Genomic DNA, 46,157 nt, shown 5'->3' on the forward strand with positions numbered 1-46,157 from the left:
GACCGCGCACAATGGCGTCGCTGCCCTGCTGCTGTTCTCGCTGATCGCGCTGCTCGTGCGCGTTTCGCCGCACGGCGCGACCGTAAAAGACTGAAACACGAAGGACACGAAGGACACGAAGGACACGAAGGACACGAAGGAAGAGCCGAGAGGATTGAAAACCAGACAGTGACCGCCTGCTTGGCGTAGCCTGCATCGTTGCTTCGGTTTCATCTCGAGCTTTACTTCGTGTCCTTCGTGTCCTTCGTGTTTCAATCTTTCTTCTTTCCGAGCAAGAATCGATCCGCCACCATGCCCCCCGTCGCCCGCCAGTACCTCGAACTGACCAAGCCGCGCGTGGTCGCGTTGATCGTGTTCACCGCGGTGATCGGGATGTTCCTCGCGGTGCCCGGGCTGCCGCCGATGCGGCCGGCGATCGCCGGCATGGTCGGCATCTGGCTCGCAGCCGCGTCCGCGGCGGCGCTCAACCATCTGATCGACCAGCGCATCGACAAGGTCATGGTGCGCACCTCGCATCGACCGCTCGCTACGGGTGCACTGACGCCGACCCAGGTGCTCGCGTTCGCGCTGATCCTCGGCGCGCTGTCGATGACGATCCTCGTCGCGCTCGTCAACGCGCTGACCGCGGCGCTCACGTTCGCGTCGCTGATCGGATACGCCGTCGTGTACACCGCGTACCTGAAGCGCGCGACGCCGCAGAACATCGTGATCGGCGGCGCCGCCGGCGCCGCGCCGCCCGTGCTCGGCTGGGCCGCCGTGACCGGCAACGTGCATCCGTACGCGCTGCTGCTGTTCCTGATCATCTTCATCTGGACGCCGCCGCACTTCTGGGCGCTCGCGATCTTCCGCCGCGACGACTACGCGCGCGCGCAGGTGCCGATGTTGCCCGTCACCCACGGCGTGACCTACACGCGCTGGCACGTGCTGTTCTACACCGTCCTGCTCGTGGTCATCACGGCGCTGCCGTACCTGACCGGGATGAGCGGCCTGTTCTACCTCGGCGGCGCGCTCGTGCTCGGCGGGGCATTCCTCTACTACGCCGTGCGCCTGCTCGACCCACCCGACGACTTCTTCGCCATGCGCGTGTTCAACTATTCCATCGTATACCTCATGGCATTGTTCGCATTCCTGCTGGTCGACCACTACCTTCCGCCCGATCCGCTGGCCGGCCCGGCCATCGCGTTCCGCCGCGTCGGCTGACGCTTGCGCGCCCCCGCGGGGGCAGGCCTATACTCGATCCCTCCGAAGCGCCTCGTACGTGGCGCGCACCGAGGGAGTGCCATGCCGGATCGCCGCGGGTTCCTCGTGGCCGCGGGCGTCGCCGCGGCCGGGATGCTGGGGCCGCGCCTGCGCGCGGCCGGCGCGCCGGCATGGCCACGCTACCGCGACACGATCGCGATCGACGGCGAGAGCGGCCTGTTCCTGTTCGCGCCCGACGCGGACCCGCGGGATGCGCCGCGCGAGCTCGCCGCGGCGCGCGCGTCCGGCCTCGGCGCGGTCCTGCTGAGCGTCGGCCCGAACGGCCGCTACTGGAACAACGACGCGCAGTTCGAAAGGATGACGGCGCAGCTCGCGCACGTACGCGCTGTCGTCGCGAAGCATGCGCACGCATTCCGTCTCGTCGGCGAAACGGCGGACCTGCGCCGCGCCCACGAAGCGCACCAGCTCGGGCTGATCCCCCGCTTCCAGGGCAGCGAGCCGATCGGCGAGGACCTCGATCGCGTCGCGCTGTTCCGCCGACTCGGCATTCGCGTCGTGCAGATCACGCACAACCGCCGCAACCTCGCCGGCGACGGCTGCACCGAGCCCGGCAACGCCGGCCTCAGTCGCCTCGGCCACGCGTTGATCGAACGCCTCAACACGGACAAGGTCGTCGTCGACCTCGCGCACGGTTCGCAGCGCACGATCGCCGAGGGGATCGCGGCATCGAAGGCGCCGGTGCTCATCAGCCATACCGGCTGCCGCGCGCTCGCCGACCTGCCACGCAACACGACCGACGCCGAGTTGCGCGCGATGGCCGAACGCGGCGGCGTCGCGGGCATCATCTTCTGGCCCTACCTGCGCACCGACACGCAGCCGATGGCGATCGACGTGGTGCGCCACATCGAACATGCGATCGACGTCTGCGGCGAGGACCATGTCGGCATCGGCACCGACGGCGGCATCGCGCCGATCGAGCGCACGCCGCAGTTCGAGCAGGACAACCGCGAGAACATCGCCGCGATGGTCGGCGACGGCATCTTCGACCACGGGCGTCCGGCGGACCTCTACATGTTCATCCCCGACCTCAACGTCGCCGACCGCTTCGACGTGCTCGCGGCCATGCTGTCCGCACGCGGCCATTCCGACGCGCGCATCGAGAAGATCCTCGGCGCCAACTTCGCGCGCGTGCTCGGCGACGTCTGGGGTTGAGCCGGGCGCCTCGTTCGGCGAGCGGCCCGCGCGGCGACACTAGGCCGCGCGCCGGCCCGGGCATACACTGGCGCGAACCCGGAGGCGACCCATGACTTCGATCTACGACTTCAGCGCGAAGACCATCGACGGCGAGGAGCAATCGCTGTCGGCCTACCGCGGCAAGACGCTGCTGATCGTCAACGTCGCCTCGAAATGCGGGTTCACGCCGCAGTACACCGGGCTCGAGGCGCTGTACGAGAAGTTCCGCGGCCAGGGCCTCGTCGTGCTCGGCTTCCCGTGCGACCAGTTCGGCCACCAGGAGCCGGGCGACGAAGCCGAGATCAAGAACTTCTGCTCGCTCACCTACGACGTGCAGTTCCCGATGTTCGCGAAGGTCGAGGTCAACGGCGCCGGCGCGCACCCGCTCTACCGCTACCTCAAGAAGGAAGCGAAAGGCCTGCTCGGCAGCGAGGCGATCAAGTGGAACTTCACCAAGTTCCTCGTCGACAAGGACGGCAAGGTGGTCAGGCGCTATGCCCCGACCGACACGCCCGAGTCGATCGGAAAGGACCTCGCGCAGGCGCTCTGAGGCGGATCAGGGCCGGGCCATCGCGCCAAGGCGATCGCGCACGGCAGGCTCGAGCGACTTCATGCCCGCGCTGCGCCCGAGCGCGAGCGCCGCATCCGCATCCAGTCCTTCGTACCGCGCCGCTTCCAGCGCGAGCAGTGCGCCGGCGCGATTGCCGCTCGCACAGTGCAGCAACACCGGCCCGCCCGCGGCCGCGAGGGCTGCGTGCAGCGCCTGCGCATTGGCCGGGGTGAGGTCGGCGGCTCCTTCGACCGGCACGTTGACGTAGCGCAGGCCGAGTTGCCTTGCGAGCGCCGCCTCGTCGTAGCCGCGCGCCTCGTCCGGTCCGCGCAGGTCGATCACGACGCCGCCGCCGGCCGCGAACGCGCGCAACTGGTCCGCCGTGGGCTGCCCGCCGACCTGCAACGTCGCACGCGGTTGCGCATAGCCCGACAACTTCACGTCGTGCATGCAACCCGAGAGCCCTGCGACCCACGCCGCCAACAGCAACGGGACGATACGCATCGGACGATCTCCGGACGGGAGCGCGATTATCCCACGCCGCACGCGCCGGCGCAGGTTCGCGCTCGCGCGCCGCGCCCGCCGTCGCAAGCCCCGCGTGCCGCCGCGCGAGCGTGCTATACCTGCGTGCGGACCACCTGCATGCCCGGATCATCATGCCCGCTTCGTCGCTGACCCGTGCCGAACTGCGCACGCTCACGCTCGCCGCGCTCGGCGGCGCGCTCGAGTTCTACGATTTCATCATCTTCGTGTTCTTCACCGCGACGATCGGCGAGTTGTTCTTTCCGCCCGATACGCCGGACTGGCTGCGCCAGCTGCAGACGTTCGGCCTGTTCGCGGCAGGCTATCTCGCGAGGCCGCTCGGTGGCATCCTCATGGCGCACTACGGCGACCGCGACGGCCGCAAGCGGATGTTCATGCTGAGCGTGCTGCTGATGGCGCTGCCGACGCTCGCGATCGGACTGCTGCCGACATGGGCGTCGATCGGCGCGGCCGCGCCGATCGCACTGCTGCTGCTGCGCATCCTGCAAGGCGCCGCGGTCGGCGGCGAGGTGCCCGGCGCATGGACCTTCGTCGCCGAACACGTGCCGCAGCCGCGAATCGGCTTCGCCTGCGGCACGCTCACGGCGGGCCTCACCGCCGGGATCCTGCTCGGCTCGCTGATCGCGACCTGGGTCACCGCGCGCTTCGACGCGGCCGAACTGCTCGCGTGGGGGTGGCGCGTGCCGTTCCTCGTCGGCGGCGTGTTCGGCCTGTGCGCGGTCTTCCTGCGCAGCCTGCTCGAGGAGACGCCGGTGTTCGAGGAGCTGCGCCGCCGGCGCGAACTCGTGCGCGGGCTGCCGCTGCAGGTGGTGCTCGCCGGACACGGTCGTGCGGTCGTGCGGTCGATGCTGCTGACCTGGCTGCTGACTGCCGCGATCGTCGTGCTCATCCTCATGACGCCGACGTTGATCCAGAAGCTGTACGCGATCCCGGCACCGCGCGCGCTGGCCGCGAACAGCGTCGCGACCTTCGCGCTCACGCTCGGCTGCATCGCATTCGGCCTGCTCGCCGACCGCCTCGGTGCGGCGAAGGCGCTCGGCCTCGGTTGCGCGCTCCTGTTCGGGACGACGTTGCTGTTCTACCACGGGCTTGCGCAGGCGCCCGGGTGGCTCTACGCGCTGTACGGCGCGACCGGCTTCTGCGTCGGCGTGGTCGGCGTGATACCCGTGCTGCTGGTGCAGGCGTTCCCACCCGCGGTGCGTTACTCGGGCGTGTCGTTCGCCTACAACGTCGCCTATGCGGTGTTCGGCGGCCTTACGCCGCTCGTCGTCACGCTGCTCATGAGGAACCAGCCCCTCGCGCCCGCCTGGTACGTGGCCGCGCTGTGCCTGCTCGGCGTCGCGCTCGCATGCGCGTCGGTGCGCGCGGGGGCAACCAGGGAAGATTGATCCCGGGCCGGGCGCGCCGCGCGCGCCGAAGGTGCATGCCCGGCCAGACGACGGCGGTCGCCCGCGACTGTTCGGCCACGGAGCCGCGGATGTCGTCATCGATGTCGACCTCGCCGACGCGCCCGGCCACGACCACGCGTTCGCGAATGGCTCGGAACGACCCCGCGACGCGTTACGGCTGCGTTCCAAACGACGCGCGAATTCGAGACTGAGGCGACACGCATGCGGCCGCGGCAATCCGGGAGCAGGGTGACCTTCCGTTGCCCTCGTCCGGAGTCCGCCATGCACCGTCCGCTCGTGCTCGCCTGCGCAGTGATCGCATGCCTTCTTTGCGCCCCGGCCGTCGCCGGCGGCACGTTCCAGCGCAGCGCCGACATGGCGACGCCGCGCGCGTCGTACGGCACCGCGATGCTGCCCGACGGCCGCGTGCTGTTCACGGGCGGCATCGCCGATTTCGGCGTGCACCTCGTCCAGGCCGAGTTGTACGACCCTGCGACCGATGCGTTCGTGCCGACGGGCGCGATGACCGAGATCCGCATGCGGCCGACCGTCGCCGCACTCGCCGACGGCCGCGTGCTCGTGCTCGGCGGGCGCGGCGGCGCGAGCGGCGATGCGCTCGCGACGGCCGAACTCTACGATCCGGCGACCGGCCAGTTCAGCGCGACCGGCGCGATGGCCGGGCCGCGCTACGTCGCGAGCGCGACCCTGCTCGAAGACGGCCGCGTGCTCGTCGCGGGCGGCCTCACCGCGCGCGACGTGCTCGCGACGGCCGAACTCTACGACCCCGCGACGGGCACGTTCAGCGCGACCGGCAGCCTCGTCGAAGCGCGCATCCAGCCGCTTGCGGTCCGTCTCGCCGACGGTCGCGTGCTGATCGCGGGCGGCGACGGCGTCGGCGGGCCGCTCGCGAGCGCCGAACTCTACGACCCGCTGACCGGCACGTTCGCACCGACCGGCAGCCTGCCCGAACCGCGCGAGGTGCAGTCGTTCGTGCGCCTCGCCGACGGCCGCGTGCTCATGGCCGGCGGCAGCGACGGCGGCTACAGCGGCGGCTTCCCGATCTACTACCCCGACGCGGCCGTCTATGATCCGGCCGCCGGTGCGTTCACGCCCGCGGGCACGCTCGCGCACGCGCGCGAGCTGCAGGCGGCCGCGCGGCTCCCCGATGGGCGCGTGCTCGTCGCGGGCGGCTCGCACCTCGCGGGCGAACCGGGCAGCGTCACGGTCCCGATCGCGGAAGCGTGGGATCCCGCGACGGCGAGCTTCGAAGACATCGGTCCGATGGCCGTGCCGCGCTACGAGGCGACGCCGGTCACGCTCGCCGACGGCAGCATCCTGCTCGCGGGCGGCTGGGCGTTCGCGGGCGATACCGTCGGCGACATGCCGACCGCGACCGCGGAGCGCTTCGTGCCCGATGCCGTGGACGCGATCTTCGACGACGGCTTCGACGCCGCGCTGCGCTGATCGCACTCGATCGGCGTCGCGTGCCGATGCGCCGCGCGCGGGGAAATCAGCCGATAATCGGCGCATGAGCGAATCCATGCGCGACGCGATCCTGATCGGCGGCGGCCACAACGGCCTCGTCTGTGCGGCCTACCTCGCGCGCGCGGGGCGCACGGTCACCGTGCTCGAACGGCGCGACGTCGTCGGCGGCGCCGCGGTCACCGAGGAGTTCCACCCGGGCTTCCGCAATTCGGTCGCGGCGTACACGGTGTCGCTGCTGCAGCCGAAGGTGATCCGCGAACTCGAACTCGAGCGGCACGGACTGCGCGTCGTGCAGCGCAGGCTCAACAACTTCCTGCCGCTCGGCGACGATCCCGATCCGGCGAAGCGTTACCTCATCAGCGGCGGCGGACGCACGCGGGCCGAAGTCGCGAAGTTTTCGCCGCGCGACGCCGAGCGGCTGCCCGAGTACGAACGCCGCCTCGACGCGATCGCCGACGAGTTGCGCGCGCTCGCGCTCGAGGCGCCGCCGAACCTCGTCGAAGGCGGCTGGTTCAAGGCGCTGCCCGAGCTGCTGCGCGCGGGCCGGCTCGGCCGGCGCGTGAAGGCGCTCGATGCGCGCCTGCGCACCGACCTGCTCGACCTGTTCGCGATCTCGGCGGCCGAATACCTCGACCGCTTCTTCGAGAGCGAACCGATCAAGGCGCTGTTCGGTTTCGACGGCGTGGTCGGCAACTACGCGAGCCCGTACACGCCCGGCAGCGCGTACGTGCTGCTGCACCACGTGTTCGGCGAGGTCAACGGCGTCAAGGGCGCCTGGGGCCACGCGATCGGCGGCATGGGCGCGATCACCCAGGCGATGGCGAAATCGGCCGCGGCGTCCGGCGTCGAGATCCGTACCGGCAGCGGCGTGCGCGAGATCGTCGTCGAGCGCGGTCGCGCGGTCGGCGTCGTCACCGACAAGGGCGAGACGTTGCGTGCGCGCACGATCGTCGCCAACGTGAATCCGAAGCTGCTCTACGAGCGCCTGCTCGATCCCGCGGTCGTGCCGGCGCCCGTGCGCGAACGCATGGCGAACTGGCGTTGCGGCTCGGGCACATTCCGCATGAACGTCGCGCTGAGCGAACTACCGCGTTTTCGTGCGCTGCCGCAAGCGGGTGACCACCTCACCGCGGGCATCATCATCGCGCCGAGCCTCGACTACATGGACCGCGCGTACCTCGATGCGCGCGCGCACGGCTGGTCGAAGCAACCGATCGTCGAGATGCTGATCCCGTCGACGCTCGACGACTCGCTCGCGCCAGCGGGCCGCCATGTCGCGAGCCTGTTCTGCCAGCACGTCGCGCCGCAGCTGCCGGACGGCCGCTCGTGGGACGACCATCGCGACGACGTCGCCGACCTCATGATCGACACGGTCGAGCGCTGGGCGCCCGGCTTCAAGGCGTCCGTGCTCGGGCGCCAGATCAAGTCGCCGCTCGACCTCGAACGCGATTTCGGCCTGCTCGGCGGGGACATCTTCCACGGCGCGCTGTCGCTCAACCAGCTGTTCAGCGCGCGACCGATGCTCGGTTACGCCGACTATCGCGGTGCGCTCGCAGGGCTCTACCTGTGCGGCGCAGGCACGCACCCGGGCGGCGGCGTGACCGGCGCGCCCGGCCACAACGCCGCACGCGCGATCCTGCGCGACCTGCGCTGAGCGCATCCGGGAGGCGTATCGTCGGCGCATGCGGGCGGCGACCTCGCGCCGCCCGACGCCAGGACCAGAGGTGCCATGAAAGCGATGCCCGCCGTGCTCGCCGTCGCCATCGCCGCGACGTCCGCGCTCGCCGCCGACAAGCCGGTGCAGGCGACGACGAAGGACGCGTTCGCGACGGTCGCCGCGAACGTCCGCCGCGAGATGGAGGGCGACGGCCGCTACGCGCACGTGAAGCCGACCGAGCGCGACAAGGTCGAGCGGGGCCTCGCGCGGATGCAGGCGCTGTTCGACAAGACGGGCTCGATCGACGCGATGGGAGCGCCGCGCCCGGGTCCACCGACCGGCATCGCCGTGCACGTCCGGCCTGCTTCGGGTTTCCGGCGCGCTTTCCCGTAAAGGGAAGCACCCGCGCCGCGTGCGCTGAACCCGAGGTCGACCCATGAGCCCGTACCATCCGCGCAACGTCGTCGCCGCCGCGTTGTGCTGCGCGACGATCGCCGCCGTCGCCGCGCCCGACAGCGGCGACCGCTATCGCGTGACGACGACGATGCAGATGGCGGGCATGTCGATGCCGGGCAAGCCGGTCGACGTCTGCACCGCGCGCGCGAACCCGGTCAGCGAGCAGGCGATCCCGAAGGACAAGGACTGCGACGTGCAGAACTTCCGCATCGACGGCAGCAAGGCGTCGTACCACATCGTCTGCACCGGCAGGAACGCCATGACCGGCGACGGTGAGATGGAGACGTTGCCGGACGGCTATCGCGGCAGCATGAAGGCGCAGGTGCAGGGCGAGCAGATCACGATGAGCTACGAAGGCAAGCGCATCGGCGACTGCGACTACGCGAGCGAATCGCCCGCCGCGATCGGCAAGGCGATGACCGCCCAGGCGTGCGAGGCGCAGCTCGGCTCGATCATGTCGTACTCGATGTACGTCGGCGCGAAGGCGGCGTGTCCGACCTACAAGGCCAAGTTCTGCGCGAACGTGGATCGCACGATGGGCGAGGCCGACGATCCGGCGCGCTTCGCGGAGACGGACCGCACGTTCGGTGGTGCCGCGTGGCAGGCGCTCGAAGCCTGCGGCGCCGGATCGCGCGCGACGGTCCTCGCGAAGGCGTGCGCGCGGGCGGAGACGAGCGGCAACCTCGACTTCGTCGGCGACGCCTGCCCTGATCTCGCGCCGAAGCACTGCGCCGACGCCGATCCGAATCGCAGCGGTCGCTTCCTCGTGCAGCATTGCGCCGAGCGCGCGCGCACGCTCGCCGCACAGCAGTGCGAGGGCCGCGGCTATACCGCGATGCAGTCCTCGCCGTATCGCGCGTTCTGCGGCAGTTACGCCACCGAGCGCCTGCGCGCGCGCGGCAACGCAGGCGCGCAGGACGCGAACGGCAGCCGCTGATGCGCGCGACGCGCACGCATGCCGCGGCGTGCGCGCTCGCCGTCGCGTTCGCGTGCGCAGGCGTGCGGGCGTCGCCTGCGGGCGTGGGGCCGACCGACGCGCCGGTCGACGCCTATGCCGACGTCGCCGCGGCGTACTGGGTCGAAGTCGACGGGCGACCGCTGTGGGCCGGCCGCGCGGACGAGCGACGGCCGATGGCGAGCCTCGCCAAGCTCATGGCGGCGCTCGTCGCGGTCGAGCAGGGCGATCTCGACGCATGGGCCGAGGTCTCCGCGGCCGCCGCGACGGAGACCGGCACGCGCATCGGCCTGCGCCGCGGCGAGCGTGTGGCGCGGCGTGACCTCGTGCTCGCGGCGATGGTGCGCTCGGCCAACGACGCGTGCCGCGCGCTCGCCGACGCGGTCGGCGCGACGATCGATGCCGGCGATCCGACCCGCGCGTTCGTCGCACGAATGAACGCGCGCGCGCGCACGCTCGGACTTGCCGACACGCATTACGCGAATCCGTGCGGCCACGACGATCCGATGCAGTACACGAGCGCGCGCGATCTCGCCATGCTGTCGCGCGCGGTACTCGGCCAACCCGAGCTCGCGGATGCGGCGCGCCGGCAGGAAGTCCGCTTCGCGACCGCGGCGGGCCGGATCGTCGTCGCGCGCTCGACCAATGCCCTGCTCGCGGGCCTGCCCGGTGCCCGCGGCCTCAAGACCGGCACCACGCCCGCCGCCGGACGCTGCCTCGTCGTCGTCGTCGAACGCGACGGGCATCGCGTGCTCGCCGTGCTGCTCGATGCGGGCGAGCGCTGGTGGGATGGCCTCGCGCTCGTCGAGCTCGCGTTCGAGGCGCGACCTGCCGCGCACGACGCGCCGCCGGGATCGACAGCACCGTCGACGGGACGGCGGCCCGAACCGACCGTGCCACCACGGCCATGAACCGATCCGTCGCGCGCGCTCCCGCGCACGAATCGCGCGCCGAAGGCGCGCGCGGGCCGCGTCGCGCGGGTACGTGGCGGTCGCTCGCGGTGCTCGTCGGCGCGGTGCTGCTCGCGTACGCGAATGCATTCGCCGCCGCGTACCAGTTCGACGACTTCGCCGCGATCCTCGCCAACCCGTCGACGCAGGGGCTGTCCGATTGGTGGCGATCGCTGCCGGGCATCCGCCCGCTGCTCAAGCTGAGTTTCGCGCTCACGTTCGAAGCTGGGGGCGGCGCCGTCGCGATCCACGCCGGCAACGTCGCGATCCATGCCGCCAATGCGTGCCTGCTGTGGTCGCTGTGGCGGCGCTGGCTGCCGCGGCTCGCGCCCGCGCTCGGTCCGGTCGACGCCACCGCGCTGCTGGCGGCGCTGCTGTTCGCCCTGCATCCTGCAGCGACCGAGGCGGTCACCTACGCGAGCGGCCGTTCGATCTCGCTCGCCGCGACGTTCGTGCTCGGCGCCGTGCTCGCCGACGATGCCGCGTGCATGCAGCCTTCGCGCCGTGCGCTCGCGTGGCTCGGCCCCGCGCTGTTCGCGCTCGCGCTCGCGGTGCGCGAGACCGCGGTCGTGATGCCCGCGATCCCGCTGCTGCGCGCGTGGGCGGAAGGGATATCGCTGCGCGCGGCGACGCGGCGCCTGCGACCCTACGCGCTCGTGCTCGCCATCGCCGCGGTCGCGGCGCTCGCGACGCCGGGCTACCACGTGTTCTTCGGCGTGAGCCTCGCGACGCGGCCGCTCGCCGCGCAGCTTGCGAGCCAGCTGCTCGCGCACGGCTATCTCCTCACGCATCCGCTCGTGGGCATCACCAACATCGATCCGGACCTGCGCGTGCCGACGGCGTGGTCCGCGTCGCTCGCCGTCGTCGTTGCGCTGCTCGTGGGCCTCGCCGTGGCGATGTCCGCCGCGCGTCGTCGCATGGCGTGGCTCGCGTTCGGGATCGGCTGGTACTTCCTGCAGCTCGCGCCCGCCAACTCGTTGCTGCCGCGGCTCGATCTCGCCAACGATCGCCACCTCTACCTTGCGCTCGCGGGGCCGATGCTCGTCGTCGCGTGCGCGCTCATGCGAACCGCGGAACGGGTTCGCGCGCGAACCGCGGCGCGCGTCGTCGCGTACGCGTCGTGCGCGATGCTTGCGTTCGCGACAGCGATGCGCAATGCGGATTACCGCAGCGAAGTCGCCCTGTGGCAGGCGACGGTGCGCGAATCGCCCGGCAAGGCGCGTGCGTGGCTCAACCTCGGCTACGCGTGGCGCCTGGACGGCGATGCCACGCGTGCGGCGGCGGCCTATCGCTGTGCGCTCGCGCTCGACCCGACGAACGCACAGGCGGCGATCGACCTCGACATGGTGGCGCCGGACGACGGCATCGCCGCCGGCTGTCCCGCGAGCGGGTGAACGGCCCTGCGCGGGCCGCGGCGGCCCGCATGGACGTCACGCGTCGCTAGTCGCCCTTCGTCGTCGCCGGCGGCGTATTCGCGCCCGCCTCGCCAGGGCTCTTTTCGCTGCTGCGCTCGAGCTTCTTGGCGCGCTTCTCGTCCTGCTGCTTCTTCTTCGCCAGCTCGCGCTGGCGCTTCTCGTAGTTGTAGTTGGGTTTCATCGCCATCGGCTGCTCCTCCAAAACGAGAAAACCCCGGGCCTCGCGACCCGGGGTTCCTGACGGTGACGTCGGTGAACCGGCTTAAGCCAGCTGCACTTCGTCGGCCTGCATGCCCTTCTGGCCCTGGACGGGCACGAAGGTGACACGCTGGCCCTCGGCGAGGGTCTTGAAGCCCGTGCCCTGGATCGCGCGGAAATGCACGAACAGGTCCGGGCCGCTTTCCGGCGTGATGAAGCCGAAACCCTTCGCATCGTTGAACCACTTGACCGTACCGCTCTGGCGACTCGCCATGACTGACTCCTGCAAACTCGAAAGACGTGAATTCGCGATCCCGGGCACATCCCGGGTCGAGACTGAGGTTGGCAAGGAGAAAGCGAGGCGAGGCGAAGGAGCGGATCGAAATCCGATCGCTTCAGGTCACGGTTCACAGTGACCCTGACAAACACAGTGCGCCCACCATACAGGCATTTCGTCCATAAAGCCAATCGCGACGTCGAAACCGTTCAGGATCGCGCCGCCTTGTCGGCCAGCAACGCGCGCAGTTGCTGCTTCTCCTCGTTCGTGAGCGGCGCCTCGGCCTGCCTGCGCGTGAGATCGTCGAGGCGCTGCTGCGCGGTCTGCCGCTCCAGCTGCGCGATCGCGTCGACGAACTCCGCGCGCGCTTCGCTCTCGCCGCCGGGAAAGTCGACCACCGCGAGCTTCTGCAGCGCCTTCGCCTCGTCGCGCTCGGCGAAATGCTCGAGCAACGCGCCGGTGGTGAGGTTCGCGCGCGCGCGGCACAGCGCGATGAGTTCGACCAGCAGCGCGATGCCGGGCTGGCGCAGTTCCGCGAACGACCACGGCGGGTCGAGCGCGAGCGCGAGCACGGGGCGCTGCACGAGCAAGGTGATCGCCGCGCGCACGAGCGAGCGCTGCGCCGGGCGCGCGACGCGCGGCTTCGCCGGCGCCTCGGACGGCGCGGCGGCGACCTGCACGCGTACGCCCGTGGTCCTGTCGAGTTCGGCGAGCATGAGGTCGCGGAACGCGCCGTCCGGGATCTGGGCGAGCAGCGGCCGCGCCCGCTCGGCGAGGCGCGCCCTGCCGTCGAGCGAACCGAGGTTGACGTCCTTGCCGAGTTCGCCGAAGAAGAACTCGCTGAGCGGCATCGCGTCCTTGAGGCGCTGCTCGAAACCGGCAAGGCCCTCCTTGCGCACGAGCGTGTCGGGATCCTCCCCCTCGGGCAGGAACAGGAACAGCGCCTGCCTGCCGTCGCGCATGCGCGGCAGCACCGATTCGACCGCGCGCCACGCGGCCTGGCGCCCCGCGCGATCGCCGTCGAAGCAGAAATAGACGTCCGCGCACTGGCGGAACAGGATCTCGGCGTGGTCGCGCGTGGTCGCCGTGCCGAGCGTCGCGACCGCCTGCGGCACGCCGAACTGGTGCAGGCTGATCACGTCCATGTAGCCCTCGACGACGACGAGGCGCGGGATCTTCGCGTGCGCCTCGCGCACCTGCCACAGGCCGAACAGCTCGCGGCCCTTGTGGAACAGCGGAGTTTCGGGCGAGTTCAAGTACTTCGGCCCTTCGGCCTTGTCGGATGCTTCCTTCGGAGCGGCGTTCAGTTGAGACGTGCCGGCAGGCATGCCCGCTTGTTGACCTTCGCGATCAGGGCGAACGGCGGGAATGATTCGGCCGCCGAACGCGATCGTGCGGCCGCGCCGATCGAGGATCGGGAACATCACGCGGTTGCGGAAGCGGTCGTATTTCGACCCGCGTTCGCCGCTCGTGAGCATGCCCGCCTTCTCGAGCAGCGTGATGCGCTGCGTGTTGGTGCCGAGCGCGTTCTTCAGTGCGTCCCACGCGTCGGGCGCGAAACCGAGGTTGAAGCGCGCGAGCGTCGACGCGTCGAGGCCGCGGTCTTCGAAGTATGCCCGCGCGCGGGCGCTCGCCTCGAGCTGGCGGCGGTAGAACGCGGCAGCCGCGTCGAGCAGCTTGTAGAGGTCGGTGCTGTCTTCGCGCGGCGCCTCGCGCCCGCCTTCGTACGGCACCTTGAGGCCGAGGCGGTTCGCGAGCTCCTCGACCGCGTCGGGGAATTCGAGGCGGTCGTAATTCATGAGGAAGCCGATCGCGCTGCCGTGCGCGCCGCATCCGAAGCAGTGGTAGAACTGCTTGGCCGGGCTGACCGTGAACGACGGCGAGCGCTCGTCGTGGAACGGGCAGCGCGCCGACCAGTCGCGGCCGGCCTTCTTCAGCGGCACGCGTTCCTGGATCACGTCGACGATGTCGACGCGCGCGAGCAGGTCGTCGATGAACTTTTCGGGGATGCGGCCGGACATTGGGCGCTCAGCATGCCACGCGGGGACGACGGCCGCCGGGCGATCGCCGGCGGGTCAGCCTTCCTGCGGGATCAGCAGCCAGAGGATGAGGTACACGAGCAGGCCGGGGAAGGCGGCCGACACGATCGAGCCGATCACGTAGACGACGCGCAGGCCGGTCGGGTCGAGTCCGAAATGTTCGGCGATGCCGCCCATCACGCCCGCGACGACGCGATGGCGGCGCGAACGGCGCAGCGGCCGTGCAGCGGTCATGGGCGCGCTCCTCCGGGTCAGCCGCCGAGCTTCTGCTTGACCAGCGCCGAGACCTGGCCCATGTCGGCGCGGCCGGCGACCTGCGGCTTGACCAGTCCGACGACCTTGCCCATGTCCTTCGCGCTCGTCGCGCCGGCGTCGGCGATCGCCCGGGTGACGATCGCGTCGATCTCGCCGGCGGACATCTTCGCCGGCATGTAGCCCTCGATCACGCCCATCTCGTAGCGCTCGATCGCGGCGAGGTCCTCGCGGCCGGCGCCTTCGTACTGCGTGACCGAATCCTTGCGCTGCTTGAGCATCTTCTCGAGCACCGAGAGCACCTGCGCGTCGTCGAGCACGATGCGCTCGTCGACCTCGCGTTGCTTGATCGCGGCATTGACGAGGCGGATCACGCCGAGGCGTTCCTTGTCGCCGCCCTTCATCGCGGCCTTCATGTCGTCGGTGAGCTGTTGCTTGAGTGACATCGGAAACTCCATGGCCCGGACCGCGGGTGTCAGCGGGCGTCGTGGGTGGCCGCAGGCGCGAGGCGCGCCGGCAGCGAGCGGCTGATTTCGCCGGCGAGATCCTTCTGCGACGCGACGACGTCGCCGAGCGGACGGTCGCAGCTCTGTGTCCAGGCCACGTGGCCGTCGCCGCCGTGCAGCCGGCGCGCGGCGACGCGATGGGTGGCGTCCGACCTGCGCTCGCTGCGCCCGTCGGGCTCGATCTCTCCGCGCAGCGGATCGACGCGCCAGTCGCCGACGCGCAATGGGCTGTGCATGGACTCGGGCATGCGCCGGTTGGGGTGACAGGGTGGACCCCGATTGTATCCCGGGACCGCCGCGTCGCGCGGGTGCGCCATGTCAGGCTGTTCGAGGATTCTCGAGGCGTTCGTCAGGACTGACGCCGGCCCAACGCAAAAAGCCGGCACCCTTGCGGGTGCCGGCCGAATGAACAGCCCTTTCATCCTGCCGATCCGGTCCGGGGTGCGCGGGCGCGCGTCCCCGAAGCGACCGGCGTCGAGGATCAGTACAGGCGTTGACGCTTGGTCACGTCGCGCGAGACGCGGCGAAGGTGACGCTTGACCGCAGCCGCGCGCTTGCGCTTGCGCTCCTGGGTCGGCTTTTCGTAAAACTCGCGCTTGCGCACTTCAGCCAGCACGCCTGCTTTTTCGCAGGTGCGCTTGAAGCGGCGCAGGGCAAACTCGAACGGTTCGTTTTCGCGAACTTTGACGTTGGGCATACATTCTCCAATGACACAGGCCCGGGGCTGACGGGCGAGCCGTGTATTCTATCCCGATGAATCCAGCCATTGCAAAGGCACCCGGCGGCCCCGTGCTCGGGATCGAGACGTCCTGCGACGAGACCGGCGTGGCCGTGTTCGACCCCGCCCGCGGCCTGCTCGCCCATACCCTCTACAGCCAGGTCCGCATGCACGCGGACTACGGTGGGGTCGTACCCGAGCTCGCCTCGCGCGACCACGTGCGCAAGCTGCTGCCGCTCGTGCGCGAAACCCTCGCCCGCGCCGGCCTCGGCGTCGCCGACATCGGCGGGGTCGCCTACACGGCCGGACCGGGGCTCGTCGGCGCCCTGCTCGTCGGCGCGACCGCGGCGCGGTCGCTGGCCTGGTCGCTCGGCCTGCCCGCGATCGGCGTCCACCACATGGAGGGGCACCTGCTCGCACCGCTGCTCGAGGCCGATCCGCCCGAGCCGCCGTTCGTCGCGCTGCTCGTCTCGGGCGGCCATTCGATGCTCATCGAAGTCGCCGCGATCGGTCGCTACACCCTGCTCGGCGACACGCTCGACGATGCGGCCGGCGAGGCGTTCGACAAGACGGCCAAGCTCATGGGGCTGCCGTACCCCGGCGGGCCCGCGCTCGCGCGGCTCGCCGAACACGGGCGGCCGGGCGCGTTCCGCTTCTCCCGCCCGATGACCGATCGGCCCGGCCTCGATTTCAGTTTCTCGGGGCTGAAGACCCAGGTCCTGCTCGCCTGGCAGCAGAGCGACCGTTCCGAGCAGACCAAGGCCGACGTCGCGCGCGCGTTCGAGGAGGCGATCGTCGAGACGCTCGCGATCAAGTGTCGTCGCGCGCTTGCGCATAGCGGCGCGAGGCGGCTCGTGATCGCGGGCGGCGTCGGCGCGAACCGGCGCCTGCGCAGCGAACTCGCCGACGCGGGCGCGCGCGAAGGCTTCAGCGTGCACTTCCCGCGGCTCGAGTTCTGCACCGACAATGGCGCGATGATCGCGCTCGCGGGGGCGCTGCGCCTTGCCGCCGGCCAGCATGACACGCTCGAGATCCAGGTGCGTCCGCGCTGGGACCTCGCGAGCCTTCCGCCCGTCGCGTGATCGCGACGATCGTCGCACCACCTACACTCCGCCCTCGGCCCCAACCTTCAAGAACGCATGGACCTCGTCTTCATCGAAGATCTGCGCATCGAGACGATCATCGGCATCTACGACTGGGAGCGCACGACGCGCCAGGTCGTGGCGCTCGACATCGAGATGGCGTTCGACAACTCGCGCCCTGCGGCGAGCGACCGCATCGCCGACACGCTCGACTACAAGGCCGTGTCGAAACGCCTCATCGCGTTCGTCGGCGAATCGCGCTTCGAGCTCGTCGAGACGCTCGCCGAGCGCTGTGCGGCGATCATCCGCGACGAGTTCGGCGTGCCGTGGCTGCGCCTGAAATTGTCCAAGCCGGGCGCCGTGACCGGCTCGCGCGCGGTCGGCGTGGTGATCGAGCGCGGAACGCGCGCGTGACCGCGCGCCACGGGTTTCCGCACGAGCCCCGCGTCCGCGCCACTGCCCTCGGCCCTCGCGTCATGCACCGCGCGTGGCTCAGCCTCGGTTCCAACCTCGACGCCGAGCGCCATCTGCGCGCGGCACTCGCCGAGTTGCGCGCGCGCTTCGGCCCGATCGTCGCGTCGCCGGCGTACCGGTTCGCCGCGGTCGGCTTCGACGGCCCGGCCTTCGTCAATCTTGCCGCCCGCATCGACAGCGATCTCGATGCGCCTGCGCTGGACGATTGGCTGCACGCACTCGAGGATCGCCACGGGCGCCGCCGCGACGTGCCGCGCTACTCGAGCCGCACGCTCGACGTCGACATCGTGCTGTTCGACGACGCGATCATCGATGGCCCGGGCCACCTGCAGGTGCCGCGACGCGAACTGCGCGAAACGTTCGTGCTCAAGCCGCTCGCCGACATCGCCGCCGACGTGCGCGTACCCGGCGACGGCCGCACGCTCGCCGAACTGTGGGCCGCATCACCCGATCACGCAACCCGCTTCGAATCAGTCGCGTTGTAGGAGCGACTGCAAGAGCCTGAAACACGAAGGACACGAAGGACACGAAGGACACGAAGGACACGAAGGACACGAAGGAAAAGCAGCAGCAGGAAAAAGCTTTAAACACGAAGCACACGGAGCACACGGAGAAAGCAAGACGAGAAGCTCTTCATCCGAAGGCTTTTCCTCTGTGTGCTCCGTGCGCTCCGCGAGCTCCGTGTTTCAATTTCTTGATCTCTTGCTTTTCCTTCGTGTCTTGAACTTGCGCTCCTGCGCCAGGCAAGATCACATCGACAGCGAGCGGCCGCCGTCGACGCGGATGATCTGGCCGGTCACGTAGCGCGCGTCGCGCAGCAGCCAGAGCACGGCGCCGGCGACGTCCGCGGGGGTGCCTGCGCGCGCGAGCGGCGTGCGCGCGATGAGCTGCTGCTGTTCGGCTTCGTCCTTGCCCGCTTCGGGCCAGAGCACGGCGCCGGGCGCGACGCCGTTCACGCGCACGAGCGGCGCGAGTTCCTGCGCGAGAGCGCGCGTGAGCATCGCGAGCGCGGCCTTCGCCATGCAGTAGACGCTGTGCCGCGGCAGCGGGCGTTCGGCGTAGATGTCGACGAGGTTGACGATCGCGCCGTTGCGGCCCGCGAGATGGGGCGCCGCGGCCTGCGCGAGGAACAGCGGCGCGCGCGCATTCGCTGCGAACAGCTCGTCCCACTGCGTGGGCGTGACGCTCGCTAGCGGCGTCGGATAGAACGTCGATGCATTGTTCACGAGCGCGTCGAGGCGACCGAAGCGCGCGAGCACGGCGTCGACGAGGTCGGGCAGGCAGTCGGCGTCGGCGAGCTCGGCCTGCACGGTCAGGATGCTGTCCGGACGCTCGGCCTCGAGCTCCTGCGCGAGCGCTTCCTGTTCCGCGTACGAATTGCGTGCGTGCAAGGCGAGGTCGTAGCCGGCGGCATGCAGGGTGCGAGCGATCGTCGCGCCGACGCGACGCGCGGCGCCGGTCACGAGCGCTACCGGCCGTTGCTGCGTGCTCGCCATGTCGCGCTCTCCTTCAGGTTATGCTTCTTGCACGTCATCGCCGAGAGTGCCGCAGAACGTCGCGGCCGACCAGTCCTGAACACGCAGCTGCCCGAACCCAACAGCGACGAACGCGCGCACTCCGACCAGCTCGCGGCGCTCCTGCGCAACGAGATCCGCGCCAACGGCTCGATGCCGTTCTCGCGCTGGATGGAGCTGTGCCTGTACGCGCCCGGGCTCGGCTATTACAGCGCGGGGCGCACCAAGTTCGGCGCGGCCGGCGACTTCGTGACCGCGCCCGAACTCGGTTCCCTCTATGCGCGCTGCCTCGCGCGCGCGTTCGCGCCGACGCTCGGCGCGCTCGGCGCGGATGCCGACGTCCTCGAACTCGGCGGTGGCAGCGGTGCGTTCGCGGTCGACGCGCTGCGCGAGCTCGCCGCGATGGAGGCATTGCCGCGCCGTTTCCTCATCCTCGAGCCGAGCGCCGATCTCGCCGCGCGGCAGCGCGCACGCATCGCGGCCGAACTGCCCGCGGACGTCGCGGCGCGCGCGCAGTGGATCGCGCGCCCGCCCGAGCGCGGCTGGCACGGCGTGCTGTTCGCGAACGAGGTCGTCGACGCGCTGCCGACGACGCGCTTCACGTTGCTCGAGGGCGAAGTGCACGAGGAACACGTCGCGCTCGATGGGGGCGGACGCTTCGTGCGCGTCGATCGCCCGGCCGACCTGCTCGTCGCGAACGCGGTGCGCCATCTCGAACGCGCGCTCGGCACGCCCTTCGTCGACGGCTACCGCTCCGAAGTGCTGCCGCAATTGCCGTACTGGATGCAGGCGGTGGCTGCAACGCTCGAAGCGGGCGTCGCGCTGTTCGTCGACTACGGCTATCCGCGTGCGGAGTATTACCTGCCTACGCGCAGCGACGGCACGCTCGTGTGCCACTACCGCCACCGCGCGCACGCCGACCCGCTGCATTGGCCGGGCCTGACCGACATCACCGCGTTCGTCGATTTCACCGCGCTCGCGGAAGCGGGCGTCGGCGCCGGATTCGACTTCGTCGGCTACGCGCCGCAGGGCCAGTTTCTGCTCGCGAGCGGCCTGCTCGACCTCGTCGACGACGGCTTGCCCGAGATCGAGCGGGTGCAGCGCGTCGCCGAGGCCAAGCGCCTGACCCTGCCCGGCGACATGGGTGAGCGCTTCCAGGCGATCGCGTTCGCGCGTGGCGGCGTCGACGCCTTGCCGGGCCTGCGCGCGTTCGACCTTTCGCATCGGCTGTAGCCCGCGCCGGAACACGAAGGACACGAACGGGGGAGGGCGAGGAGGCCCGATGCACGGGGTCCGTGGAGGAAGAGCCCCTTCGCGCCCGCGCGTGTTGCTTGATCGCTCCCGTCCCGTCAGAGCGCTCCGCGTTCAGTCGCGTGACTCCCGTCCAAGGCTGCCGGGCGCGCCCCGCGCGTCTCGCTTCAGGGCGGCGATCGCCGCGATGCGTGCCGCGCGCACCGCTTCGCCGATCTTCGCCCCGGCAAGCCCCTGCGCGACGAACGGCGCGGCGTCGATCGCGCGTGCGGCCGCGTACGCGGCGCGCAGGTAGTCAGCCTGCGGATACGGTTCGTCGGCGCGTCCGAGTCGGCCGCGCTTGTCGGCTTCGCAGGCGAGCAGGAACGGCGCGATGCGCTCGGGACGACGGAACGCGTCGATGCGTTCGAGCCGGTCGAGCACGGTTTCCGCTCGCAGCTCGAATGCGCGGTGCGCGTCGAGATGGAAGCGGCAGACGAGTTCCGCGAGCGCCGCGTGCTCGGCCGGCACCTTCAGGCGCGCGCACAGCGCGCGCAGCGGCGCGACGCCGCGCTGCTCGTGCATCACGTGGCGCGGCAGCTCGGGTGTCGGCGTGAGCGCCTTGCCGAGGTCGTGCACGAGGGCGCACCAGCCGACGAGGTCGTCTCCGCGCGCGAGGCGCGCGGCCTGGTCGAGCACGAGTTCGACGTGCACGCCGGTGTCGATTTCCGGGTGGAACTCGGCGCGCTGCGGTACGCCGTAGAGGGCATCGATCTCCGGGAATACCACGCCGAGCGCGCCGCACGCGCGCAGCGCGCGCAGGAATGCCGACGGCGCCGGCTCGGTCAGCGCCTTGCGCGTCTCGCTCCAGACGCGCTCGGCGACGAGGTGGTCGACTTCGCCGTCGTCGACCATGCGCCGCATCAGCGCGAGCGTGTCGTCGGCGATGCGGAAACCGAGCGGGGCAAAGCGCGCGGCGAACCGTGCGACGCGCAGCACGCGCACCGGGTCTTCGACGAACGCGGGCGACACATGGCGCAGCACGCGCTGCTCGAGGTCGCGTCGGCCGCCGAACGGGTCGACGATGCCACCGCGCTCGTCCATCGCGATCGCGTTGATCGTGAGGTCGCGCCGCTCGAGATCCTGCTCGAGCGTGACCGAAGGGTCGGCGTGGATCGAGAAGCCGTGGTAGCCGCGCCCGGTCTTGCGCTCGGTGCGCGCGAGCGCGTATTCCTCCTGCGTCGCCGGATGCAGGAATACCGGGAAATCCTTGCCGACGGGACGATACCCCGCCGCGCGCATGTCCTCGGGGGTCGCGCCGACGACGACGAAGTCGCGATCGGCGACGTCGAGGCCGAGCAGGCGGTCGCGCACGGCGCCGCCGACGAGGTAGATGCGCATCGCTTGACTTGCCAGGGGAAACCGGCTGGCATTGTGCCAGCGAAACCCGGGGAGAATCGCTTGCACGCACGCCATGCCGTCTTCGCCTGCGCCCTGCTCGCGCTTCCGGCCTGCTCGACCGCGCCACGCAGGACCGCGCCCGCACCCGCGTCCGCGCCCGCACGCGACGATTCGCTCTACCGGGCACTCGGCGCGCAGGCCGGCATCGAGAAGGTCGTCGACGCCGCGCTCGGCGAAATCCACAACGACCCGCACATCAACCTGTTCTTCGCGAACACCGACATGCCGGATTTGCGGCGCTTGCTGATCGAGCAGTTCTGCGCGGCGACCGGCGGTCCCTGCGAGTACACGGGTCGCAGCATGGAAGAGGCCCACGGCGGACTCAACCTCACCGACGACGACTTCGATCGCTTCGTCGGCGACCTCGTGCGCGCATTCGACAAGGCCGCAGTGCCCAAGGACCAGCAGCAGCGACTGCTCGCCCTGTTCGGTCCGATGCGCCCGCAGATCGTGGGCCAGTAGGGCGGGCCGGGCCGCAGAGCGGCGGGCCCCGCCGACTGCCACCGCGTCGGATCGTCATCGCCGTGGCGGTTCGTCATTGCGCACCGGCCACGCGTGCTCCGCGCGTATCGCCGTGCCGGTCAGCCGCGCCGAAAGCGGTCGAGCGCGCGCTGGTGGCTGTCGCCGCCGAGCAGGCGCGGCATGATCGCTTCCATCGGCGTGGCGACGATGCCGAGCGCGGCGAGGCCGTCGTCGCGCGCGACCGAATCGAACTGCAGCGAGCGGAAGTTGTCGCGCGAGATCGGCTTGCCGGGCAACCATTCGCCGACGAGCGCCTGCACGCGGCCGAGCGCGTCCGGTAGCGGAAGCACGACGCGCCGCTTGCCGATCATGCGCGCGGTCCAGCGCACGATCTCGGCGAGCTCGATCACGCGCGGGCCGCCGAGCTCGTAGCATCGACCCTGCGTGTGGGGATGCGCGAGCGCACGTGCGAACGCCTCCGCGACGTCGCCGACATACACGGGCTGGAAGCGCGCGTGCGCGCGCGCGAGCGGCAGGATCGGCACCACGCGCAGCAGCGCGGCGAAGCGGAAGAACAGGCCGTCGCCGTCGCCGAAGATCACCGACGGGCGGAAGATCGTCCATGCGAGGGGCGACGAGCGCACGAGCGCTTCCGCCTGTGCGCGCGTCTGCAGGTAGTGACTCGTGCCTTCCCCCGCGCGCAGGGCGCTCATCTGCAGCAGGCGTCGCACGCCGCTACCGGCGCAGGCGTCGAGCAGGGTGCGCGTGAGCTCCACGTGCGCCTTGCGGAAGCCGGCGCCGTCGTTGCCACGCTCGTTGAGGATGCCGACCAGGTTGATCGCCGCGTCGGCGCCCGCGAGTTCGCGTGCGAGCGTCGAACGATCGTGCACGTCGGCATTGACGAGCGCGACGCGCGGCAACACGCCGAGCCCCCGATGCAGGTCGCGGTTGCGCGTGAGCACGCGGATCGCATGCCCGTCGCGCTGCAGTCGCGGCACGAGGTGGCGGCCGACGAAGCCGGTGCCGCCGAGCACGACGATCTTCTGCGGTCTCATCGCGAGCTCCTGCAAGGAACTCTCCATGTAGCGCGTTTCGCATGCGCTTGCAACGCGCTGCCTTCACGTCGAAGGCGGAAAGATTGAAACGCGGGGTACACGGAGGAAAAATTCCCGTGCCGTGCTCGCGTGCACCGCGCTCCGTTCTTCGGATCCGTCATTCGTTTCGAGGAGAACGCGACTGCACCGACGACGGCGGGGCCGCGGCGGGTTCGCCGCCGCCCGCCTCGGGCGGCGGCGCATCGCTCGCGGGCGAATCGGCCGGCGGAGTCTGCTCGACCGCGGTCGTCGCGCAGGCGACGGCCTTGCGCGGCGTCGAGTCGTCCGGCGCGCGGTAGGGCTGGCCGATCTTCGGCATGCGCGCGGACAGCGCGAGCGCGTTGCCGTTCATGCGCCAGTCGTAGATGACGCTGAAGGCGAGCACGCGCGCGACGTACTCGCGCGTCTCCTTGTACGGGATCGTTTCGATGAAGAAGTCCGGCTCGAGCGAGCCGCGCGCTTCGAGCCAGCGCCCGACCGGCGCCTGGCCGGCATTGTAGGCCGCGCTCGCGAGCCACGGACTGCCGTCGTAGGCGGCGGCCATGCGACCGAGGAAGCGCGTGCCGAGCCGCACGTTGAGGGTGGGATCGAACAGGTCGCGCGCGTTCGAATACGGCAGCTTCTCGGCTTTCGCGAGCTTCTTCGCGACGCCGGGCAGCAGCTGCATGAGGCCGTACGCGTCGGCGTGCGAATGCGCGTCGGTCATCCACGCGCTTTCCGCGCGCAGGATGCCGTAGGCCCACGACGGGTCGATGCCGGCGCCGGCGGCTTCGCGCCTGACCAGCGGCTCGAGGCCGAGCGGGAAGCGTTGCCGGTACAGCCGCTGCGTCTCGCGATCGGCCGAGAACGCGAACACGGCACGGTCGTACCAGCCCTTGCGATAGGCGTAGTCGGCGGCGAGCCGGCGCTGGTTCGCATCGAGCTTGGCGAGCGCGAAATTCCACTCCCGTCGCGCCTCCGGCAGCATGTCGAGTTCACGGAACTCGAAGGCGCGCACGAGGTCGGGCCGTTCGGCGATCGCGGCCTCCGACGCCGCGTCGCCGGCGAGTTCGAGCGGACAGATCGAGTACGGCTGGCCGCTCCAGTCCGCGGCGAGGAAGCCGTGGAAGTTCGCTTCGCGCGCGACCTCGGCGTAGAGCTTCGCGGCTTCGGCGTCGCGGCCGAGCTTGCCGAGCATGCGCGCGCGCAGATAGCGCCAGCGCGCGTCGGCCTTCTGCGTGTCGGACAGGCGCTCGATCGCGGCGAGCGTCTCGGCCCAGTCGCCGATGGCGAGCGCGATGCGCACGCGCCATTCGCGCGTCGCGTCGTCGTCGGCCGCCGCGGGCAGCGCCTTGAGGCGCGCGAGCGCATCCGGCGAATAGCTCGTCGAGCGGTACAGCGCGATCGCATTGAGGATGCGGTTCTTCTGCGCGTCGCTCCATTGAAAACGGGAACCGAGATCGGCCCACGCGGTTTCGGCGGCGTCGCTGTCGCGGCGGGCACGACGCGCGAGCGCGTAGGACACCGCATCGCGCGTGCGCGCGGCGTCGGCCCAGCCCTTCGCTTTCGCGAGCGTCGCTGCAGGGTCGCGCAGCGCGGCGACGATGCGGTCGGCATCGACGCGATCGCTGCCGGCGAGGAGCGCGGCGGCATCGTCGGCCGCCTCCGCGCTGCCCGCGTCGGCCGCGCGCTCGAGTCGCTCCCACACCTGCGGATCGGAAACCAAGCCTTGCGCGCGCAGGCTGCGCAGTACCGCGTCGCACGGGTCGGGCAGCGCGCGCTCGCCACGCCAGAGCGGTTCGACATCGCGCGCGTAGTCGAGCTTCGCACCCTCGGCCAGGCGGGCCTGCAGCGCGTCGCACTGGAGGCCGCGGTCCTCGGTCGGCGCGTAGTCCGCGAGGAAGGCCTTCCAGTCGCCGCGATGGGCGAGTTCGCGCAACCATGCTTCGCGGAGGTCCTGCGCCGGCAGCGTACCGGCCCAGCGTTCGAGGAAGCGTTCGACCTCGCCGCGCTCGAGCTTGGCCAGGCGCGGCCGCAGCGCAGCGAGTTCGACGTACGGATAGAGCGGATACCGATCCGCCTCGAGACCCGCGGCGAGCTTGCGCCACGCGCCCTCGGGGGGCTTCTTCGCGGCCGCGAGCGCCGCTCGGAACTGTGCGCGTTGGCTGGCGCGGTCCGAGGCGGCGACCGGCACGGCGGAGGCGAGCGCCGCGAGCGCAAGCAGGAAGTGCCCCACGCGCCACGATCGCCGGGGAACAGGGGTCGAACGCATCGGAACGGCTCGGATCAGGTCCATCGGCGCAGTGTAGCTTGCTGCGGCGCCGCATCGCGCACCGGACGCACATCGGGACGCCGCGGATGGCGACGCGCCATAGCAAACCCACAACATTTGTTTTACATTTTCTTGACGCTTGCGCCCGGGGGAGGGAAGACCACCGTGCGTGTGCCTCCAACGAACCAACCCGTGACCACCTTGGAGATACTCATGCGTTCACGTCAGGCCAGAATTGCCGTCCACGCCTTGTCGGGCGCCATCCTGTCGTCCCTTTACGTCGTCCCCGCGGTGGCGCAGGACCGCGGCGGCGAGGACATCCAGAAACTGCAGGCGATCGAAGTCACCGGCTCCCGCATCAAGAAGGCGGAGATCGAAGGCCAGACGCCGGTCCTCACGATCACCTCGAAGGACATCGAGGCGACCGGTCTGGGTTCGATCGGTGATGTGATCCAGCGCCTGTCGGTCAGCGGCTCGTCGCTCAATACCAAGTTCAACTCGGCCGGCAACTTCGGCTTTCCGCCCGACGGCGGCGGCGTCGGCTCGGGCTCGACCACGATTTCGCTGCGCAACCTCGGCGCGAAGCGCACGCTGATCCTCGTCGACGGCCTGCGCTGGGTGAACGAATCGTCGGCGTCGGGCGTCTCCGCCGCGGTCGACCTCAACACGATCCCGGCCAGCGTGGTCGACCGCATCGAGATCCTCAAGGACGGCGCATCGTCGCTGTACGGTTCCGACGCGATCGCCGGCGTGATCAACATCATCACGAAGAAGAAGCAGGACGGTCTCGGCTTGCACGTCTACGGCGGCGACTACTCGACCGGCGACGGCAAGACATACTCGGGCAACGTGTCGATCGGCGGCAGCACGGAGAAGTTCGACTTCTTCATGGACATCAGCCGCTTCAAGCAGCACCGGATCAGTTCCGCCGACTGGGACCAATCGAGCTTCCCGGTGCCGGGTGCGGGTCTCGCCGCGGGCAGTTCGGCGACGCCGTTCACGCGCCTGCGCTTCTTCCTGCCCGACGGTAACGCGGGCGGCCTGTGCAACGACGACGGCTTCTGCAACATCACCGCCAACGGCGCCATTCCCCCGGGCGGGGTGCAGTCGTTCCCAGATGGCTTCCACCGGTTCACTGGCGCCGATCGCTTCAACTTCGCGCCGTACAACCTGCTGCTCACGCCGCAGGATCGCACCGGCATCTTCGCGCAGGGCACCTACCACATCACCGACCACGTCAATTTCACGCTGAAGGGCCTGTACAACACGCGCGATTCGGTGAACCAGGCCGCGCCCGAGCCGATCTTCCTCGGCCCCGACTTCTGCATGGAGCGTGACCTCTGCTATCGCGTCGGCGTCGACGCGACCAACCCGTACAACCCGTTCGGCTTCACGCTCGATCCGAACACCAATTTCACCGGCCTCGGCCGCCGTCCGATCGAGGGCGGCCCGCGCGTGTTCAAGCAGACGGTCGACACCAAGTACTACACCGCCGGACTCAACGGCGACTTCAGCTTCGGCGATCACCAGTACTTCTGGGACGTGAACTACGTCAACAGCTCGAACGATGCGCGCCAGTCGATCACCGGTACCTACAACATCCGCCACATCATGAACGCGCTCGGTCCGGTCGACCAGTGCACGGCACCATGCGTGCCGCTCGACGTGTTCGGCGGTCCCGGCACGATCACGCCGGAGATGCTCAACTACATCCAGTTCAACGAGAACGACCACAGCACGCAGGACCTCGAGGTCTGGACCGCGAACATCTCGGGCAACCTCTTCCAGCTGCCTGCGGGCTCGCTCGATATCGCCGCCGGCTACGAGCATCGCAAGCTCGAAGGCTCCTACACGCCGGATGCGGTCGTGACCGCGGGCGACTCGAACGGCGTGCCCTCCGGTCCGACCCAGGGCAGTTATTCGGTCAACGAGTTCTACGTCGAACTCAATGCGCCGCTGCTCGCCGACGTCGCGTTCGCCAAGCATCTCGACCTGTCGGTCGCGTCGCGCTGGTCCGACTATTCGAACTTCGGCAACACGACCAACAGCAAGGTCGGCTTCCGCTGGCAGGTCGTGGACGACTTCACTTTCCGCGGCACTTGGGCGGAAGGCTTCCGCGCGCCATCGATCGGCGAGCTGTACGGCACATTCTCGCGCTTCGACGCGCAGCTCATCGATCCGTGCGGCGGCAACGTGACGGCGAACTGCGCCACACTCGGCGTGCCGGCGGGCTATGAGCAGCCGAATCCGCAGATCTCGGTGATCACCGGCGGCAATCCTGACCTCAAGCCGGAGACGTCAAAGAGCCTCACCCTCGGCGCGATCTACAGCCCGAGCTGGGCCGAGAACACCGGCTGGTCGCAGAAGCTCGATTTCGAACTCACCTACTACCGCATCAACATCGACGACGCGATCACCGCGCGTGACGCCCAGACGCAGCTGAGCCGATGCGTGGCGACGCTCGACCCGCTGTTCTGCACCGGCATCACGCGCAGCTCGACGGGCGCGATCAGCGGGTTCAACAACACGCTGCGCAACCTCGGCAAGGTGCACACGAGCGGCTACGACTTCGGCGTGAACTGGGCCGGCCCGGAATTCGCCTTCGGACACATCGGCGCCAACTGGCAGCTGACTTACGCGAAGGACTACAAGTCGACGGACGCGGTCACCGGCTTCGCCGAGCCGCAGGGCGTCGGCATCGAGGTCAAGGACAGTGGCATTCCGAAGTACCGCTCGACGCTGAGCCTGAACTGGGGTCTGGCCGACTGGAGCGCGAGCTGGACGATGCGCTATATCTCGCACCTGACCGAGTCGTGCGGTGGCTCCGACAATGGCTACCGTGATTTCCCGACCTGCCGCGACCCCGACGCGGGTCCGATCGTCGACAGCAGCGGTCCCTCCGGCCTCAATCGCCTCGGTGCGACGACGTACCACGACCTGCGCGTGAGCTGGAAGCTGCCGGTTCGGTACGACATGAGCATCTCGGGCGGCATCAACAACATCTTCGACAAGGATGCGCCGGTCTGCATCTCGTGTTCGCTGAACGGCTACGACGCGTCGAACTACGACCTGCCGGGCCGCTTCACCTACGTCGAGGCGAGCGTGAAGTTCTGATCGCCTCCGCTTGATGGGGAAAGGAAAGGGCCGCCTCGTGCGGCCCTTTTCTTTGCCGCTGCGCCGACGTGCGGTCGGGCCGCTGTCCCTTACGCGCCTACGGCCGTCCGCAGTCGGCGCGTCGAAGCGCGAAAGGGCACGAGATAACGACCGCGTCAGGGCGACAGCGCGGGGCGCGCCGTCGTCGCCGCTGCCGCCGCGGGCATGACGATGCTCGCCGCGATCGGCAGATGGTCCGACACCGGGTGCGGAAGGGCCCAGCGCTTCTCCACCTCGATGTCGCGCGAAACGAGGATGTGGTCGATCGCGCGCGTCGGTCGCCAGCTCGGGAACGTCGCCGGCGCGTGCTCGGGACGCACGAGCGAGGTGCGTGCATACAGCAGGTCGAGCTCCTTGCCCTGCGCGGGCGTGTTGAGGTCGCCCATGAGCACCGCGTGCGGGTGCTGGCCGATGAGCTCGGCGAGGAATGCGAGCTGGCGCGCACGTGCGGCCGTGCCGAGCGAGAGGTGCGCGATCACGACGACGAGCGATGCGTCGCCGCGACCGAAGCGCACCCAGAGCGCACCGCGCCCGGGTATGCGGCCCGGCAGCGGATAATCGAGCACTTCCTCCGGATGCAGGCGCGCGAGCAGGCCGTTGCTCGACGTCGCGAGCCGCGACACGCGCCGGTTCGGCTGATGCGTCCAGTACGGGAAACGCGCCGCTTCGGCGAGGTACTGGGTCTGGTTGAGGAAGCCCGAGCGCAGGCTGCCCGCGTCCGCTTCCTGCAGGCCCACGAGGTCGAAGTCGCCGATCACGCGTGCGAGGCCGTCGAGGTTCGCGCGCTTGCCGTGCGGCAGGACGTGCTTCCAGCTGTGCGTGACGTAATCGCGGTAGCGCTTGACGCTGCCGCCGGCGAGGATGTTGCAGCTGAGCAGGTTCAGCCGTCGCGCGTCGGGCTCGGTGCGGGCGGCAAAGTGGGTCATGGCACGAGGCTAACCAGCGCCTGCCGCCGCGGCAAGCGCTCCGGCCGGCGCGCGGTCGGCGCCCCGCGGGGCGCCGCGTGCGTCGCGTCGATGCGAGGGCTACTTCTTGCCCGCAGCGGCCTTGGCCGGCTTCGCATGCGCGTCGTGTTCCTTCTTCACGAGATAGTCGACCAGCTGGACCATCTGCGGATAGCCGCCGGCGGACTGGCCGGACAGGCGGTACTTGCCCGCGACGAGGATGCTCGGCGTGCCGTCGACGCCGGCGCCGCGCACGACCTCGGACGCGTGCTGCAGCTTGCTCTCGACCTCGAACGATGTGGCCGAGGACAGGAATTTCGCCTTGTCGACGCCATGGCTCGCGTAAAAACCCGCGAGGTCGTCGATCGTGCGCAGCGGCAGGTGGTCGCGATGCAGGGCGTCGAACAGCGCCTGGTGGGTCTGTTCGAGCACGCCGAGCGACTGCGCCGCATAGAACGCGCGAGCGTACGGTTCCCACTGCGCGTTGAAGATCGCGGGCATGTAGCCGAACGAGGCATAGGCAGGCAGCGCCTGCTTGATCTGCTCCGCGTACGGCTGGAAGTGCGCGCAATGCGGGCACGCGTACGAGAACACTTCGAGCACCTCGACCTTGTCGCCACTCGCGGTCGGCTGCGGCGGATCGATCGGGAAATAGTGCTTGCCCGCCTCCCACGTCGTCGGCGCGGCGGCACCCGGTTCGTCGGCGGTCGCGGTCGACGCCAGCAACAGGCCGGCGAGCAGGAAGCCCAGATGTCTCAACATGGCGGTGTCCTTCGGATGGAACGCATTCGATGGGCGCGACGATCAGTGCTTCTTCGGCGCGGATTCCTGTTTCACGAGGTACAGCGCGATGTCGACCATCTGGTCGAAACCGATGCCCTTGTCCGGGTCCGCGACGATGCGGTACTTGCCGTTGACGATCAGCGTGGGCGTCTGGTCGACGCCGTACTTCGCTTCCATCTCGCGGATCTTCGCGATGCGGCCGTCGATCACGAACGACTGCATCGTCGACACGAAGCTTTCCTTGTCCGCGCCGTGTTCGGCGTAGAAACCGGCGATATCGTCGAGCGAATTGAGCGGGCGGTGGTCGCGGTAGATCGCGTCGAACAGCGCCTGGTGCGTACCGTCGACGAGGCCGAGGTCCTTCGCGACGTAGAAGCCGCGCGCGAACGCGACCCAGCGCGGCTGGAAATCGGCCGGCATCAGCACGAACTCGGCGTTCTTCGGCAGGCTCGCCTTGAGCTTGTCCGCATACGGCTGGAAATGCGCGCAGTGCGGGCACGCATACGAAAACACCTCGAGCACCTCGACCTTGCTGCCGGTGCTCGTCGGCTGCGGCGGATCGATCGTCTGCCAGGCCGTGCCGGCCTGCCACGTCGGCGCGGCATCGTCGGCCGCATGGGCAAGGGTCGCGCAGAGCAGGCTCGCGACCAGGAAGAGGCTGCGCATCGGCATCGGATTCTCCTCAGGGACGGCCTGACGCTACTTGGCGCCGCCGTCCTTCTCGATGAGGTACTTCACGAGCGGGACGACCTTGTCGACGCCACCCGCGCTCGCGGCGGTCAGGCGGTACTTGCCATTGACGACGAGCGTCGGCGTCGAATCGACGCCATAGGCCTTCAGCATCGCGTCCGCGCGCTTCATGCGCGTGTTGACCGCGAACGAATTCGCCGTCGCGGTGAACTCGTCCGCCTTGACGCCGAACGCGCCGTACGCCTTGGCGACGTCTTCGATCGTCGGCATCGGGCTGACCGGCCTGTGCGTCTTCGCGTCGCTGATGCGCAGGGGACCGTCGTCCTTCCAGACCAGGTCGAACGTCGCATCGTGGGTCTTCTCGAGGACGCCGAGCGCCTGCGCCGTATAGAACGTGCGCTGGAACACCGGCCAGTCCTCGTCCGGACGGAACGACGCGGGCAGGTAGACGAGCTCGGCGTTCGCCGGCAGCGCCGCCTTCAGCTTCTGCATCGTCGGCTGGAACATGTTGCAGGCCGGGCAGGCGTAGGAGAACACCTCGACCACCTCGACCTTGTCGCCGGTCGTCGTCGGCTGCGGCGGCTCGACGGCGAAGTAGTGCGTGCCCGCTTCGAAGGCATCGGCCGCCTGCGCCGCGGTGGCGAAGGCGGCGCCGAGCAGCAGTGCGGTCGCGGACACGGTCTGGAACAGGCCCTTCAACATCGAGGATCTCCTGGAGCGTGGAACGGGGATGGCGCGGGTGCCGCACGATCGGCGGCGCGAGTCTCGATGCGGGCCGCTGAACGCGACTGCAATCCGTCGCGCGCGGCTTGGATCACTTCGCGGCGGTCCGGGTTCCCTCGGCCGAGTGCAAGCCTTCGACGTAGGACGCGATCGCGGTGATGTCGGCGTCACTGAGCTTTTGCGCGATCGCGGGCATCACCTTCGCGTTCGCGTCGTCGCCCCAGGTCGTGCCGGCCTTCCAGTCCTTGAGCTTGAGGGCGACGTAATCGGTCCATTGGCCGCCGAGCTGCGGGAAGCCGGAACCGGCCATGCCGCGGCCGTCGGGTCCGTGACAGGCCATGCAGGCGGGCACGCCGAGCTTCGCGTCGCCGGCGCGATAAAGCGCCTGGCCGCGCTCGACGAGCTTGTCGTCAGCGACGCCGGGCAGCGACGCCTTGCCGGCGAAGTAGGCGCCGACATCGTGCATGTCCTGCTCGCTCAGCGCCGAGGCGAAACCGAGCATGATCGGGTTCTGGCGCTTCTGGCTCTTGAACAGCGCGAGCTGGCGGGCGATGTAGGCTTCGTTCTGCCCGGCGAGCTTGGGGTACTGCTTGTCGGTCGGGTTGCCATCGATGCCATGGCAGGCGCCGCACACGGCGGCCTTCGCTTCGCCGGCCTTGGCGTCGCCGAGGATCGGGCCCGCATGCGCGGCGGCGGCGTCCGCCTGCGCGGCCGGCGCGGCCGGTTCGCCCGGCGCGGTCTGCGCCTGTGCCGTAGCGGCGGCCAGCGCCGTCAGGGCGAGCAGGGACTGAACAAACACGCGCCGAAAGCTCATACACTCACTCCGCAAACCCGAGGGATGACCGCGAACCGCGCGTGCCGAACCGGCGACGCGGGCGAAAACCGCGGAATTATCCCTGCGACCCCCCAAGGCGGTCAAACCATCCGCGACCCCGGCATGCCAGCGCCGACGGTCCGCACGACCGCAGCGCGAACCCGCAAAAGGCCGACGTGACCGCCAAAGCCGCCAACCCGTTCCGCAAGGCGCAGTTCCTCGTGAGCGCGAACCGCCTCGAGCAGCTGCCCGCCGACACCGGCGCCGAAGTCGCCTTTGCCGGCCGCTCCAACGCCGGCAAGTCGAGCGCGCTCAATGCGATCTGCGACCAGCACGGCCTCGCGCGCACGTCGAAGACGCCGGGGCGCACGCAGTTGCTCAACGTGTTCCCGGTCGGCGATCCCGCGCATCGCCTGGTCGACCTGCCCGGCTACGGCTACGCGAAGGTGCCCGAAGCGATGCGCCTGCACTGGCGCGGCGTGATCGACACCTACCTGCGCACGCGCGCGTCGCTCAAGGGCCTCGTGCTCGTCATGGACGCGCGCCATCCGCTCAAGGACTTCGATCGCCACATGCTCGAATTCGGCGCGGCGAGCGGCCGCGCCTGCCATTGCCTCATGACCAAGGCGGACAAGCTGTCGCGCAGCGAAGGCCTGCGCACGCTCGCCGCCGTGCGCAAGGAACTCGCGACGCTCGCCCCCGACGCGACCGCGCAGCTGTTCTCGTCGCTGGCCAAGACCGGCCTCGACGAGGCGCGCGCACTCGTCGCGGGCTGGCTCGGGCTCTGACCGCCGGCGTCGTCGCGCCGCGATCGACGCGAAGCCCTTTTGTTCGGTCCGCGTATCCCCATGTCCGCCGACCAACCCCCAGCGAGGTAGCCCGATGTCCGGCCCGAGCAGCGTCAAGGACGAACCGATCCGCGGGCGCGACCAGCTCGTCGAATACCTCGCCGAGGGGGAAAAGCCCGCGGCCGCGTGGCGCATCGGCACCGAGCACGAGAAGTTCGGCTTCCGCCTCGACGACCCGCGCCCGCCCACCTGGGAAGGCGAGCGCGGCATCGGCGTGCTGCTCGAAGGCATGACGCGCTTCGGCTGGCAGCGCGTCGAGGAGCACGGCAAGCTCATCGCGCTGTTGCGCGACAACGCGTCGGTCACGCTCGAGCCCGCGGGCCAGCTCGAGCTCTCGGGCGCGCCGCTCGAAACGATCCACGACACCTGCTGCGAAGTCGCCTGCCACCTGCAGGAAGTGAAGGCGGTCGCCGACGACCTGCGCCTCGGCTTCCTCGGCATGGGCTTCCAGCCGAAATGGCGGCGCGAGGACATGCCGTGGATGCCCAAGGGCCGCTACAAGATCATGCGCGAGTACATGCCGAAGGTCGGCTCGCTCGGCCTCGACATGATGACGCGCACCTGCACGGTGCAGGTGAACCTCGATTATTCGAGCGAAGCGGACATGGTCAAGAAGTTCCGCGTCGCGCTCGCGCTGCAGCCGGTCGCGACCGCGCTGTTCGCCGATTCGCCGTTCACCGAAGGCAAGCCGAACGGCTACCAGAGCTACCGTTCGCACATCTGGACCGACACCGATCCCGATCGCACCGGCATGCTCGACTTCGTGTTCGAAGACGGCTTCGGCTACGAGCGCTACGTCGACTACCTGCTCGACGTGCCGATGTATTTCAGCTACCGCGACGGGCGCTACATCGACCTCGCCGGCAAGAGCTTCCGCACGTTCCTCGCCGGCGATCTCGCGGAATTGCCGGGCGCGAAGGCGACCCTGCGCGACTGGGCCGACCATACGACGACCGCGTTCCCCGAGGTGCGCCTCAAGAAGTACCTCGAGATGCGTGGCGCCGACGGCGGGCCGTGGAACCGCCTGTGCGCGCTGCCCGCGTTCTGGGTCGGCCTGCTCTACGACCAGGCCGCGCTCGACGCGGCGTGGGACCTCGTCAAGGATTTCTCGCGCGAGGAGCGCCATGCGCTGCGCGACGGCGTGCCCAGGCATGCGCTCAAGCTGCCCGTGCGCCTCGGTGGCACGCGCGCGACCGTGCGCGAACTCGCCGGCGAGGCGCTGAAGATCTCCGCACACGGTCTCGCGCGCCGCGCGCGCAGGAATCGCCATGGCGCGGACGAATCGACGTTCCTCGACATCCTCGCGCAGATCGTCGACGCCAACCAGACGCCGGCCGAGCGCAAGCTCGAGCTGTTCCACGGCGAATGGAACGGCGACATCGATCGCGTGTTCCGCGAATTCGCGTACTGAAAATCCTTGCGCGCGATGCCAGGGGGCGGCGCACCCGGGTCGTTGCAGGCGTCGGCGCCGCCCCGGCGCCATCGCGCGGCGAGCCTGCGAGGCCGCGATCGCGACGCGGCTTCCGCTCCCGTCGCCGCATCCCGTTCCGGGTGCCGGCGCGGCAGCGCGCAAGCGGTGGTGGCGCGCGACGTCAGGCCGCGCTGACGTCCCGCAGGGTCCAGTGCTTGCCGACGAGCAGCGTCATGCGGTGCTTGATCACCGCATGCGGCAGCGAACTTCGCACGTCGACGCTCACGTGCACGTCGGACTGGTGCGCTTCGACGGTCGCAGCGGGATCGCTCGCGCCGAGCGCCGGATCGACCGCGTCGGGATCGGGCTGCATCGACTTCCAGCGCTGCCACAACGACGGTTCGCGCAGCGCCTGCTGCAGCAGCGCCGCGAAGCTCTCGGCCGAACCGCCCTGGAACGAAAGCTCGTGCGATTCGCCGCGCGCCTTCGGCAGGTCGTCGATCGTGAACATGTAACGCTGCACGGTGTTCATGGGCATCCCTCGCATGGATTCTGCGAGGAGTCTAGCAGGACGCTGCGAAGCTTCCGCAGCGACGGTCCGCGACGCGCGTGCGCCGAACACGACCGCGGCGAACGCGAGCAGGCTCGCGACACACGACCAGGCGAGGTAACGCGTCTCCGCCGACGCCGTCACCACGAGCAGCGGCAGCGCGTACGCCCATGCGCTCGCGAGCAGCGCGAGCGCGGCCGCTCCGGGCGCATCGCCGCGGCGTCGCCATGCGAGCGGCACGACGAGCAGGCCGGCGAACAGATACGGCCATGCTGCGAGCGCCGAGCCGGTGCGCAGCGCGCGCGCAGCCCGCATCAGCGCCGCGTGCAGCGCACCCGTGTTCGCCGCCACCGGCGGGTTGCCCGGACGTGCGAACTGGCCGTCGAAGAACACGAGTTCCTGCGGCCAGTCGGCGGCGTGCGGGCCGAGCAGCGCGCGCGCGACGCGAAGGCGGTGCGAAGCCCAGTCGAGCGGCTGGCGCGCGATCGCGCCCAACCATGCGCGACGCAGCGACGCGAGCTCGCGTTCGGACAACAAGGGTTCCGCGATCGGCGCACGCACGCCGTGCCGCGTCCCGGTCAACAGCGGCAGGGCGCTCCATTCGCGGAACGACTCGGCCAGCTCGTCGACGTCGAGGCCGTCGCCGATCAGGAACGGTGGCAGGCGCATCGTGCCGCTCGCGATCGACAGCGCGGCGAGGTCGTATTCGGCCGCGAGCGGCCACAGCGGGACATGGACCGGGACGCGCGCAGCGAGGAGTCGGTTGCCGGCGAACACGCCGAGCGACAGCGCGAGCGCCGCCGCGACGACGCGAAGCGAGGCGAGCGAACGCGCGCGCGCACCGACGGCGAGCCATCCCCACCACAGCGCGAGCGGCAGCACCGCGGCGAGCGCGTTGTGGCGCATCGCGCCCGCGTAGAGCATCGCTGCCGCCGCGAGCGGCAGCAGCGAGCGCCGTCCGTGCACGTGCGCGTGGGCGAGCGCGCCCGTGGCGGCGAGGAGCGCCGAGAAGAGCGCGACGTCGGTCCAGACGTGGCCGCGCCACAGCAGCGGCAGTGGTGCAGCCCCGACCAGCAGCAGGACGGCCGCGGCCGCGCCGCGCGAACGCGCGAGCGCGCCCGCGAACAGCGCGAGGCCGCTCCAGAACAGCACGAGGTGCCACGCGAACATCGCCTGTGGTCCATCGACGAAGACGAGCAGCGCGCGCCACGCGAGCACGAACCCGGGCGGCACCACGTCGTCGGGCATGCCGTTGCGCGCCTGCCACCAGGCGGACGCGGAATCGAACGACATCTGGCCCGGCCAGGACGCGACGAGATCGAACGCGCACCCGCACGCGGCGGCGAGCCACGGCAGCGCGCCCGTGGGCGCCGCTGCGCGCCGGTCAGAGCGCATGCACGTCCAGCTGCTCCGCGCGACCTTCCGCGGCATGGTCGAGCACGCCGAGCAGCGGCGCAGGGATGCGCGCGCGCAGCGTCGCGATGTTGCCCTCGGCGACCGCCATCGCGGGATCGATGCGATTGGCGATCCAGCCGGCGAGGCGACCGCCGTCCGCGGCGATCGCGCGCGCGCTGAGCAGGGCATGGTTGATGCAGCCGAGGCGCAGGCCGACCACGAGCACGATGTCGAGCCCGAGCGAGGTGGCCAGATCGGCTTGCGTCAGCGTTTCCGACAACGGCGCCATCCATCCGCCGACGCCCTCGACGACGACGCGCTCGGCGCGCGCGCGCAACGACTCGAACGCGGCGCGTATCGGCGCGAGACCGACTTCGATGCCGACGTCGAGCGCGGCGAGGTGCGGCGCGATCGGCGGTTCGAACGCGAACGGATTGCAGGTCGCGTAGTCCGGGCGCGGCTCGCTCGCCGCGATGAGCGCGAGCGCGTCCTCGTTGCGCAGGCCCTGCGGCGTGACTTCGCAGCCGCTCGCGACCGGTTTCATGCCGCTCGCGGGCAGTCCGCGCGCGCGCAACGCGCGCAGCAGCGTGACGCTCGCGTACGTCTTGCCGACGCCGGTGTCGGTGCCGGTCACGAACAGTCCGCGCGGCGCAGTCACGTCGAGATTCCCGCGCGCGCGGCGAGGCGCGGTCGCGACGGCGCGAGACGCCGCCCTCGGTGAGCGAGCACGCGGGTCGACGGCTCGTCGCGCGGATGCGCACGTCCGTCGCGGGGCGGATAGGGTCGGGTCATGCCGGTTTGCTAGCGGAGCATCGCCCGCCAGTATGCGTCACCCGGGCCGCGCCGCGCGATACAATCACCCTTCCGCTTCTTGGTACCGCGCATGTTCACCGTTGCCCCGATCGAAGCCGCCGACAAGGCGGGGCTGTACGCCGAACTCGCCGCGCAGGCGCGTGGCTTGCTGCATGGCGAGCGCGATCGTGTCGCCAACGCCGCGAACTTCGCCGCGCTCGCATGGCACGCGCTGCCGCGCATCAACTGGTGCGGCTTCTATTTCTTCGACGGGCGTGAGCTCGTCGTCGGCCCGTTCCAGGGCAAGCCCGCCTGCGTGCGCATCGCGCTAGGCAAGGGCGTCTGCGGCACCGCGGCCGCGACGCGCCAGACCCAGGTCGTGCTCGACGTGAACGCGTTCCCGGGCCACATCGCCTGCGACAGCGCGTCCCGTTCGGAGATCGTCGTGCCGCTCGTCGACGCGCACGGTGCGCTCGTCGGCGTCTGGGACGTGGACAGCCCCGAGCCCGCACGCTTCGACGACGAGGATCGCGTGGGCATGGAAGCACTCTGCAGCGTGTTCCTCGACGCGCTGCGCTGACCGAACACCTTCGATTCCGGGAGCCATCAGGATGAGTGCGCGCGATGTGAAGATCCGCAACGTCGGGCCGAAATCGGCGGCATGGTTGCGCCAGGTCGGCGTACGCACCACCGAGGACCTCGCCCGCATCGGACCGGTCGAGACCTTCCTCAAGGTCAAGCGGGCCGGTTTTCGGCCGAGCCTGAACCTGCTCTATTCGATGGCCGGCGCGCTCGCGGATTGCCATTGGGCGGACCTGCCCGAGGATCAGAAGCAGGAACTGCTGCTCGCGCTCGACGCGGCGGAATCGGCGAACCCGATCAAGACGCGCTGGGAGAAGCAGAAGGCCGCGAGCGAGCCGGGCGCCGCGCCGCGCGGCACCGACGACGCCGGCGAATCGGCAGCGGCAAGCCTGTTCGACGAGCCCGATGGCGACGACGGCTCGTCCGGCGGCGACGCCGACCGCGAGCTCAGCCGCTTCGAGTAGGGCGGGTCGAGCGCGAACCGCGAGTCCCGCCACGCGCGCCGACATCGCGTCCCCGGCGGCAGTCCGCCCTAGCGCACCGCTGCGTAGTCGCGCGCGTTCGCGTCCCAATCGGGCGTCGCCCGGATCGTCGGCAGCACGTCCTCGACGCGTTCGACGCGCGTCCACAGCGCGCGATGCTGCGGATTCATGAAGCGCTGTTCGATCGTGCGCTCGAGGAAGCGCTCGAGCGGCGCATAGAAGCCGTCGACGTCGAGCAGCAGGATCGGCTTCAGGTAGATCGCGAGGCGCTTGAGCGTCATCGCCTCGAACAGCTCCTCGAGCGTGCCGCAACCGCCCGGCAGCGCGACCACCGCGTCGGATCCCGTGAGCAGTCGATGCTTGCGTTCGCGCATGTCCTCGACGACTTCGAGGTTGGCGAGGCCCGGGTGCTGCCATTCCACCTCGGTCATGAAGCGCGGAATGATGCCGATCACGTTGCCGCCCGCGGCGAGCGCGCCATTCGCGAGCGAACCCATGAGGCCGACCGCGCCGCCGCCGTAGACGAGCGTGCAACCCGCCTCGGCGATCGCGCACCCGAGCGCGGCCGCGGCATCGTGATAGCGGCGGTCCACGTGTTCGCTGGACGCGCAGTAGACGCAGATACGCATGGAGCCTCCCGATCGTGCGGGGCGGCAGTGTAGTGCGCCGGAACCGCTTGGTCGACGCGGATCGGGCTGATCGGCGAACGGCGCCGCGCGCTCGCCGTCCTCGCAATGCCTTCCGAGCGGTCGACCCCGCGCCTGCCGCGCCTGCATGCGTTTGACGCGCACGGAAATGGAGCTCGGGACGCGCGACACCGGCAGCACGCGCGTGGATGCTGCGTCGCCGAGCACGGCCGCGCTGTGTCGTCGCGTTCGCCTACTCGACGGTCACGCTTTTGGCGAGGTTGCGCGGCTGGTCGACATCGGTGCCGCGCAATACCGCGACGTGATAGGCGAGCAGCTGCAGCGGCACGGTGAATACCGCGGGAGCGATGAGGTTGCCGCCCGAAGCGATCTTGAGCACGGCGCCGCGCTCGCCGTCCTGCTTCAACGGCGCGTCGGTGTCGGCGAACACGAACAGTTCGCCGCCGCGAGCGCGCACTTCCTCGAGGTTCGACTTGAGCTTCTCGAGCAGCTGGTTGTTCGGCGCAACGGCGATCACCGGCATGTCCTCGTCGACGAGCGCGAGCGGGCCGTGCTTGAGTTCGCCGGCGGGGTACGCCTCGGCGTGGATGTAGGAAATCTCCTTGAGCTTGAGTGCGCCTTCGAGCGCGACCGGGTAGTGCACGCCGCGGCCGAGGAACAGCGCATGGTGCTTGGGCACGAAGCGCTCGGCGAGCCTGGCGATCTCGGGTTCGAGCGTGAGTACCTCGGCGATCACGCGCGGCAACGTCGCCAGCTCCGCCACGAGGCGGGCGTACTTGTCCGCGGCCATGCCGTTGATGCGCGCGAGCTCGATCGCGAGCAGGGCGAGCGCGGTGAGCTGGGTCGTGAACGCCTTGGTCGAGGCGACGCCGATCTCCGGGCCCGCGCGCGTCATCAGCACGAGGTCGGATTCGCGCACGAGGCTCGACTCGGGCACGTTGCAGATCGCGAGCGAGCCGAGATAACCGCGATGGCGGCCGTCGCGCAGCGCGGCGAGCGTGTCGGCCGTCTCGCCCGATTGCGACACCGCGAGGAACAGGGTGCCTTCGGGCACGACCACGTGGCGGTAGCGGTATTCGCTCGCGACCTCGACGCTGCAGGGAAGCCCGACCAGGCCTTCGAGCCAGTAGCGCGCGACGAGGCCGGCGTGGTAGCTCGTGCCGCAGGCGACGATCTGCACGTGCCTGACGCGCTCGAGCAGCCGGTCGGCATCGACGCCGAAGATGTTCGGCAGCACGCGCCCTTCGGCGATGCGGCCCTCGAGTGTGTCGGCGACCGCACGCGGCTGCTCGAAGATCTCCTTGAGCATGTAATGGCGGTACTCGCCGCGCTCGACCGCGTCGGCGGACAGCTCGCTCCTGCGCTCGGCACGCTCGACCGGCGTGCCGTCGGCGTCGTAGATCGCGCAACCCTCGCGGCTGATCTCCGCGATGTCGCCTTCCTCGAGGAACTTGAAGCGGTTGGTCTGGCGGATCAGCGCCTGCACGTCGGAGCCGAGGAAGTACTCGCCGTCGCCGAGGCCCGCCACGAGCGGGCTGCCGCGGCGCGCGCCGACGATGCGATCGGGCGTGTCGCGGTTCATGACCGCGATCGCGTACGCGCCGTGCAGCCGCCGCGTCGCCGCGATGACCGCCTCGCGCAGCCCGGCGCCCGCGGCGATCGCGTCCTCGACGAGGTGGGCGATGACTTCGGTGTCGGTCTCCGATTCGAAGCGATAGCCTTTCGCCTTGAGCTCCTCGCGCAGTTGCGCATGGTTCTCGATGATGCCGTTGTGCACGACCGCGACGCGCTCGCTCGACACGTGCGGGTGCGCATTGCTCGTGCTCGGCGCGCCGTGCGTGGCCCAGCGCGTGTGCGCGATGCCCGTCACGCCGGCGACCGGCGCGGCGGCGTAGAGGGATTCGAGTTCGCGCACCTTGCCGACCGCGCGCACGCGAGCGAGGCGGCCGTGCTCGAGCACCGAGATGCCGGCCGAGTCGTAGCCACGGTACTCGAGCGCCTTCAGTCCGGCGATGAGCACCGGCACCACGTCGCGGGCCGCGGTTGCGGCGACGATTCCACACATGCGGGCCTTCCTCGGCTGGGTTCGGGGTCGCCGGACTCGCCTTGCCGGCGTCGCCCTGCGCTGCCAAGATGATAAACCGACCCGTCATGGCGGGGGCATGGCGGGAGCATGGCGCGGCGGTGGCGTGCGGGCATGCCGGCACGCCGGCACGGGCCGCGTCCGCGACGCTGCGCCCCGCTGGTCGGTGGATCGACGATTCCCTGGACGGAGACGAGCGGATGTTGCGGGCGCTGCGGCGACAGTCGATACGCTGGCTCACCCTGCTGGTGCTGCTCGAACTCGCCTCGCTCATGCTCGGCGTGCAGCTCGCGGCGCACCTGCGCTATTTCGCAGACGCGCCGGCACTGGCCGGCTTCTCCGAGAACCTCTGGCTGCGCGCGCTGCTGTTCGCGGTCGTGCTCGTGGTCGGCATGTCCGCGCTCGGCCTGTACCAGCAGCACCTGCGCGAGGGCTGGTTCGGCCTGTTCGCGCGCCAGCTGGTCGGCTTCGGCATCGGCCTGGTCGGCCTCATCACGATCTACTACCTGTTCCCCGCGACCGCGATCGGACGCGGCGTGTTCGCGATCGCGCTCGTGCTCGGCTTCGCCGCGGTGCAGGGGTGGCGCATGCTGTTCGCACGCCTCGTCGACGTCGAATCGCTCAAGCGCCGCGTGCTCGTGCTCGGCGCGGGCACGAACGCGGCGACGATCCCGCGGCGCATGCGTCGGCGCACCGACCGCCGCGGCTTCATCATCCTCGGCTTCGTGCGCATGGGCGACGAGGCGGTGTGCGTGCCGCAGGAACGGCTGCTCTCGGTCGAGGGCAGCCTGCGCGCGTTCGCCGAGCAGATGCAGGTCAACGAGATCGTCGTCGGTCCCGACGACCGTCGTGGCGGCCTGCCGATGGACGAGTTGCTCGACTGCAAGCAGGCCGGAATCGCCGTGAGCAATCTCGCTTCGTTCTTCGAACGCGAGCTCGGCATCGTCAAGCTGTCGCTGGTGGAGCCGTCGTGGCTCGTGTTCGAGCAAGGCTTCGACAATTCGCCATTGCGCCACGCGATGAAGCGCGTCTTCGACGTCGCGATCGCGCTGCTCGTGCTCGCGGTCGCGTGGCCGTTCATGCTGCTCGTCGCGCTCGCGATCCGGCTCGAGTCCGGGCCGGGCCAGCCGATCCTCTATCGCCAGGAGCGCGTGGGCGAGCACGGCCACGTGTTCGCGCTGGCGAAATTCCGCAGCATGCGCACCGATGCCGAACGCGACGGCGTCGCGCGCTGGGCCACGCGCGACGACGATCGCGTCACGCGCGTGGGCCGCTTCATCCGGCGCACGCGCCTGGACGAGCTGCCGCAGCTGTGGAACGTGTTGCGCGGCGACATGAGCGTGATCGGGCCGCGCCCCGAACGACCGCAGTTCGTCGCCGACCTCGCGCGCCAGATCCGTTACTACAACCTGCGCCATTGCGTGAAGCCCGGGCTCGCGGGCTGGGCCCAGCTGCGCTATCCGTACGGCGCCTCGGTCGAGGATGCGGTCGAGAAGCTCAAGTACGACCTCTTCTACGTGAAGAACCACGACCTGCTGTTCGACCTCACGATCCTCGTGCAGACGGTCGAAGTCGTGCTGTTCGGCCGCGGCGCGCGCTGAGCCTGCGGCTCAACGCGCTGCGGGTTCGGACGGCGGCGGATGCGCGCTCGCGACCTTGAGCGGGCGCAGCTTCGAGCTGTACCAGTCGCTGACCTTGCCGTCGACGAACGCGATCCACGACGGGCCATAGTCCCAGCGCTGCGGGATTTCCATCACGGGCCGGCCTTCGAGCGCGCGGACCGTCGCTGCATCAGTGCCGACGACGATGAGTGCGGCGGGCGCTTCGACCGGCGGCCGCGACGTCGCGCCGAGGCGCCCCGGCGATGGATCAGAAGCGCTGTCGGCAGCGCCGCCGAACAGGCCGCCGCTCCAGGCGGCCCAGAGCAGCCCCAAGGCGAGTGCGAGCCAGAGCCATCCCCGCGAACCCGCGCGCGTGGGGCGCGGTGCCATCGAGGGCGGGACCCCACCGGCGCGCGGCATCGCGGCGCGCGGCGCCGAATGCATGCCTCCGGGCAGGCGGCCGTAGCGGCGGTGAAACGCGCTGGCTGCACTGTACGCGGCCGTCAGCTCCTGCAGCCGCTCGGCGTCGGCGGGATCGGCGTCCGCACCATGCCGGTCCGGGTGCAACTCGGCGATGCGGCGTCGATAGGCGGTCTTGAGTTCTTCCGGCGTGCAGCCGGGTTTGAGGCCCAACTGCTGGTAGAGCAAGAAGAAATCGGCTTTGTCGAGCACGCTTGCCCCCGGATGGTCGCCCCGACCCTCGGCTGTCGCTGCAGGGCCGAAGCGGCCCCGGAGCGCGCGCCCCGATTCTACCGCCGCGGTTGCCGAGCCGGTCGTCGCCTCGCCGGGGTGCCGGTATCGCTCGCATGGATGACGCGCTCGGCGCTAAAATGTGAACTGCGTCACCCTTTTGTGGGTCGAGGCGACGGCGCGAGCGAGGGGCACGCGACACGGCGCCGGTGGCCGCGCATACGCGCTTCGTGCAGAGGACGGATTCATGGCGATCGGGTCGGGGGCAGAGGCAGTGGCGACGGTCGCGCCGGCGGAAGCCGGTACCGCGTCCTGGGTGGATCGCGTCGACGCGCTCGACCCGCGCGAGTTCCGCGCGCGTTACCTCGAGCCGCGTCGGCCCGTCGTGCTGCGCCATGCGCTCGGTGAGTGGGCCGCACTGGGCCGGTTCACGCCGGAGTTCTTCCGCGAGCGCTACGCCGACCGGCCCGTGCGCATCCGCGGCCGCCACTACCGGCTCGGCGAGGTGATCGCGCTGCAGCAGGCGTCGAGCGAGGCACAGCCGGCGCCGTATCCATGCACGTTCGCCGACTGCGCCGACCTCATGGCCGACGTCACGCCGCGGCCCGCGTGCAGCCTGCCGAACCGCCACACGAGCCCGTTCATGCCTGCGTCGGTATTCGACCTCGTCAACCACCTCGAGATCTTCTTCGGCGGGCCCGGCGGCGAGTTCCCGTATCTCCACTACGACATGCTGCGCATGCATGCATGGATCGCCCAGGTGTACGGCGACAAGGAGTTCACGCTGTACGAACGCGGCCAGGAGCATCTCCTCTACGTTCATCCGGAGATGCCGTGGATGTCGCGCGTCGACGACCTGCACGACAGCGAGCGCTGGCCGCTGCTGCACCAGGCGCGTCGCCACCGCGTCGTCGTGCGCGCGGGAGAAGCGTTGTTCATCCCGTGCGGCACCTGGCACACGGCGCGCTGCCTGACGATGAACATCACGGTCGCGTTCGACCAGCTCGAGTCGAGCAACTGGCGCGAGTTCGTGCGCGACGTCGTCGTCGACGAGCGCCGCAAGGGCCACGCCGCGCGTGCGCGCTGGCTGGGCTTGTATCTCGCCGGACTCGGGCCGATGCTCGCGCTGGCCGAACGCTTCGGCGCGAATCGCCGCGCGGACTGGGGTACGGCGCGCCTGCACTGATCGTATCGCCGGCGCGCGTCGCCGGCCGCAGCATGGGAGGGGGCGAGCATGAACACGACGCAAGCGGGCACCGTCGAAGCCATCGGCGAAGGCGCAGGCGCGGGAGGCAGCGGCAGTTGGGTCGATCGCCGCAGCGGACTCGGCGTCGACGAGTTCGTCGCCGCATACCGCAACCCGCGCAAGCCGGTCGTTCTCGGCGACGCCGCGCGCGCATGGCCGCTGTACGGGCGCGCGAATCCGGACTACTTCCGCCGCACCTACGGCAGCCATGGCGTGCGCGTGCGCGGCACCGACTACCGCCTCGCGGAGTTGATCGACCTGCTCGAGGCGTCGACGGTCGAAAAGCCCGGGCCCTACCCGTGCAAGTTCGAGATCGCCAAGACGTTCAGGGAGCTGCTGCCCGAGGTCACGCCGCGCTTCGGCTACAGCCTGCCCGACCGCCAGGCGAACCCGCTCGTGCCCCAGCGCCTGTTCTCCGGCGTCAACAACCTCGAAATCTTCTTCGGTGGTCCGGGCGGCGAGTTCCCGTACCTGCACTACGACGTGATGCGCCTGCACGCATGGATCACGCAGCTGCACGGCGACAAGGAGTTCACCTTGTACGCGCCGGGGCAGGAACACCTCCTCTACATCAACCCCGAGATGCCGTGGCAGTCGAGCATCCGCGACCACCATCATCCCGACTACGAACGCTATCCGCTGTTCCGCGAGGCGAAGTGCCAGAAAGTCGTCGTGCACGCGGGCGAAACGCTGTTCCTCCCGTGCGGCTGGTGGCACACGGCACGCAGCCTCAACATGACGATCTCGGTCGCGTTCGATTCGCTCGGGCCCGACAATTGGGGCGCGTTCATCGGCGACGTCGTCGAGGAGCGCCGGCGCAACGGCAAGCCGCTCAAGGCGCTCGCGCTCGGGCTCTGGCTGCGTGCGGTCGGACCGCTGATCGCGCTGCAGGAACGGGCCGGCGCGAATCGCGAGACCGCGTGGGGTGCGCGATGAACGCGAGCGTGCCGCTGCGCGCGGAATGGCGCGCGGCCGCGCTGCTTGCGCCGCTGCTCGCGCATGCCCGGCACGCGGCGCCCGCACTGCGAGACGGAGGGGGCGAACTCGACTATCCGGCGCTGTTCGCGCGCGCGGCCGCGCACGCCGAAGCGCTGCGCGCAGCCGGCGTCGTCGCCGGCGATGTCGTCGCCTTGCCTGCGCAGCGCAGCGCCGAGACGATCGCGGCGATCCTTGCGTGCATCGCGAGCGGCGCGGCCTACCTGCCGCTCGATCTCGACTTTCCCGCCGCGCGCCTCGCCGCGATGCTCGACGACGCGCGGCCGCGCTGCATCTACGGCGCCGCCGACGCGCGCGTGCCGCCCGCCGTCGCCCGCGTCGAGCCCGCGCGCGACGT

The 46,157-nt window shown here is 70.2% G+C and carries 46 protein-coding genes; 24 read left to right on the forward strand and 22 right to left on the reverse strand.

Annotated elements, in window-relative coordinates; all coding sequences use genetic code 11:
* Positions 1-246: 246 nt before the first annotated feature.
* From cyoE to VI238_RS04360, 3 genes are all read left to right on the forward strand, one after another.
* On the forward strand, positions 247-1,200 hold the full coding sequence (gene cyoE, locus VI238_RS04350; RefSeq protein ID WP_331648920.1) for a heme o synthase: 954 nt from the start codon (positions 247-249) through the stop codon (positions 1,198-1,200).
* Positions 1,201-1,281: 81 nt separating this feature from the next.
* Positions 1,282-2,412 (forward strand): dipeptidase, encoded by a 1,131-nt coding sequence (locus VI238_RS04355; protein WP_331648836.1) that lies wholly within the window; start codon positions 1,282-1,284, stop codon positions 2,410-2,412.
* A 91-nt stretch (positions 2,413-2,503) separates the two neighbouring features.
* On the forward strand, positions 2,504-2,983 hold the full coding sequence (locus VI238_RS04360; RefSeq protein WP_331648837.1) for a glutathione peroxidase: 480 nt from the start codon (positions 2,504-2,506) through the stop codon (positions 2,981-2,983).
* 6 nt (positions 2,984-2,989) lie between these two features.
* Here VI238_RS04360 and VI238_RS04365 read toward each other — a convergent pair whose 3' ends face one another.
* Complete coding sequence (locus tag VI238_RS04365) at positions 2,990-3,487, reverse strand: beta-lactamase hydrolase domain-containing protein (protein ID WP_414650027.1); 498 nt, start codon at positions 3,485-3,487, stop codon at positions 2,990-2,992.
* Positions 3,488-3,639: 152 nt separating this feature from the next.
* Between VI238_RS04365 and VI238_RS04370 the strand changes: the two genes are divergently transcribed.
* From VI238_RS04370 to VI238_RS04400, 7 genes are all read left to right on the forward strand, one after another.
* Complete coding sequence (locus VI238_RS04370) at positions 3,640-4,914, forward strand: MFS transporter (protein WP_331648839.1); 1,275 nt, start codon at positions 3,640-3,642, stop codon at positions 4,912-4,914.
* A 282-nt stretch (positions 4,915-5,196) separates the two neighbouring features.
* Positions 5,197-6,378 (forward strand): kelch repeat-containing protein, encoded by a 1,182-nt coding sequence (locus VI238_RS04375; RefSeq protein WP_331648841.1) that lies wholly within the window; start codon positions 5,197-5,199, stop codon positions 6,376-6,378.
* Positions 6,379-6,442: 64 nt separating this feature from the next.
* Entirely contained in the window at positions 6,443-8,053 is a 1,611-nt protein-coding gene (locus VI238_RS04380; protein ID WP_331648843.1) for an NAD(P)/FAD-dependent oxidoreductase, read from the forward strand.
* 75 nt (positions 8,054-8,128) lie between these two features.
* Positions 8,129-8,449 (forward strand): hypothetical protein, encoded by a 321-nt coding sequence (locus VI238_RS04385; protein WP_331648845.1) that lies wholly within the window; start codon positions 8,129-8,131, stop codon positions 8,447-8,449.
* A gap of 43 nt (positions 8,450-8,492) precedes the next feature.
* Positions 8,493-9,449 (forward strand): DUF3617 domain-containing protein, encoded by a 957-nt coding sequence (locus VI238_RS04390; protein ID WP_331648847.1) that lies wholly within the window; start codon positions 8,493-8,495, stop codon positions 9,447-9,449.
* Complete coding sequence (locus tag VI238_RS04395; RefSeq protein WP_331648849.1) at positions 9,449-10,378, forward strand: D-alanyl-D-alanine carboxypeptidase family protein; 930 nt, start codon at positions 9,449-9,451, stop codon at positions 10,376-10,378. The genes VI238_RS04390 and VI238_RS04395 overlap by 1 nt, the downstream gene beginning before the upstream one ends.
* Entirely contained in the window at positions 10,375-11,811 is a 1,437-nt protein-coding gene (locus VI238_RS04400) for a hypothetical protein (RefSeq protein ID WP_331648851.1), read from the forward strand. Before VI238_RS04395 ends, VI238_RS04400 begins: the two co-directional genes overlap by 4 nt.
* 46 nt (positions 11,812-11,857) lie before the next feature.
* Here VI238_RS04400 and VI238_RS04405 read toward each other — a convergent pair whose 3' ends face one another.
* The 7 genes from VI238_RS04405 to rpsU all read right to left on the reverse strand — a co-directional run bounded on the left by VI238_RS04405 (position 11,858) and on the right by rpsU (position 15,801).
* Positions 11,858-12,019 carry a hypothetical protein gene (locus VI238_RS04405; protein ID WP_331648926.1) on the reverse strand — a complete coding sequence of 54 codons (162 nt, stop codon included), beginning with the start codon at positions 12,017-12,019 and terminating at the stop codon, positions 11,858-11,860.
* 75 nt (positions 12,020-12,094) lie between these two features.
* Positions 12,095-12,304: a cold-shock protein gene (locus tag VI238_RS04410; RefSeq protein ID WP_331648853.1), complete on the reverse strand. Its 210-nt coding sequence runs from the start codon at positions 12,302-12,304 to the stop codon at positions 12,095-12,097.
* A gap of 212 nt (positions 12,305-12,516) precedes the next feature.
* Positions 12,517-14,328, reverse strand: coding sequence for a DNA primase (locus VI238_RS04415; protein ID WP_331648855.1), 1,812 nt, complete (start codon positions 14,326-14,328; stop codon positions 12,517-12,519).
* A gap of 54 nt (positions 14,329-14,382) precedes the next feature.
* Positions 14,383-14,580, reverse strand: a complete 198-nt coding sequence (locus VI238_RS04420) for a PspC domain-containing protein (RefSeq protein ID WP_331648857.1) — start codon at positions 14,578-14,580, stop codon at positions 14,383-14,385.
* A gap of 17 nt (positions 14,581-14,597) precedes the next feature.
* A complete protein-coding gene (locus tag VI238_RS04425; protein WP_331648859.1) occupies positions 14,598-15,044 on the reverse strand; it encodes a GatB/YqeY domain-containing protein in 447 nt (148 codons plus the stop codon).
* A gap of 29 nt (positions 15,045-15,073) precedes the next feature.
* Complete coding sequence (locus VI238_RS04430) at positions 15,074-15,340, reverse strand: hypothetical protein (protein ID WP_331648861.1); 267 nt, start codon at positions 15,338-15,340, stop codon at positions 15,074-15,076.
* Between the two features lie 245 nt (positions 15,341-15,585).
* Positions 15,586-15,801, reverse strand: a complete 216-nt coding sequence (gene rpsU / locus VI238_RS04435; RefSeq protein ID WP_331648862.1) for a 30S ribosomal protein S21 — start codon at positions 15,799-15,801, stop codon at positions 15,586-15,588.
* A 56-nt stretch (positions 15,802-15,857) separates the two neighbouring features.
* Here rpsU and tsaD point away from each other — a divergent pair, with 56 nt between their 5' ends.
* From tsaD to folK, 3 genes are all read left to right on the forward strand, one after another.
* Positions 15,858-16,904, forward strand: coding sequence for a tRNA (adenosine(37)-N6)-threonylcarbamoyltransferase complex transferase subunit TsaD (gene tsaD / locus VI238_RS04440; RefSeq protein WP_331648864.1), 1,047 nt, complete (start codon positions 15,858-15,860; stop codon positions 16,902-16,904).
* A 57-nt stretch (positions 16,905-16,961) separates the two neighbouring features.
* Entirely contained in the window at positions 16,962-17,318 is a 357-nt protein-coding gene (gene folB, locus VI238_RS04445) for a dihydroneopterin aldolase (RefSeq protein ID WP_331648866.1), read from the forward strand.
* Between the two features lie 62 nt (positions 17,319-17,380).
* Positions 17,381-17,863 (forward strand): 2-amino-4-hydroxy-6-hydroxymethyldihydropteridine diphosphokinase, encoded by a 483-nt coding sequence (gene folK / locus VI238_RS04450; RefSeq protein WP_331648869.1) that lies wholly within the window; start codon positions 17,381-17,383, stop codon positions 17,861-17,863.
* A 264-nt stretch (positions 17,864-18,127) separates the two neighbouring features.
* Here folK and VI238_RS04455 read toward each other — a convergent pair whose 3' ends face one another.
* Entirely contained in the window at positions 18,128-18,874 is a 747-nt protein-coding gene (locus VI238_RS04455) for a pteridine reductase (protein ID WP_331648871.1), read from the reverse strand.
* Positions 18,875-18,949: 75 nt separating this feature from the next.
* On the opposite strand from VI238_RS04455, the gene VI238_RS04460 reads away from it, so the two are divergent.
* The gene (locus VI238_RS04460) at positions 18,950-20,125 is read left to right on the forward strand and encodes a class I SAM-dependent methyltransferase (protein WP_331648924.1); all 1,176 of its coding nucleotides are present in this window, start codon (positions 18,950-18,952) and stop codon (positions 20,123-20,125) included.
* A gap of 132 nt (positions 20,126-20,257) precedes the next feature.
* On the opposite strand, the gene VI238_RS04465 is transcribed toward VI238_RS04460, so the two are convergent.
* Positions 20,258-21,523: a multifunctional CCA addition/repair protein gene (locus tag VI238_RS04465; protein ID WP_331648873.1), complete on the reverse strand. Its 1,266-nt coding sequence runs from the start codon at positions 21,521-21,523 to the stop codon at positions 20,258-20,260.
* Between the two features lie 60 nt (positions 21,524-21,583).
* Here VI238_RS04465 and VI238_RS04470 point away from each other — a divergent pair, with 60 nt between their 5' ends.
* On the forward strand, positions 21,584-22,045 hold the full coding sequence (locus VI238_RS04470; RefSeq protein ID WP_331648875.1) for a group 1 truncated hemoglobin: 462 nt from the start codon (positions 21,584-21,586) through the stop codon (positions 22,043-22,045).
* A 119-nt stretch (positions 22,046-22,164) separates the two neighbouring features.
* On the opposite strand, the gene VI238_RS04475 is transcribed toward VI238_RS04470, so the two are convergent.
* Together VI238_RS04475 and VI238_RS04480 are read right to left on the reverse strand one after the other, a co-directional pair.
* Positions 22,165-23,100: a complex I NDUFA9 subunit family protein gene (locus VI238_RS04475; RefSeq protein WP_331648877.1), complete on the reverse strand. Its 936-nt coding sequence runs from the start codon at positions 23,098-23,100 to the stop codon at positions 22,165-22,167.
* A gap of 157 nt (positions 23,101-23,257) precedes the next feature.
* Positions 23,258-25,354 (reverse strand): transglycosylase SLT domain-containing protein, encoded by a 2,097-nt coding sequence (locus tag VI238_RS04480; protein WP_331648879.1) that lies wholly within the window; start codon positions 25,352-25,354, stop codon positions 23,258-23,260.
* A 249-nt stretch (positions 25,355-25,603) separates the two neighbouring features.
* Between VI238_RS04480 and VI238_RS04485 the strand changes: the two genes are divergently transcribed.
* On the forward strand, positions 25,604-28,504 hold the full coding sequence (locus VI238_RS04485; RefSeq protein WP_331648881.1) for a TonB-dependent receptor: 2,901 nt from the start codon (positions 25,604-25,606) through the stop codon (positions 28,502-28,504).
* A 155-nt stretch (positions 28,505-28,659) separates the two neighbouring features.
* Here VI238_RS04485 and VI238_RS04490 read toward each other — a convergent pair whose 3' ends face one another.
* From VI238_RS04490 to VI238_RS04510, 5 genes are all read right to left on the reverse strand, one after another.
* A complete protein-coding gene (locus VI238_RS04490) occupies positions 28,660-29,469 on the reverse strand; it encodes an endonuclease/exonuclease/phosphatase family protein (RefSeq protein ID WP_331648883.1) in 810 nt (269 codons plus the stop codon).
* Between the two features lie 99 nt (positions 29,470-29,568).
* Positions 29,569-30,249, reverse strand: coding sequence for a thiol:disulfide interchange protein DsbA/DsbL (locus VI238_RS04495; protein WP_331648885.1), 681 nt, complete (start codon positions 30,247-30,249; stop codon positions 29,569-29,571).
* A gap of 42 nt (positions 30,250-30,291) precedes the next feature.
* Positions 30,292-30,942 (reverse strand): thiol:disulfide interchange protein DsbA/DsbL, encoded by a 651-nt coding sequence (locus VI238_RS04500; RefSeq protein WP_331648887.1) that lies wholly within the window; start codon positions 30,940-30,942, stop codon positions 30,292-30,294.
* Positions 30,943-30,969: 27 nt separating this feature from the next.
* Positions 30,970-31,662, reverse strand: coding sequence for a thiol:disulfide interchange protein DsbA/DsbL (locus VI238_RS04505; RefSeq protein ID WP_331648889.1), 693 nt, complete (start codon positions 31,660-31,662; stop codon positions 30,970-30,972).
* A gap of 112 nt (positions 31,663-31,774) precedes the next feature.
* On the reverse strand, positions 31,775-32,497 hold the full coding sequence (locus VI238_RS04510; RefSeq protein ID WP_331648892.1) for a c-type cytochrome: 723 nt from the start codon (positions 32,495-32,497) through the stop codon (positions 31,775-31,777).
* A 176-nt stretch (positions 32,498-32,673) separates the two neighbouring features.
* On the opposite strand from VI238_RS04510, the gene yihA reads away from it, so the two are divergent.
* Together yihA and VI238_RS04520 are read left to right on the forward strand one after the other, a co-directional pair.
* Positions 32,674-33,285, forward strand: coding sequence for a ribosome biogenesis GTP-binding protein YihA/YsxC (yihA, locus tag VI238_RS04515; RefSeq protein WP_331648894.1), 612 nt, complete (start codon positions 32,674-32,676; stop codon positions 33,283-33,285).
* 94 nt (positions 33,286-33,379) lie between these two features.
* Positions 33,380-34,756: a glutamate--cysteine ligase gene (locus VI238_RS04520; protein ID WP_331648897.1), complete on the forward strand. Its 1,377-nt coding sequence runs from the start codon at positions 33,380-33,382 to the stop codon at positions 34,754-34,756.
* A 181-nt stretch (positions 34,757-34,937) separates the two neighbouring features.
* Here VI238_RS04520 and VI238_RS04525 read toward each other — a convergent pair whose 3' ends face one another.
* Positions 34,938-36,701, reverse strand: coding sequence for a hypothetical protein (locus tag VI238_RS04525; protein ID WP_331648899.1), 1,764 nt, complete (start codon positions 36,699-36,701; stop codon positions 34,938-34,940).
* Entirely contained in the window at positions 36,691-37,359 is a 669-nt protein-coding gene (gene bioD, locus VI238_RS04530; protein WP_331648901.1) for a dethiobiotin synthase, read from the reverse strand. The genes VI238_RS04525 and bioD overlap by 11 nt, the downstream gene beginning before the upstream one ends.
* Positions 37,360-37,584: 225 nt before the next feature.
* Here bioD and VI238_RS04535 point away from each other — a divergent pair, with 225 nt between their 5' ends.
* A complete protein-coding gene (locus VI238_RS04535; protein ID WP_331648903.1) occupies positions 37,585-38,073 on the forward strand; it encodes a GAF domain-containing protein in 489 nt (162 codons plus the stop codon).
* 31 nt (positions 38,074-38,104) lie between these two features.
* Positions 38,105-38,539, forward strand: coding sequence for a TfoX/Sxy family protein (locus tag VI238_RS04540; RefSeq protein WP_331648905.1), 435 nt, complete (start codon positions 38,105-38,107; stop codon positions 38,537-38,539).
* A 68-nt stretch (positions 38,540-38,607) separates the two neighbouring features.
* Here the strand turns inward: VI238_RS04540 and VI238_RS04545 are convergent, their stop codons facing one another.
* Together VI238_RS04545 and glmS are read right to left on the reverse strand one after the other, a co-directional pair.
* Complete coding sequence (locus tag VI238_RS04545; RefSeq protein WP_331648907.1) at positions 38,608-39,186, reverse strand: TIGR00730 family Rossman fold protein; 579 nt, start codon at positions 39,184-39,186, stop codon at positions 38,608-38,610.
* Between the two features lie 250 nt (positions 39,187-39,436).
* Positions 39,437-41,269, reverse strand: coding sequence for a glutamine--fructose-6-phosphate transaminase (isomerizing) (gene glmS / locus VI238_RS04550; protein WP_331648908.1), 1,833 nt, complete (start codon positions 41,267-41,269; stop codon positions 39,437-39,439).
* Positions 41,270-41,487: 218 nt separating this feature from the next.
* Between glmS and VI238_RS04555 the strand changes: the two genes are divergently transcribed.
* Positions 41,488-42,888, forward strand: a complete 1,401-nt coding sequence (locus tag VI238_RS04555; protein WP_331648909.1) for a TIGR03013 family XrtA/PEP-CTERM system glycosyltransferase — start codon at positions 41,488-41,490, stop codon at positions 42,886-42,888.
* Between the two features lie 9 nt (positions 42,889-42,897).
* On the opposite strand, the gene VI238_RS04560 is transcribed toward VI238_RS04555, so the two are convergent.
* Positions 42,898-43,560 carry a J domain-containing protein gene (locus VI238_RS04560; protein WP_331648912.1) on the reverse strand — a complete coding sequence of 221 codons (663 nt, stop codon included), beginning with the start codon at positions 43,558-43,560 and terminating at the stop codon, positions 42,898-42,900.
* 265 nt (positions 43,561-43,825) lie between these two features.
* Between VI238_RS04560 and VI238_RS04565 the strand changes: the two genes are divergently transcribed.
* The 3 genes from VI238_RS04565 to VI238_RS04575 all read left to right on the forward strand — a co-directional run.
* Positions 43,826-44,764 (forward strand): cupin-like domain-containing protein, encoded by a 939-nt coding sequence (locus VI238_RS04565; RefSeq protein WP_331648914.1) that lies wholly within the window; start codon positions 43,826-43,828, stop codon positions 44,762-44,764.
* A gap of 48 nt (positions 44,765-44,812) precedes the next feature.
* Positions 44,813-45,760: a cupin-like domain-containing protein gene (locus VI238_RS04570; protein ID WP_331648916.1), complete on the forward strand. Its 948-nt coding sequence runs from the start codon at positions 44,813-44,815 to the stop codon at positions 45,758-45,760.
* Positions 45,757-46,157 (forward strand): AMP-binding protein (locus tag VI238_RS04575; RefSeq protein ID WP_331648918.1); only part of this gene is annotated, 401 nt, incomplete at its 3' end. The genes VI238_RS04570 and VI238_RS04575, both read left to right, overlap by 4 nt.

Origin of the sequence: Dokdonella sp. (assembly GCF_036518555.1) — a bacterium.
Classification (GTDB): Bacteria; Pseudomonadota; Gammaproteobacteria; order Xanthomonadales; family Rhodanobacteraceae; genus Dokdonella_A.

What these genes read in the sequence shown, in the direction of transcription:
- tsaD (WP_331648864.1), top strand. Translation starts at nt 15,858, where the DNA reads ATGAATCCAGCCATTGCAAAGGCACCCGGCGGCCCCGTGCTCGGGATC.
- VI238_RS04385 (WP_331648845.1), top strand. Translation starts at nt 8,129, where the DNA reads ATGAAAGCGATGCCCGCCGTGCTCGCCGTCGCCATCGCCGCGACGTCC.
- VI238_RS04545 (WP_331648907.1), bottom strand. Translation starts at nt 39,186, where the DNA reads ATGCGTATCTGCGTCTACTGCGCGTCCAGCGAACACGTGGACCGCCGC.
- VI238_RS04570 (WP_331648916.1), top strand. Translation starts at nt 44,813, where the DNA reads ATGAACACGACGCAAGCGGGCACCGTCGAAGCCATCGGCGAAGGCGCA.
- VI238_RS04395 (WP_331648849.1), top strand. Translation starts at nt 9,449, where the DNA reads ATGCGCGCGACGCGCACGCATGCCGCGGCGTGCGCGCTCGCCGTCGCG.
- VI238_RS04375 (WP_331648841.1), top strand. Translation starts at nt 5,197, where the DNA reads ATGCACCGTCCGCTCGTGCTCGCCTGCGCAGTGATCGCATGCCTTCTT.
- VI238_RS04360 (WP_331648837.1), top strand. Translation starts at nt 2,504, where the DNA reads ATGACTTCGATCTACGACTTCAGCGCGAAGACCATCGACGGCGAGGAG.
- VI238_RS04525 (WP_331648899.1), bottom strand. Translation starts at nt 36,701, where the DNA reads ATGCGCTCTGACCGGCGCGCAGCGGCGCCCACGGGCGCGCTGCCGTGG.
- VI238_RS04415 (WP_331648855.1), bottom strand. Translation starts at nt 14,328, where the DNA reads ATGTCCGGCCGCATCCCCGAAAAGTTCATCGACGACCTGCTCGCGCGC.
- VI238_RS04510 (WP_331648892.1), bottom strand. Translation starts at nt 32,497, where the DNA reads ATGAGCTTTCGGCGCGTGTTTGTTCAGTCCCTGCTCGCCCTGACGGCG.
- VI238_RS04355 (WP_331648836.1), top strand. Translation starts at nt 1,282, where the DNA reads ATGCCGGATCGCCGCGGGTTCCTCGTGGCCGCGGGCGTCGCCGCGGCC.
- VI238_RS04425 (WP_331648859.1), bottom strand. Translation starts at nt 15,044, where the DNA reads ATGTCACTCAAGCAACAGCTCACCGACGACATGAAGGCCGCGATGAAG.
- VI238_RS04410 (WP_331648853.1), bottom strand. Translation starts at nt 12,304, where the DNA reads ATGGCGAGTCGCCAGAGCGGTACGGTCAAGTGGTTCAACGATGCGAAG.
- VI238_RS04555 (WP_331648909.1), top strand. Translation starts at nt 41,488, where the DNA reads ATGTTGCGGGCGCTGCGGCGACAGTCGATACGCTGGCTCACCCTGCTG.
- VI238_RS04540 (WP_331648905.1), top strand. Translation starts at nt 38,105, where the DNA reads ATGAGTGCGCGCGATGTGAAGATCCGCAACGTCGGGCCGAAATCGGCG.
- VI238_RS04565 (WP_331648914.1), top strand. Translation starts at nt 43,826, where the DNA reads ATGGCGATCGGGTCGGGGGCAGAGGCAGTGGCGACGGTCGCGCCGGCG.
- rpsU (WP_331648862.1), bottom strand. Translation starts at nt 15,801, where the DNA reads ATGCCCAACGTCAAAGTTCGCGAAAACGAACCGTTCGAGTTTGCCCTG.
- folK (WP_331648869.1), top strand. Translation starts at nt 17,381, where the DNA reads ATGCACCGCGCGTGGCTCAGCCTCGGTTCCAACCTCGACGCCGAGCGC.
- VI238_RS04420 (WP_331648857.1), bottom strand. Translation starts at nt 14,580, where the DNA reads ATGACCGCTGCACGGCCGCTGCGCCGTTCGCGCCGCCATCGCGTCGTC.
- VI238_RS04365 (WP_414650027.1), bottom strand. Translation starts at nt 3,487, where the DNA reads ATGCGTATCGTCCCGTTGCTGTTGGCGGCGTGGGTCGCAGGGCTCTCG.
- VI238_RS04390 (WP_331648847.1), top strand. Translation starts at nt 8,493, where the DNA reads ATGAGCCCGTACCATCCGCGCAACGTCGTCGCCGCCGCGTTGTGCTGC.
- VI238_RS04505 (WP_331648889.1), bottom strand. Translation starts at nt 31,662, where the DNA reads ATGTTGAAGGGCCTGTTCCAGACCGTGTCCGCGACCGCACTGCTGCTC.
- VI238_RS04535 (WP_331648903.1), top strand. Translation starts at nt 37,585, where the DNA reads ATGTTCACCGTTGCCCCGATCGAAGCCGCCGACAAGGCGGGGCTGTAC.
- VI238_RS04490 (WP_331648883.1), bottom strand. Translation starts at nt 29,469, where the DNA reads ATGACCCACTTTGCCGCCCGCACCGAGCCCGACGCGCGACGGCTGAAC.
- VI238_RS04430 (WP_331648861.1), bottom strand. Translation starts at nt 15,340, where the DNA reads ATGCACAGCCCATTGCGCGTCGGCGACTGGCGCGTCGATCCGCTGCGC.
- VI238_RS04520 (WP_331648897.1), top strand. Translation starts at nt 33,380, where the DNA reads ATGTCCGGCCCGAGCAGCGTCAAGGACGAACCGATCCGCGGGCGCGAC.
- VI238_RS04495 (WP_331648885.1), bottom strand. Translation starts at nt 30,249, where the DNA reads ATGTTGAGACATCTGGGCTTCCTGCTCGCCGGCCTGTTGCTGGCGTCG.
- VI238_RS04400 (WP_331648851.1), top strand. Translation starts at nt 10,375, where the DNA reads ATGAACCGATCCGTCGCGCGCGCTCCCGCGCACGAATCGCGCGCCGAA.
- VI238_RS04455 (WP_331648871.1), bottom strand. Translation starts at nt 18,874, where the DNA reads ATGGCGAGCACGCAGCAACGGCCGGTAGCGCTCGTGACCGGCGCCGCG.
- VI238_RS04475 (WP_331648877.1), bottom strand. Translation starts at nt 23,100, where the DNA reads ATGAGACCGCAGAAGATCGTCGTGCTCGGCGGCACCGGCTTCGTCGGC.
- glmS (WP_331648908.1), bottom strand. Translation starts at nt 41,269, where the DNA reads ATGTGTGGAATCGTCGCCGCAACCGCGGCCCGCGACGTGGTGCCGGTG.
- VI238_RS04485 (WP_331648881.1), top strand. Translation starts at nt 25,604, where the DNA reads ATGCGTTCACGTCAGGCCAGAATTGCCGTCCACGCCTTGTCGGGCGCC.
- folB (WP_331648866.1), top strand. Translation starts at nt 16,962, where the DNA reads ATGGACCTCGTCTTCATCGAAGATCTGCGCATCGAGACGATCATCGGC.
- VI238_RS04405 (WP_331648926.1), bottom strand. Translation starts at nt 12,019, where the DNA reads ATGGCGATGAAACCCAACTACAACTACGAGAAGCGCCAGCGCGAGCTG.
- VI238_RS04465 (WP_331648873.1), bottom strand. Translation starts at nt 21,523, where the DNA reads ATGCGCATCTACCTCGTCGGCGGCGCCGTGCGCGACCGCCTGCTCGGC.
- VI238_RS04500 (WP_331648887.1), bottom strand. Translation starts at nt 30,942, where the DNA reads ATGCCGATGCGCAGCCTCTTCCTGGTCGCGAGCCTGCTCTGCGCGACC.
- VI238_RS04380 (WP_331648843.1), top strand. Translation starts at nt 6,443, where the DNA reads ATGAGCGAATCCATGCGCGACGCGATCCTGATCGGCGGCGGCCACAAC.
- VI238_RS04370 (WP_331648839.1), top strand. Translation starts at nt 3,640, where the DNA reads ATGCCCGCTTCGTCGCTGACCCGTGCCGAACTGCGCACGCTCACGCTC.